At 32.5% G+C, this 44288-nt stretch carries 41 protein-coding genes and 1 pseudogene; 18 read left to right on the top strand and 24 right to left on the bottom strand.

What is annotated here, in order from left to right:
• On the bottom strand, window positions 1-2468 hold a 2468-nt coding region (locus P8H50_RS03075), incomplete at its 3' end, for a PKD domain-containing protein (protein ID WP_300205488.1).
• 26 nt (window positions 2469-2494) lie between these two features.
• On the bottom strand, window positions 2495-2965 hold the full coding sequence (locus P8H50_RS03070; protein ID WP_300205486.1) for a hypothetical protein: 471 nt from the start codon (window positions 2963-2965) through the stop codon (window positions 2495-2497).
• A 261-nt stretch (window positions 2966-3226) separates the two neighbouring features.
• Between P8H50_RS03070 and folE the strand changes: the two genes are divergently transcribed.
• From folE to P8H50_RS03045, 5 genes are all read left to right on the top strand, one after another.
• A complete protein-coding gene (gene folE, locus P8H50_RS03065) occupies window positions 3227-3904 on the top strand; it encodes a GTP cyclohydrolase I FolE (RefSeq protein ID WP_300205485.1) in 678 nt (225 codons plus the stop codon).
• Window positions 3905-3950: 46 nt separating this feature from the next.
• Entirely contained in the window at window positions 3951-5432 is a 1482-nt protein-coding gene (gene cysS / locus P8H50_RS03060) for a cysteine--tRNA ligase (RefSeq protein ID WP_300205484.1), read from the top strand.
• Between the two features lie 42 nt (window positions 5433-5474).
• Window positions 5475-5696: a membrane protein insertion efficiency factor YidD gene (gene yidD / locus P8H50_RS03055; RefSeq protein WP_300205483.1), complete on the top strand. Its 222-nt coding sequence runs from the start codon at window positions 5475-5477 to the stop codon at window positions 5694-5696.
• A gap of 198 nt (window positions 5697-5894) precedes the next feature.
• A complete protein-coding gene (gene lgt / locus P8H50_RS03050; RefSeq protein ID WP_300205481.1) occupies window positions 5895-6836 on the top strand; it encodes a prolipoprotein diacylglyceryl transferase in 942 nt (313 codons plus the stop codon).
• Complete coding sequence (locus tag P8H50_RS03045; protein WP_300205478.1) at window positions 6833-7330, top strand: DUF192 domain-containing protein; 498 nt, start codon at window positions 6833-6835, stop codon at window positions 7328-7330. The genes lgt and P8H50_RS03045 overlap by 4 nt, the downstream gene beginning before the upstream one ends.
• A 314-nt stretch (window positions 7331-7644) precedes the next feature.
• Here P8H50_RS03045 and secDF read toward each other — a convergent pair whose 3' ends face one another.
• The 6 genes from secDF to gyrB all read right to left on the bottom strand — a co-directional run bounded on the left by secDF (window position 7645) and on the right by gyrB (window position 16520).
• Window positions 7645-10662, bottom strand: a complete 3018-nt coding sequence (gene secDF, locus P8H50_RS03040; RefSeq protein ID WP_300205475.1) for a protein translocase subunit SecDF — start codon at window positions 10660-10662, stop codon at window positions 7645-7647.
• 177 nt (window positions 10663-10839) lie between these two features.
• Entirely contained in the window at window positions 10840-11433 is a 594-nt protein-coding gene (locus P8H50_RS03035) for a hypothetical protein (protein WP_300205473.1), read from the bottom strand.
• 80 nt (window positions 11434-11513) lie between these two features.
• The gene (locus P8H50_RS03030) at window positions 11514-12440 is read right to left on the bottom strand and encodes a malate dehydrogenase (protein WP_300205471.1); all 927 of its coding nucleotides are present in this window, start codon (window positions 12438-12440) and stop codon (window positions 11514-11516) included.
• Window positions 12441-12522: 82 nt separating this feature from the next.
• A complete protein-coding gene (locus P8H50_RS03025; RefSeq protein WP_300205469.1) occupies window positions 12523-13551 on the bottom strand; it encodes a DUF6588 family protein in 1029 nt (342 codons plus the stop codon).
• A 73-nt stretch (window positions 13552-13624) separates the two neighbouring features.
• Complete coding sequence (locus P8H50_RS03020) at window positions 13625-14578, bottom strand: DUF6588 family protein (protein WP_300205467.1); 954 nt, start codon at window positions 14576-14578, stop codon at window positions 13625-13627.
• A complete protein-coding gene (gene gyrB / locus P8H50_RS03015; RefSeq protein WP_300205465.1) occupies window positions 14571-16520 on the bottom strand; it encodes a DNA topoisomerase (ATP-hydrolyzing) subunit B in 1950 nt (649 codons plus the stop codon). The genes P8H50_RS03020 and gyrB overlap by 8 nt, the downstream gene beginning before the upstream one ends.
• A 332-nt stretch (window positions 16521-16852) precedes the next feature.
• On the opposite strand from gyrB, the gene P8H50_RS03010 reads away from it, so the two are divergent.
• Window positions 16853-17023, top strand: coding sequence for a hypothetical protein (locus P8H50_RS03010; protein WP_300205463.1), 171 nt, complete (start codon window positions 16853-16855; stop codon window positions 17021-17023).
• A gap of 128 nt (window positions 17024-17151) precedes the next feature.
• Window positions 17152-17868, top strand: a complete 717-nt coding sequence (locus tag P8H50_RS03005; protein ID WP_300205461.1) for a T9SS type A sorting domain-containing protein — start codon at window positions 17152-17154, stop codon at window positions 17866-17868.
• Window positions 17869-17947: 79 nt separating this feature from the next.
• Here the strand turns inward: P8H50_RS03005 and asnB are convergent, their stop codons facing one another.
• On the bottom strand, window positions 17948-19612 hold the full coding sequence (gene asnB / locus P8H50_RS03000; protein WP_300205459.1) for an asparagine synthase B: 1665 nt from the start codon (window positions 19610-19612) through the stop codon (window positions 17948-17950).
• A 441-nt stretch (window positions 19613-20053) separates the two neighbouring features.
• Between asnB and P8H50_RS11030 the strand changes: the two are divergent.
• Window positions 20054-20197: pseudogene (locus P8H50_RS11030) on the top strand (DUF2911 domain-containing protein); the annotation flags it as partial.
• On the opposite strand, the gene P8H50_RS02995 reads toward P8H50_RS11030, so the two are convergent.
• Entirely contained in the window at window positions 20148-20777 is a 630-nt protein-coding gene (locus P8H50_RS02995; RefSeq protein ID WP_300205457.1) for a 7-carboxy-7-deazaguanine synthase QueE, read from the bottom strand. The pseudogene P8H50_RS11030 and the gene P8H50_RS02995 overlap by 50 nt on opposite strands.
• A 129-nt stretch (window positions 20778-20906) precedes the next feature.
• Between P8H50_RS02995 and P8H50_RS02990 the strand changes: the two genes are divergently transcribed.
• The 7 genes from P8H50_RS02990 to P8H50_RS02960 all read left to right on the top strand — a co-directional run bounded on the left by P8H50_RS02990 (window position 20907) and on the right by P8H50_RS02960 (window position 26571).
• Entirely contained in the window at window positions 20907-22436 is a 1530-nt protein-coding gene (locus P8H50_RS02990; protein ID WP_300205455.1) for a helicase HerA-like domain-containing protein, read from the top strand.
• A gap of 94 nt (window positions 22437-22530) precedes the next feature.
• The gene (locus P8H50_RS02985) at window positions 22531-23082 is read left to right on the top strand and encodes a hypothetical protein (RefSeq protein WP_300205453.1); all 552 of its coding nucleotides are present in this window, start codon (window positions 22531-22533) and stop codon (window positions 23080-23082) included.
• Between the two features lie 32 nt (window positions 23083-23114).
• Entirely contained in the window at window positions 23115-24089 is a 975-nt protein-coding gene (locus P8H50_RS02980) for a YitT family protein (protein WP_300205451.1), read from the top strand.
• 31 nt (window positions 24090-24120) lie between these two features.
• Window positions 24121-24489 carry a cupin domain-containing protein gene (locus tag P8H50_RS02975; protein WP_300205449.1) on the top strand — a complete coding sequence of 123 codons (369 nt, stop codon included), beginning with the start codon at window positions 24121-24123 and terminating at the stop codon, window positions 24487-24489.
• A gap of 1 nt (window position 24490) precedes the next feature.
• A complete protein-coding gene (locus P8H50_RS02970; protein WP_300205447.1) occupies window positions 24491-25318 on the top strand; it encodes an alpha/beta hydrolase in 828 nt (275 codons plus the stop codon).
• A gap of 17 nt (window positions 25319-25335) precedes the next feature.
• Window positions 25336-26127 carry a 23S rRNA pseudouridine(2604) synthase RluF gene (gene rluF / locus P8H50_RS02965; RefSeq protein ID WP_300205445.1) on the top strand — a complete coding sequence of 264 codons (792 nt, stop codon included), beginning with the start codon at window positions 25336-25338 and terminating at the stop codon, window positions 26125-26127.
• A 21-nt stretch (window positions 26128-26148) separates the two neighbouring features.
• Window positions 26149-26571: a VOC family protein gene (locus P8H50_RS02960; protein ID WP_300205443.1), complete on the top strand. Its 423-nt coding sequence runs from the start codon at window positions 26149-26151 to the stop codon at window positions 26569-26571.
• Window positions 26572-26577: 6 nt separating this feature from the next.
• Here P8H50_RS02960 and P8H50_RS02955 read toward each other — a convergent pair whose 3' ends face one another.
• The 4 genes from P8H50_RS02955 to P8H50_RS02940 form a co-directional block, all read right to left on the bottom strand.
• A complete protein-coding gene (locus tag P8H50_RS02955) occupies window positions 26578-27285 on the bottom strand; it encodes a TIGR02206 family membrane protein (RefSeq protein WP_300205441.1) in 708 nt (235 codons plus the stop codon).
• 24 nt (window positions 27286-27309) lie between these two features.
• The gene (locus tag P8H50_RS02950) at window positions 27310-28191 is read right to left on the bottom strand and encodes a bifunctional 5,10-methylenetetrahydrofolate dehydrogenase/5,10-methenyltetrahydrofolate cyclohydrolase (protein WP_300205439.1); all 882 of its coding nucleotides are present in this window, start codon (window positions 28189-28191) and stop codon (window positions 27310-27312) included.
• Window positions 28192-28245: 54 nt separating this feature from the next.
• A complete protein-coding gene (gene ffh / locus P8H50_RS02945) occupies window positions 28246-29574 on the bottom strand; it encodes a signal recognition particle protein (protein ID WP_300205437.1) in 1329 nt (442 codons plus the stop codon).
• Window positions 29575-29774: 200 nt separating this feature from the next.
• The gene (locus tag P8H50_RS02940; RefSeq protein WP_300205435.1) at window positions 29775-31793 is read right to left on the bottom strand and encodes a hypothetical protein; all 2019 of its coding nucleotides are present in this window, start codon (window positions 31791-31793) and stop codon (window positions 29775-29777) included.
• Window positions 31794-31912: 119 nt separating this feature from the next.
• On the opposite strand from P8H50_RS02940, the gene P8H50_RS02935 reads away from it, so the two are divergent.
• The 3 genes from P8H50_RS02935 to P8H50_RS02925 all read left to right on the top strand — a co-directional run bounded on the left by P8H50_RS02935 (window position 31913) and on the right by P8H50_RS02925 (window position 35683).
• Window positions 31913-32428: a sigma-70 family RNA polymerase sigma factor gene (locus P8H50_RS02935; protein WP_300205434.1), complete on the top strand. Its 516-nt coding sequence runs from the start codon at window positions 31913-31915 to the stop codon at window positions 32426-32428.
• Window positions 32429-32496: 68 nt separating this feature from the next.
• Entirely contained in the window at window positions 32497-33393 is an 897-nt protein-coding gene (locus P8H50_RS02930) for a FecR family protein (protein ID WP_300205432.1), read from the top strand.
• 52 nt (window positions 33394-33445) lie between these two features.
• Window positions 33446-35683 carry a TonB-dependent receptor plug domain-containing protein gene (locus P8H50_RS02925; RefSeq protein WP_300205430.1) on the top strand — a complete coding sequence of 746 codons (2238 nt, stop codon included), beginning with the start codon at window positions 33446-33448 and terminating at the stop codon, window positions 35681-35683.
• 32 nt (window positions 35684-35715) lie between these two features.
• Here the strand turns inward: P8H50_RS02925 and P8H50_RS02920 are convergent, their stop codons facing one another.
• The 10 genes from P8H50_RS02920 to ykgO form a co-directional block, all read right to left on the bottom strand.
• Window positions 35716-36630: an arginine deiminase family protein gene (locus P8H50_RS02920; RefSeq protein WP_300205428.1), complete on the bottom strand. Its 915-nt coding sequence runs from the start codon at window positions 36628-36630 to the stop codon at window positions 35716-35718.
• A 62-nt stretch (window positions 36631-36692) separates the two neighbouring features.
• On the bottom strand, window positions 36693-37979 hold the full coding sequence (locus P8H50_RS02915; RefSeq protein ID WP_300205426.1) for a citrate synthase: 1287 nt from the start codon (window positions 37977-37979) through the stop codon (window positions 36693-36695).
• Window positions 37980-38151: 172 nt separating this feature from the next.
• Entirely contained in the window at window positions 38152-39444 is a 1293-nt protein-coding gene (gene eno / locus P8H50_RS02910) for a phosphopyruvate hydratase (protein ID WP_300205424.1), read from the bottom strand.
• A 152-nt stretch (window positions 39445-39596) separates the two neighbouring features.
• On the bottom strand, window positions 39597-40700 hold the full coding sequence (gene carA, locus P8H50_RS02905; RefSeq protein WP_300205422.1) for a glutamine-hydrolyzing carbamoyl-phosphate synthase small subunit: 1104 nt from the start codon (window positions 40698-40700) through the stop codon (window positions 39597-39599).
• Between the two features lie 96 nt (window positions 40701-40796).
• Window positions 40797-41267 carry a 50S ribosomal protein L17 gene (rplQ, locus tag P8H50_RS02900; RefSeq protein ID WP_300205420.1) on the bottom strand — a complete coding sequence of 157 codons (471 nt, stop codon included), beginning with the start codon at window positions 41265-41267 and terminating at the stop codon, window positions 40797-40799.
• Between the two features lie 117 nt (window positions 41268-41384).
• Window positions 41385-42377, bottom strand: a complete 993-nt coding sequence (locus P8H50_RS02895; RefSeq protein WP_300205418.1) for a DNA-directed RNA polymerase subunit alpha — start codon at window positions 42375-42377, stop codon at window positions 41385-41387.
• A 95-nt stretch (window positions 42378-42472) separates the two neighbouring features.
• Window positions 42473-43078, bottom strand: a complete 606-nt coding sequence (rpsD, locus tag P8H50_RS02890; protein ID WP_300205416.1) for a 30S ribosomal protein S4 — start codon at window positions 43076-43078, stop codon at window positions 42473-42475.
• A 191-nt stretch (window positions 43079-43269) separates the two neighbouring features.
• Entirely contained in the window at window positions 43270-43662 is a 393-nt protein-coding gene (gene rpsK / locus P8H50_RS02885; RefSeq protein WP_300205414.1) for a 30S ribosomal protein S11, read from the bottom strand.
• Between the two features lie 109 nt (window positions 43663-43771).
• Entirely contained in the window at window positions 43772-44146 is a 375-nt protein-coding gene (rpsM, locus tag P8H50_RS02880; protein ID WP_076732134.1) for a 30S ribosomal protein S13, read from the bottom strand.
• A gap of 2 nt (window positions 44147-44148) precedes the next feature.
• A complete protein-coding gene (gene ykgO, locus P8H50_RS02875; protein WP_076732133.1) occupies window positions 44149-44265 on the bottom strand; it encodes a type B 50S ribosomal protein L36 in 117 nt (38 codons plus the stop codon).
• Window positions 44266-44288 lie beyond the last annotated feature (23 nt).

Here is a 44288-nt window from a genome sequence, read left to right as displayed (position 1 = left end):
CCGTTTGAAACTGTTCCTGTAGCAGCATCAATTAACGCGCCATCTGTTGGTACTGGATTAAAAGTAAATACACCTCCAGTGTCTCCTGTAATTGTAGCTGTTCCACCATCGCATGAGGCTGACATGGTGAATGTGGAGTCTTCTAATGGTAAAATTGTGACATTTTGTGTAGAAGTGTCTGGACAAGCGCCTACTGTAGTATATTCTATGGTGTAAGTTGCGCTTGGTGTACCATTTGTAATGGTTCCTGTTGCAGTATCGATTACTGCTGCATCTGTTGCTGCTGGATTGAATATAAAAGTTCCGCCTGCATCTCCTGTTATATTTGCTGTTGCTCCATCACAGGTTGGTGTTAATGTAAAACTTGGGTCATCTGTAATTATAACAGTTACTGTTTCTGATTGTGTGGCAGAACAACTTCCACCAGTGGTGTATTCAACAGTATAACTTGTTCCAGAGACACCATTAGTAATGGTTCCTGTACCAGCATCAATAACTGCGGTATCTGTTGGCGCAGGATTAAATGAAAATACACCTCCTAAATCTCCTGTTATATTTGCTGTTGCACCATCACAGGTTGGTGTTAAAGAAAATGCTGCATTACCATTTGAAAAAGTAATTATTACACTATCGGTAACTGTACAACCAGCATCGACAATTGAAACACTATAAGTTCCAGAGTTTGGTGATGAGACTGTAAGTGTTGGATTTGTTTCTCCTGTTATATCACTACCATCAAGTTGCCATTGATAAGTTGCAGATCCTGAAGCAACAGTAGCATCTAAAACTACATTTGGGTCTCCTATGCATAAATTTTGATCTGGACCTAAGTCAACACTGACAGGAACAGAAACAACAACGTCATCTGTTACAATTACAATATCACCATTACAATTTGTGTAAGTTACTCTAGCTGTATATGTTGTTGTTGAAGAAGGACATACGTTAAAGGTTGGTGAAGTTGAAATCACTGCGCCAGTATCATCTAACCAAGCAAATTCTACGACACTAGGTCCTGCAGGTGTAAAACGCCACGCTTCATCGTTTGCGGTCCATGGTGAATCTGACACATTTCTTCCTGGTGGAACAAACGCATTATTTCCTGCATCATTTTGAATACCAACTGCTGCTCTTCCTCCATTAAATGTAGTACAAGCAGGACTGTCTCTAATATAAATATCAATTACATTTGTAGTTTCATACATTACAGCCATGTGAGTTGCCTCTATGCTATTGCAAGAATAAAGAGGTACTTCAAAGAAAGACACTGCTAAGACTCTATTTGGTGCAGCACCAATAATTTCCCATCTAATTTCATTTGTGTTATTTACAGAAGGATCAATATCATGTACTGGTGTAAAAATATTAGCTTCTCCTAGAGTATCATTAGTGTTGTTTGGTAAATTATCTCCTGCTCCTAGAAAATAACCATTTGACAAATCTGAAGCGTCTACATCAAATCTAATAACTCCATTTGAACCTACTTGGAATTGCGTTTCTGTATTTGTGAAAAAGCAAAAATCAAAAGGCATATTTTCTACGCTTCCCCATCTATCATCTACATTTGTATTCACTGAATTTGTGAGTCCATTAAATGAAAATGGAGGTACAAAAACAATTGGTGTTACATTGTAAGTGTTGGTTAATCCTATATCAAGGTAACTCGCTGTTATATCCACACAACCTGTTGTACAATCTATAGAAACATCATTTCCTGCATCAACACTTGGATTTCCAGGACTAGAAGCACCAGCTATGACTTGAAGGTTTATATTGTTTGTACTTGAACATCCATTGGGATTTGTATCTGTAATAATTAAGGTTACATCAAAAATACCTGCTGTGGTGTAAGCATGAGTTACTGATTGACCTGTTACTGTTGGTGTTCCATCTCCAAAATCCCAAGTATATGTTGCTCCAGCACCTGTATTTGAAAAAACACCATTACCATTAAATGTTATAACCTCATTAAGATCTGCTTCAACCTGACCAGCGCCATTTACAGTAGGAGAGGTACTATCTATAACAGCGGTAATAGTTTGACAAGGTTCGAAACAAGAAATTGTTGCTGACCATCCAGTTGTTGTAACCGATCCATCAGACACAAAAGTTATTGTTAAACATCCTGTAGCGTTTGCACCACTAGCCTCTACAAGACCTGGGTTATTTGCTGCTCCACCTCCAGAGAAAGTTCCTAAAACAGGTGCTGTAATATCATCTCCATCATAAATGGTCATAACATCTGTAAGTTGGGTACTGAAAGAATTAAAATCTAATTGTAATATATCTCCAGTATTCTGTGGACATATAGTATATGTAAAATCTTCGTTACTTGAATAGTTAGCTGGACCACCTGAATCTGTAAAGGTCCCAGCACATTGGTTAGAATTTCCATTTTGCATCAAAATATCTTGTGAAAATGAAACACTTGAGATTAGTAAGGCTAATATTATAGATAATTTCTTCATTTGAAATACTTTTTTTTTGAAAAACTTTAGTTGTGCTGAGGCTTAATGTTTATTAGAAAATTGGTGTTATCTATTCTGTAAGTCATAACATTTTCATTTCTAGAATAAAAATCGAAACTATATTTGAGAACGTTAAAATTATTAGCGTCGAAAAAAGAATCCCTTGTAAGTCCTTTATTATAATTGTTAAAAAGTGGAACCGAAGAAAGTGGCTTATAAGGAGACAAATCTTTTCCTGGATGCTCCTGAATTACAACCCTATTTCTTAGTATATGCTTAATATCCTTTACACGTTGTGGTCTATTTAGCACTAAAATTTCTGCTTGATCTCCATAAACTTCGTTTATAAAAGATAATTCTTTGGCAGTAAGTGGTGCTTTAATATTTTCTCCATAATTAATTACCTTGAGAGGTTGCTGCTTTGAAGACTGTGCAGTTACACTTAAAATATTAACTGTAAATAATAACACTAATGTGTAAAGTAGTTTGAGTTTCATATATAAATACTTTTGTTTAAGGATGCTAAAAATAGCAAAAAAAATATTAACTTTTAGTTAACTATAGAATGATATATAGATATAACAACATAAATTAAAAAACTCCTACCTAGTGACACTCATGTTTTATTACTTATCTTTGCAAACTGAATATTAAAAGAAACATTAGCACCTTTTTTTCAATAGAGTAATGCTGAAAGTATGGTTTACTTTTAACGACTATTGTAAGCATAATAATTATTTTAGATAGAATTTGAACAGATGAAAATTGAGAATACTACAAATTTAAACGATGAATTGGGAGAAAGCCACGTTGGCACATCTTCTGACACACCTATGAAATCTGATGCTTTTAAGCTTTCAGACAAAGAAAAAATAGAATTAATTCAAGACGACGTTCGCCATATTATGGAAACTTTAGGTTTAGACCTAAATGACGACAGCTTAAATGGCACTCCAAAACGTGTTGCAAAAATGTTTGTAAATGAAATTTTTGGAGGCTTAAATCCAAAGCTGAAACCTTCAGCCTCTGTTTTCGATAATAAATATAAGTATGGCGAGATGCTTGTTGAAAAAAACATAACCGTTTATTCTACCTGCGAGCATCACTTACTACCTATTGTAGGAAAAGCACATATTGCTTATGTTTCTAATGGCACTGTGGTTGGTTTATCTAAAATGAATCGTATTGTAGACTATTTCGCGAAGCGTCCGCAAGTACAAGAACGCTTAACTATACAGGTGGTTAAAGAACTTCAAAACGTATTAAATACTGAAGATGTAGCCTGTGTAATTGATGCTAAACACTTATGTGTAAATTCTAGAGGTATTCGCGACATAGAAAGCAGCACTGTAACCTCAGAATTTGGCGGAAAATTTAAAAATAAGGAAATAAAACGTGAGTTTTTAGATTACATTAAATTAGATACTAAATTCTAATTTTAACGTTTATTATTTCAAAAAAAACTTTAATAAGATTACTCTAATGCAACCTTACAATAATCAACAGATTAAAATCTATAATTCCTTAACAGGGAAAAAAGAAATTTTCGAGCCTATTAATAATGGTTATGTTGGTATGTATGTATGTGGACCAACAGTTTACAGCAATGTACACCTAGGTAACGTGAGAACGTTTATGTCTTTTGATATGGTATTTCGTTATCTTAAACACTTAGGATACAAAGTACGTTACGTTAGAAATATTACAGATGCAGGACATCTTGAAAACGATGCAGATGTTGGTGAAGACAAGATTACTAAAAAAGCACGCTTAGAGGAAATAGAACCTATGGAAATAGTACAGCGTTATACTGTAGACTTCCATAATGTAGTTGCTACTTTTAATTTATTACCACCAAGTATTGAACCAACTGCAACAGGACATATTATTGAACAAATAGAACTAATTAGCTCTATTATAGATAATGGTTTTGCTTACGAAGTAAATGGATCTGTGTATTTTGATGTACATAAATACAATGAAACTAACGATTATGGTATATTAAGTAAGCGTAAACTTGAAGACCTAATTCACAATACACGTGCTCTTGATGGACAAAGTGACAAGAAAAATCCTCAAGATTTTGCGCTTTGGAAAAAAGCTGAACCTACACATATTATGCGTTGGCCTTCGCCTTGGAGCGATGGTTTCCCAGGTTGGCATTTAGAATGTACTGCAATGAGCACGAAATATTTAGGCGAACAATTTGATATTCATGGTGGTGGTATGGATTTAAAATTCCCTCATCACGAATGTGAAATTGCACAAAACAAAGCAGCAAAAGGTCAAGATCCTGTAAAATACTGGATGCATGCTAATATGTTAGAACTTAATGGCTCTAGAATGAGTAAGTCTTCTGGAAACTATATAAATCCTGCTGAGTTACTTTCTGGCAAAAACGACATCATGTCTAAGGCTTACAGTCCAAGTGTTATAAGGTTTTTTATGATGCAAGCAGCCTACAGAAGTGTTTTGGACTTAACAGATACTGGACTTTTAGCCAGCGAAAAAGGCTTTAACAGATTAATGAATGCTGTAGATGATTTGCAAAACTTAAAAACATCAAACACATCATCTTTTGATGTTAAAGAATGGAAACAAGCATGTTATAACGCCATGAATGACGATTTTAATACTCCTATTTTAATCGCTAATCTATTCGAAGCTGTCACTCAAATTAATGCTATAAAGGAAGGAAGCGTTACTATAACAAAAGAAGATTTAGATACTTTTAAAACAGCAATTCATGTTTTTGTATTCGAACTATTAGGTTTAAAAAATGTTCAAGAGTCTGAAGAAGGTACAAACAAACTTTCTGGCGCTGTTGAATTACTTATAAAATTAAGACAAGAAGCTAGAGCTAATAAAGACTTTGCTTTATCTGATAAGATTCGTGATGAATTAGCAGAAGTAGGCATAACACTAAATGATAGTAGAGAAGGCACTACTTTCTCTACTAATTAATAATTTGTTATTACTGCTTTTAAAGTAGTGACAAAGAATAACATGAAAAAAGCACTTATCGCTCCTTTTTTATTTATTATAAAAGTATATCAAACTTTTATATCTCCTTTTACACCAGCTACGTGTAGATACCAACCTACTTGTTCTCACTATGCTAAAGAAGCATTAGAAAAACATGGCTTTTTAAAAGGCATGAAATTGAGTATAAAACGTGTTTTAAGTTGTCATCCTTTTGGCGGAAAAGGATATGATCCTGTTCCTTAAAAGAATGACAACTTGCCTTTGCACCTACTCGCACATTCGCTAAAAATGTACACTGTACATTTTCTTTGCGCTCTGTCGCCTTTTGGCGGAAAAGGATATGATCCTGTTGCATAAAATAAATAAATTCTGTTAATGATTTGTGATATACTTAAATAAATTCAGCATAAATACTATATTTACAGTCATAAAAAACAGACTATGTACTTATTAGAGTTCAACTGGAATCCTATTACTGGAATTGATATTGTTGGAAATTTCAAAATTCATTTTTACAGCTTAATGTGGGTAATCGCCTTTATTTTAGGGTGGAATATAACAAAGCATATTTTTAACAGAGAAAACGTAAAAATAGACTATTTAGATCCTTTATTTATTTATACTGTTTTAGCAACTATGTTTGGTGCTCGAATTGGACATGTTGTTTTTTATCAGCCAGAATTATTTTCTCAAGACTTTTTTAGTGTTTTCTTACCTTTTAAATTTGCAGGAGGTTTTGAGTTTCAAGGTTTTTCTGGTCTAGCGAGTCATGGTGCTGCTATTGGTATTATTGTAGCTATGTTCTTTTACCGAAGAAAATACAAATACAATTCGCTCATGTGGATTTTAGATCGCATAGTAATACCTGTAGCTTCTGGCGCAGTATTTATAAGAATAGGAAACTTTATTAACTCTGAAATTATAGGTAAAGTAGTCTCAAAAGATTTCCCATTAGGTGTGCGTTTTATTCAAGAAGAGTATGCTAAAAAAGAAATTGTAAAATTAACAGGCATTGAAAATTATAAAGAAGCTTATCAAGCAGTATCAAACAACCCTAAATTTTCAAGCTTGCTCGAAGCGGTTCCATTTAGACATCCTGCACAGTTATACGAATCGTTTTGCTATATTTTTGTGTTTTTAATTCTACTCTATTTTTATTTAAAATCAGACAAAGGCAATCAGCCTGGTTTCTTATTTGGGTTGTTTCTAGTATTATTATGGACTGTACGTTTCTTTGTAGAATTCTTTAAAATAGCACAAGTAGATGGACGTGACGATTATATTTGGTTTATGAATACTGGACAAGTATTAAGTATACCGTTTATAATAATTGGTCTTTACTTTATGTTTTCTTACAAACAAAAATCTACTTATAAATCATGAAAAATTTAAAGACAGCACTAGTTTTATTACTATTAAGCATAACTTTTACTAGTTGTAAAAGCGAGCCAAAATCTATTAAACAAGCTGAAGTTGTTTTTAAAAAGGAAGGAGAGCTTACTTTATACAAAAGTAATAGAGACAGTATAATTACTACATTAGATATAGAAATTGCTGAAACACCTTTCGAAATTCAAACAGGCTTAATGTATAGAGACTCTATGAAAAAAAACCAAGGCATGTTGTTTGTGTTTCCAAACCTTCAAGAGCTTAGTTTTTATATGAAAAACACACGTTTTCCTCTCGACCTTATTTTTCTAGACCATAACAAAACAGTAGTAAGTTTTCAAGAAAATGCTCAACCTTTAGACGAGTCTTCTTTACCATCTCATGCTATGGCGCAATTTGTATTAGAAGTTAATGCTGGCTTAGCCCAAGACTGGCTTCTGGAAGTTGGTGATAAAATGGATTATTTTATATTTAAGGCTGAAGAGTAAATCTGTACTTTTATTGATTTTGTTTTAAAGTCAAGTCCAAAATTAATTGTAACCATTAAAAATATACAAGCCTTATTTATAATACCATCTAACTAATCTAAACCTAATACTTAGCAAGTACATGCGTTAAGGATTGAGGCTTTGTTGGAGCTCCTCGCAGAGAGCGACTGCCGAAAGCCTAACTTTTTATGATCCTGCAAGGTTTTAAAAACCTGGCAGATATGAGTAAAAAGAAACGCCCAAAATAATATTAGAACTAAAAAAACCTTTCAGCATAACACTGAAAGGTTTTTTAATATTAAGAGTTTTAGAAATTATGCTTTCGCGTCTTCTTCTAATTCTTCTTCTTTTACTTTGTTTTTTAATGCTTCTGTAGCATCTCCTCTTTTTACAGAATCGTACATAATTGGTGTAGCAATAAATAGAGATGAGTAGGTACCTACAATTACACCTACTATTAAGGCAAACATGAAACCTCTAATAGATTCTCCACCAAAAATAAAGATGGCTAATAACACAACTAATGTTGTTAAAGAAGTATTTAATGTTCTACTTAAAGTAGAGCTTAATGAAGTATCAATAACCTTATTAAATGGCCAAGAGGTGTGCTCGTTAAAGAATTCACGAATTCTATCGAACACGACAACGGTATCATTTAACGAGTAACCAATTACTGTAAGTATTGCTGCAATAAAGGCTTGGTCTATTTCCATTGAGAATGGCATAAACTTGTATGTTACAGAGAATACTCCTAAAACGATTAATACATCGTGAAATACTGCTGCTACTGCACCAAGTGAGAATTGCCATCTTTTAAAACGAATTAATATATAAAGGAAAACAACGATTAACGATCCTAAAACTGCCCAAAAAGAGGCTTGCTTAATATCGTCTGCAATGGTAGGACTAACTTTATACTTCTTCATTAAACCTGCTGTTTTACCTTCTTTATTTAAAATGAATTCATCGTAACTCATTCCATTTAAATGTGGTTGTAAAGCATTAAATAATGTTTGTCTCATTTCTTCGTCTGCTTCTTCTGATGCTTCGTCGATTCTAAACTTAGTCGTTATTTTTAACTGATTGTCGTCACCAAATGTCTTAGCATCTGCACTACCAAAAACTGCTGGATCTGATAATGTTGCACTAATTTCTGCTGAATTTACTGGTTGATCGAAACGTACTTGATAGGTTCTACCTCCTACGAAATCTACACCTTGATCTAAACCATTTATTGTTAATGATGCTAAACTTCCTAAAATTAAAATACCAGAAATAATGTAAGCCATTTTACGCTTTTTTAAGAACGCGATATCAATGTTTCTAAATAAGTTTTTAGTTAAACCTGTTGAGAAATCTAATTTACCACCTCTATTTACATACCAATCTACTAGTAATCTAGTAATAAATATTGCTGTAAATAATGATGTTGCAATACCTACTAATAATGTAGTTGCGAAACCTTTAATTGGTCCTGTACCAAATAAGAATAAAATTAAAGCGGTTAAACCTGTTGTAATATTGGCATCTAAAATAGATGATAAGGCATTACTAAACCCATCTTTAACAGCAGATTTCTGGTCTTTACCTTTGGCTATTTCTTCTCGAATACGCTCGAAAATAAGTACGTTTGCATCTACAGACATACCTATAGTTAACACAATACCTGCAATTCCAGGTAATGTTAATACAGCACCTAAACCAGATAAGATTCCAAAAATTAATAAGATGTTTAATAACATGGCAACATCTGCAAAAGCACCTGCTTTACCATAATAGAAAATCATCCATAATAATACTAAAGCTAATGCTAATAAAAATGACATTGTACCACTATCTATAGCTTCTTGACCTAAAGTTGGTCCAACTTCATCACTTTGTATTATACTTGCTCTTGCTGGTAATTTACCTGCACGCAATACGTTAGATAAATCTATCGCTTCGTTAATTGTAAAGTCTCCTGATATTTCTGAACGACCTCCAGCAATTTTACCTCTACTAATTCCAGGTGCTGAATACACAATGTTATCTAAAACAATAGCAATATTGCTTCCTTCTTTATAAGCACGCTCTGTCATTTCCTCCCATTTTTTAGAACCAGCAGCATCCATTTGCATGTTTACTACTACTCTATTGGCTTGGTCGTAACCTTCTCTTGCATCGTCAATACTACCACTTAGTGGTGGCTCATTATCTCTGTTGCCTTCTAAAACGTGTAAGGTTGTTACTTCGCTATCTTTTTTAGGCTTTTCGAAAACAAATCTTACATTTTTTGCAGCTGCTGGACGCAATGCAATAGCTTCTTTAGAGTTTAAAATCTCTAATACTTTCTCTTGATCTGTAAGTTTAACCAAACCAACACCAGAATAATATCCTGCTGCTCCAACTGCTACTAGGTCGTAAAAAGGATTAACAGCTACTGCTGTTTCGTCTTCTTCACCTGTTAAATCACCAATAATATCTTCGGTAGTTTCTTCAGTTTGCGTAGCATCTGTATCTGCTTCAACAACAGCATCTTCTTCAACTTTTAAAGATTCGTTTAAAGTCTGAAAATACTGACCTAAATCTTGTGCTTTGTAACCAAACCAGAACTCTAATTCTGCTGTTCCAGTAATTAATGCTTTTGCACGTTCTACATCTTTAACGCCTGGTAATTCAACTAAAATACGTCCTGAAGACCCTAAACGTTGAATGTTTGGTGAGGCTACACCAAACTGGTCAATACGTGTACGTAATACTTGTAAAGCAGAGTTTATAGATTCGTCTATTTTTTTAGTTAATGCACTTTTTACCTCATCATCACTCATTCCAATTTTTACAGTTCCTGCTTCTACTAAAGAACGCGTTGCAAAAATATCTGGAGAGGCTAATTTCTTATCACCTTTAATAGCATCGAAAGCGACATAAAAAGATTCTATATAATCATCCTGAGAACTTTTTTGTAATTCGTCTGCATCATCTAAAGCTTTGTTAAATACTGGGTCTTTAGAGTTATCTGCTAAACCTTTTAAGATATCTTTTACAGATACTTGTAAAATAGCTTCTAAACCACCTTTAAGGTCAAGACCTAACTTCATAGAGTTGTCCTTAACTTTAGCATAATCTTCGCCTAAGAACACTTTTTCTTTAGATGTAGAAAGCGAGTCTAGGTAGTTTACTTCAAACGCTTTGCGCTTGTCTTTAAAATCTTCAACATCTTCACTAAATTTTGATGCTGCTATTTCTTGTACGTTTTTCTCGATGGCATTGTTTTTAAATGAGAAAGACAGTTGGTAAATACTTACCAGTCCAAATAAAACCGCGAATAGTTTTACTAATCCTTTGTTTTGCATTGTTTTGTTATTTAAGTCAGAACTATTTCTGACTATTGTTAATACTATTTTTAATATGAAGTGTTAGCTTTTCAATATGAAAAATGAAAGCCTATTTTAAAATGAATAGCTAATACCAAAGCATTATATAATCATTTAAAAAAATCTAATTTTTAGGAAATTTTAATATTATTCCTGTTACGAAAGTGGTCCAGCACGACCTTCAGGAATTTTGTGAGGTATTGTATTTATTGCAATAGCAATAGTTGAATTTAGCTTGTAAGCAACTGCTATTTCAACATTTTTTTCAGATGAATTAATTGTTGATAATGAAACATAAACGTTAGGATTGGAGAACCTATCGTAATCTTGTTTAAGTTCAAATATTAATTTTCCTGTAGTTCCAAAACCTGTATCTGAGCTTTTTATGATTTCGAAGACATCAAGATTAAAATTCTGCTCTATTGGAAGATTTGAAGACGTATCCTCTGAGGAAGCATAATCTATAGCTAGTGTTGTTGTAGACAATATGTCTTTTACATTAGCAACTGTGGTATCACTGTAGTAAGAAATAACTAAACGTCCATTAGCTTCTTCACGAATATCTACCTTGGAAACACCAATAGTTTCTAATTGTTTCTTAACACTAGAAATTGCAAGTTGAGCTTGGCTTGAAGACACCTCTGCACCAGAAAACTGCAGTACAATCTCTTGGTTTGGTACTATCAGGTTTTCCTGACTCACACCAAACAAAGTGAGTATTACAATTAAAGCACCAAAATACCATTTCATATTCATGCGCCAAATATAAAAAAATAAAGACTGTATTGCTACAGTCTTTAATATAAATATGTTTATTAATTTATTGACAATTATAGTTCTAAGAGTCCATTTGTTGCTTTAACGCCTTCTGCAGATTCTGCTAATTTTTCTTTTTCGGCATCTGTTAAGCTAATTTCAACAATTTTCTCAATACCATTTGCGCCTAAAACACAAGGTACTCCAATTGATAAATCGCTTAATCCAAATTCACCATCTAATAATGCTGAACATGGAAATATTTTTTTAGTGTCGCAAGCAATCGCTTGAACCATTGCAGATACTGCTGCACCAGGTGCATACCATGCTGAAGTTCCTAATAAACCTGTAAGAGTTGCACCACCTACTTTAGTATCTTGAACAACTTGATCCATTCTATCTTCAGATAAAAACTCTGAAACCGATACACTATTTCTAACTGCTTTACCTATTAATGGCACCATACCTTTATCGCTATGACCACCAATTACCATTCCGTCTACATCGCTAATAGGAGCTTCTAAAGCTTCAGCTAAACGATATTTGAAACGTGCAGAATCTAAAGCGCCACCCATTCCAATAATTCTGTTTTTTGGTAAACTTGTAGTCTTGTGTACTAAATAGGTCATGGTATCCATAGGATTAGACACCACAATTATTATTGTATTTGGAGAATGCTCGATTAAACTTGCAGATACACTTTTTACAATTCCTGCATTAATACCAATAAGCTCTTCACGAGTCATCCCTGGTTTTCTTGGAATTCCAGAAGTAATTACACAAACATCAGAGTTTGCTGTTTTTTTATAATCGTTAGTGCTTCCAGTAATTTTTGTATCGAAACTATTTAATGAAGCCGTTTGCATTAAATCCATTGCTTTACCTTCAGCAAAACCTTCTTTGATGTCTAAGATTACAACTTCGCTTGCAAAATCTTTAATAGCAATATATTCAGCACAACTTGCACCCACTGCTCCAGCTCCAACTACTGTTACTTTCATTTTAATATGTTTTTAGTTTGTGTATAGTTTTAAATTACAAATTTACAAATTTTGCAGTAGAAAATAGCTAAAATTGAGAGTTTTAAAACGTGAAATTAATACCTAATGAGGTACTATTAAAATCTGCAATTGTATAATTAGCGTTGAGTCCAAAAAAACCTAGTGTTACATTAGCTCCAACTGTAGTAATTATCCCTTTTGTTTCAGACTCTATAGAGAATGGATTTACAATTTCATCTGAGTAAATAGTTACGCCTCCCAATCCTTCGCCAGAAACACGATAAGTTCCTAATAAATCGGTTGTATTTTTACCATTTAAATAACCTACAGAACCATAAAAATTAATAACTTTTAATTTTGTACCAACAATAACTTGATAAAGCATTGTATTTGTTTCTGTTTTAATTTGCTGATTATCGCCATCTACAACACCTTGCGCTGTAAAATCGTAACTCCCATCTAAATGTGTGAAAGCTATTAATCCAGATATTGAAATAGGTAAAACACTCTCTGCTGGTAAAAAAAAGGTGAAATCTTGTTGCAATCCAAAACCATATAATCCAACTTTTGCGTCTTCTCTATCTATTTTAGGAAAATAACGAACTTTAACTTGTGTCCCTTTTAAAGGAGAAAAACTTCCTTGTAAAAAGACTGTGGGAATTAAGTTAATATTTGCAGCTCCTATTCCAGTTGGTAGTTCTAGCTCTGTAGTTTGTTCTCCAAATATAGGATCATCATAAGTTATTTCAACAAAAACCGCAGGATCATTGTTTCCTAAAGCTGTAGCCACAGGTTTACTTGTGCTTCCATCCTGAAAGCGTACATTTTCATAGTCATTGGTATTTAGTACAAACTGCTTGTCTTCATCATTAATGAAGGTTACATTTCCAATAATTGACAACTCAAAGCCAAAACGCTTTGGTGTTTTTGCGTTATTAAACCAACCTGTGTTAATACCATAAGCTAACCCATCGTTAGCCGGTTTAATATAATCTGAAGAAAAACGTTTAGCATCTGCAACTCCAGCTGCCAACAAATCGTCTATATTTTCTTGAGCAGCAACCGAAAATGTTAAAATAGTAATGGAGAGAATTGAAAGTAGATTTTTCATGTGAAAAAATTTTTGTTATGATTATAATACGTTTAAAATTGAATGTTAGTTTAAAAGCTAACCAATTTTCTTATTAAATTGTATAATTAAAACCTAAAACTACATTAGTAAATCTTCCAAAAGTGATATTAGAATTAATTGAAAATTTACTAAAATTATAATTCACGCCCAAGTCTCCTTTTAAGTTAGTCTCATTATCCTCTAAAGTGGTTAATGCTGTATTTAATACCAAAAGCAAAAGCTCTCCATCACCTCCAATAGTATAACTAAAAGTACTACTTGTTACTCCTATTGCTGCGGTAAAATCGAATTTATTTACAGATTTAGAGCCTAAAATTGTAAATAAGTATGATTCGCCTTTTACATCTATTGCGTTTATAGTTCCTAGCACTAAATTCGCTGGTGAGAACTCATCACTAACCTTGTAATTAGAGTAAGAAACTAAGGCAGCCAAATTAAATTTTGTGGCATCTGCATTAGGAATCCATTGCGAAATATTATGCTGAAGACCAACACCAAATATTTGAAAATGGGTTTTATTAATTTTAACCTTAGGAGAATATCTTGTAATTAACGAAGTGCCTTTCCACAAACCTAAAGAGGCTTGTAATTGAAAATAATTGAATACCGATTGATTTAATCCTTCTGGAGCATCAAATTCGAGTGCATCTTCCTCTATAAAACCCTCAAAAACAACATCACTTTCACCACCTAAAGCGGTTGGAATATTCGCTGTAGTTTGGTCACCCTGAATACCTAAGTTTACAAGCTCTGATTCTGATACGCTAATATTTCTTTTATTCTTTGGAAGGAATAAAGCATTCGCTTGAAATGAAATATCTAAATCCCAAAGTTCTTGAGCTTTAGCTGTTTTAAACCATCCGCTTGACGATTGATATATTGTAGCCTGCGCTGCAGGTTCAACATATTTTCCTGTTAAATAAATTAAATCGCCTACTAAATTATCTAAATCTTGAGATAAACCAATAGCAGGCGAAATAAATATTATAAAAAGTAATCTACGCATCAATATTTGCATAGACAGCATTCTTTTCTATAAACTCTCTACGTGGTGGAACCTCGTCTCCCATTAACATTGAAAATACACGATCTGCTTCTACTCCATTATCAATCTGGATTTGACGTAAGGTTCTAAACTCTGGATTCATTGTTGTATCCCAAAGTTGTGAAGCGTTCATCTCTCCAAGACCTTTGTAACGCTGAATTTTTGCGCCATCACCATATTCTTCCATTAATGCTGCGCGCTCATCATCATTCCAAGCATACTGCTTTTTTGCACCTTTTTTTACTAAATATAAAGGTGGTGTTGCAATATAAATGTGTCCATTTTCTATTAATTCTTTCATGTAACGGAAAAAGAATGTTAAAATTAAAGTTTCAATGTGAGAACCATCAATATCGGCATCACACATGATTACAATTTTGTGATATCTTAATTTTGAAAGATTAAGCGCTTTACTATCTTCTTCTGTACCAATGGTTACACCAAGTGCTGTAAAGATATTTTTAATTTCTTCATTTTCAAAAACCTTATGCGTCATGGCTTTTTCTACATTAAGAATCTTACCACGTAATGGCAAAATAGCTTGAAATGCTCTGTCACGACCTTGTTTTGCTGTTCCACCTGCCGAATCTCCCTCTACAAGATATACTTCACATTTTGCAGGATCTTGTTCAGAGCAATCACTTAATTTCCCAGGTAAACCACCAATACTCATTACCGTTTTACGCTGTACCATTTCTCGAGCTTTCTGGGCTGCGTGTCTTGCTTGAGCTGCTAAAATTACTTTCTGGACAATGATTTTAGCATCATCTGGATGTTCTTCTAGATAATTGGTTAGCATTTCTGAAACCGATTGACTTACTGCTGCAGATACCTCTCTGTTACCTAACTTAGTTTTCGTTTGTCCTTCAAATTGTGGCTCTTGTACTTTTACAGAAATGATAGCTGTTAGACCTTCACGAAAATCATCTCCTGCAATATCAAATTTTAACTTTTCTAACATTCCAGATTCATCGGCATACTTTTTTAAAGTATGTGTTAAACCACGTCTAAAACCTGATAGATGTGTACCACCTTCGTGTGTGTTGATATTGTTTACATACGAATGCAAGTTTTCTGCATAACTCGTATTATAAATCATGGCAACCTCAACAGGAACTCCGTTTTTCTCTCCTTCAAAAGAAATAACATCTTTCATTAAAGGCTCACGATTTCCATCTAAAAACTTGATAAATTCTTTTAATCCTTCTTCAGAGTGAAAAGTTTCACCTTCAAAAGAACCATCTTCTTTTTTACTTCTTTTATCTACAAGATGAATGGTAATACCTTTATTTAAATAGGCTAATTCTCGCATTCTACTTGCAAGAGTATCATAATTATACTCTAAGGTTTGTGTAAATATTGTTGAGTCTGGCTTAAAAGTAACTGTTGTTCCTCTTTTATCTGTATCTCCAATGGCTTTAACTGGATACATAGACTTACCTCTTTCGTATTCTTGCTCCCAAATTTTACCATCTCTAAATACGGTCGCTCTTAAGTGCTCTGAAAGTGCATTCACACAACTTACACCAACTCCATGCAATCCTCCCGAAACTTTATAAGAATCTTTATCAAACTTTCCACCAGCTCCAATTTTAGTCATTACAACCTCTAAAGCCGAAATACCTTCTTTTTTGTGTAAATCTACAGGAATACCTCGACCATCATCTTCTGTAGTAATCGAGTTATCTTCGTTAATAGTTACTGTAATATTATTACAATGCCCTGCTAAAGCTTCATCTATAGAGTTATCTACAACCTCATATACTAAATGGTGTAAACCACGTGTCCCAACGTCTCCAATATACATTGAAGGACGCATACGCACATGCTCCATACCTTCTAACGCTTGAATACTATCGGCTGAATAATTATGCTTATTGAACTCTTCTTTCTTTTCGCTCATAAATATATTTTTAGTTGGTTTTATTAAAATTTTAATTACTGAAAAACTGAATTTTCAGCAACAAACAAATATACGAAAACAAAAACCTTTTATTACTCATTTTAGTTGATTTAGAGCGTTTTTATTAACAATTGTTAATTACTTAAAAAACGCCTTAAAACGCTTAAAAAGCAGCTTAAATTTGATTTTGAATAATTTTTAGCTGACAAAATTTAATAAATACATAATACTCTCGTAAACAGAAGATATAAGACTAACCACCTCATGTTTACCAAACAATATTTTGCTATTTTTGTAGCAATCAATATTAATAATTCTTTAAAATCTCTATTATGAAAACAAAACTACTCTTATTAACTTTAACATTTAGCTTTACCTGCTTTTCTCAAACCATTTCATCGTTTACAAGTGATCCAGGAACAAATTTTACTATTATGAATACAGGTTCTACGATTGACCAGACACCTACTGGTGCAAATGCTGCCTGGACCTCAGTAACTTAATACCTTCTGGAACTAATGTAGACACTTATGCCACTCCAAATGCTGGACAATTAACAACCTATCCTGGCACAACCGAAGTACTCTCTATTACTTCGCAAGGCGGCACACCAACTGTAAGCGATTTTTTCTTGAAAGAAAATGGAAGTGGAACTTCTATAACAGGAGTTTCTCAAGGCGATATCATATTGAATTATTCTGGCACCAACAGTTTTGTTGGTTTATTCCCTATGTCATTTGGAACCAACAATTCTGGAGCAGTTTCTGGAACGTTTACTTATCAAGGTACCAATGGAACTTTTACAGGAACAGCAACATCTACAGTAGATGCTTATGGCACATTAAGTATTAATGACACCATGGGTGGAAGCTACTCTGGGACTGTTACCCGTTTGCGTATAGACCAAACTTTATCATTTAGCATTCCGCCAATATTTAATAACATAGGTACATTAACTCAAACTTCTTATTACTACTATGATAATTCAATAAACAACATTGCATTTAGGTATAATAACGCCCTACTTGTTTCTGGTTTTTTAGGAGTTAATGAAAATATTGAAACATTAGAAAGCACAATTCTGACTACATTATCTACAAATACTATAGAAAACGAGACATTTGTAATATTGTATCCTAATCCTGCACAAGACTTTTTACATATTAAATTTAACAAAAACGATAGGATTAACACAATTGAAATACATGATTATTTAGGAAGAAAAGTATACAATTCTAACAAAAAAAATCATGTTATAACTATTGAAAATTTAAAAAGTGGACTCTATATTTTATCTATTAAAACTGATTCTGGAAATTTAATTACTGAGAAATTTATTAAAAAATAATAAACACTCTAATTCTCATAATACAACAAAGACCGATTTAAAATTGGTCTTTGTTGTTTGTAATTAAATTATTTAAATACTAATAAGCATCGCCATGCACATTTGCTATGGCTCTTCCAGATGGTTCATTCATGTTTTTAAAGGCCTCATCCCACTCTAAAGCTATAGCAGTGCTACAAGCTACACTAGCTTCTTGAGGCACACTGTAGGCTGCGGTATCGCTTGGAAAGTGACTTTCAAAAATAGAACGATAATAAAACTCTTCTTTGTTTTGTGGTGTTTGGATTGGAAATCTGAATTTTGCGTTTTCCATTTGCTCATCTGTAATTTCAGTATCAACCAATTCTTTTAGTGTATCAATCCAACTGTATCCAACACCATCGCTAAATTGTTCTTTTTGTCTCCAAGCTACACTTTCTGGCAGCATATCTTCAAAGGCTTTACGGATTACCCATTTTTCCATGCGTTCTCCATTTATCATTTTGTCTTGTGGATTAATACTCATGGCAACATCCATAAATTCTTTGTCTAAAAATGGTACGCGACCTTCAATTCCCCAAGCTGCAAGACTTTTATTAGCTCTTAAGCAATCGTACATGTGTAATTTATCTAGTTTACGCACAGTTTCGTCATGAAATTCTTTGGCATTTGGTGCCTTATGAAAATATAAGTAGCCTCCAAAAATTTCGTCTGCTCCTTCACCAGATAATACCATTTTAATTCCCATAGATTTAATAACTCTTGCCATTAAATACATTGGTGTTGAGGAACGAATAGTTGTAATATCATATGTTTCGATGTTATAAATAACATCTTTAATCGCATCTAAACCTTCTTGAATCGTGAATTTTATTTCATGATGAACTGTTCCAATATGATCTGCCACTTTTTTAGCAGCTGCTATGTCTGGAGAGCCTTCTAATCCTACAGCAAATGAATGTGTTTGTGGATACCAAGCCTCTGAGGTATCATCACTCTCTATTCGTTTTTGTGCATATTTTTTTGCAATAGCAGAAACCACTGAAGAGTCTAAACCACCAGACAGCAATACTCCATAAGGCACATCACTCATTAATTGCCTATGTACTGCAGCTTCTAAAGCTTCTTTAACTTTTGCAATGCTTGTTTCGTTGTCTTTTACCACATCATATGCTCTCCAATCTCTTTTGTACCACTGCACAAATTTTCCGTCTTTACTTGACATATAATGTCCAGGAGGAAATAATTCTATTTTAGAACACGTTCCTTCTAAAGCTTTTAACTCTGAAGCGACATAGAATGTTCCGTTTTGATCCCAACCAATATATAAGGGAATAATTCCCATATGGTCTCTTGCAATAAAGTACTCGTTTTTTTCAACATCGTAAATGGCGAAACCAAAGATACCATTCATTTCGTCTACAAAATCAACTCCTTTTTCTTGGTATAATGCTAAAATAACTTCGCAATCACTTTCTGTTTGAAACTCATATTTACCTTCAAATTGCTTACGCAACACTCTGTGATTGTAAATTTCTCCGTTGGCAGCTAAAACTAATTTTTTATCTGCACTAAACAATGGTTGTTTGCCTGAAGCTGGATCTACAATTGCTAAACGCTCATGCGCTAAAATAGCTTTATCATCACTATAAATACCTGACCAATCTGGTCCACGATGGCGAATGGTTTTAGACATTTCTAACACTTGAGGTCTTAAATCTTCAGATTTTTGTTTAAGGTCGAAAGCACATACAATTCCACACATAACTTATATATTTTAATTTTTTTTATTATTAATTATACAGCAAATATGTAATTATTGTTTCATTTTAAAAACATAAATTAATATAATGATTACAAATTTTAACTTTTAGTGTTGTTTTGTACTAAAAATATAATCTTATTTTAAAAATTTAAAAGAAATCATTATAAATGTAAAGCTCACCAACTTAATGCGTCTTTGAAAAGACACCATAGCTATTTTAATAACTAAATTATTTAATCATTAAAAAATCAACATTATTAGCATCCATCATGTTCGCGTTTATAATGCTTTTATCTTTTAATGGTAATGCACAAAATTTGCTAGTTTAGACAAAAGTCTTTTTAACCTTGAAGCTTTTCCTAGCAGAGGAAACAAACTTATAAAAGTATTTTATTGCAGACCTCAGCTTAAAGGAAGAACTGTGGGCAAAGAGCTAGCCCTTATGCTAAATTATGGAGAACAGCTGCTAATGAAGCGACTCAAATTCAATTTTTAACAGATATGAAATTTGGAGAAAAAATAATTAAAACTAAATCTATGGTATATTTAAGTACTTATGGGTTTGTAAAGACACTTTCCATTTAGGATTTGCCATCACATAATCTACTATCAAAGGCACTACTATATCTCGTTTACTCCATTCTGGCTGTAAATATAAAATACACTCACCATTAACTTTTTTTGCCTGTTCTTCTGCAAAGCGAAAATCGTCTTTATTGTATATAATACATTTAAGCTCGTTGGCTTTTTCGTAAACACCATGTGTTGGGAGTTTCATTTTTTTTGGAGATAGACAAATCCAATCCCACTCACCAGACAACTCATAAGCACCAGAAGTTTCGATATGAATAGTCATCCCTTCGGCTTTTAACTGTTTTGTGAGCTCTGTCATATCCCAAGTTAGTGGCTCTCCTCCTGTTACAACAATGGTGTTGCTATATTTTTTAGCATTGGAAACAATTTTTTCGGTTTCGGTAGGTGGATGCAATTGTGCATTCCAACTTTCTTTTACATCACACCAATGGCAACCAACATCACAACCTCCAATTCTTATAAAATAAGCAGCTGTGCCTTTATAGAAACCTTCACCTTGAATGGTATAAAACTCCTCCATTAAAGGCAACATTTTTCCTTGGTTTACTAATTCTTGAACTTCTTGCGTCATAGCTTGCAAAGATAGAAATTAAGTTTGAAGTGGGAAGTGGCAAGTGGCAAGTTTTTAAGTATTAAAAATTGATAGATTCCTCATTCATTTCAGTTAAGATTAGTATTTTTACGCAAATCAATTTTTATTATGAGTAGACAAGACGAATTCTTTAAACACATAACAGAGGGAAATACAACTAAAGGAGAGTTTATAACCTTAGGCTCTGCAATGTTAGATGGTGAAACTATTAAAGATGCTTTTGTAAAAATTCCTTTAAAAACCATGAATCGTCATGGCTTAATTACTGGTGCTACTGGAACTGGGAAAACTAAAACGCTTCAAGTATTAGCAGAAAACTTAAGCGACCAAGGTATTCCTGTCTTGCTCATGGATATTAAAGGTGATTTAAGTGGTTTGGCTCAACCTAGTCCTGGACATCCAAAAATAGATGAACGTCATGCGAAAATTGGACTAGATTTCAAAGCCAAAGGATTTCCAGTAGAAGTCATGTCTTTATCCGAACAAGATGGTGTACGGTTACGAGCAACTGTTATAGAATTTGGTCCAGTATTACTTTCTCGTATTCTAGATTTAACAGAAACACAATCTGGAGTTGTAGCAGTAGTTTTTAAATATTGTGATGACAATAAACTACCGCTTTTAGACTTAAAAGATTTCAAAAAAATATTACAATACGCAACAAAAGAAGGGAAAGAAGAATTTGAAGCAGAATATGGCAGAATTTCAAGTGCCTCTACAGGTGCTATTTTACGTAAAGTTGTAGAGATTGAACAACAAGGAGGTGATTTGTTTTTTGGTGAAAAGAGTTTTGAAGTTGAAGACTTACTTAGAACCACTAGAGACGGAAAAGGCTATATTAATATTATTCGTTTAACAGACATTCAAGATAGACCAAAATTATTTTCAACATTTATGCTAAGCTTATTAGCAGAAATCTATGAAACTATGCCAGAGCAAGGCGATTCTGGAAGACCAGAATTAATTATGTTTATAGACGAAGCACATTTAATTTTTAATGAAGCTTCTAAAGCACTTTTAAACCAAATTGAAAGTATAGTAAAGTTAATTCGCAGTAAAGGAGTTGGACTATATTTTGTAACTCAAAACCCTACAGATGTACCAGAAGGTGTTTTGAGCCAATTAGGTTTAAAAATACAACATGCATTGCGTGCCTTTACAGCAAAAGATAGAAAAGCCATTAAACTTGCAGCTCAAAATTATCCTGATACAGATTATTATGATACTGCCGAAATATTAACATCTTTAGGCACAGGAGAAGCGCTAGTTTCTGCCTTAGACGAAAAAGGACGTCCTACTCCATTAGCAGCAACCATGATGCGTGCTCCAATGAGTAGAATGGATGTTTTATCACCAACTGAATTACAAAACTTACTCGACGATTCTAAATTAGTATTAAAATACAACGAAGAAATAGATAGAGAAAGTGCTTACGAAATGCTAAACAAAAAAATAGCTAAAGCAGAGGAAGCAAAAATAAAAACCGAAGAAAAAGAAGCAAAAGAAGAAGCTGAAGAAAAAGCCTCAAGAAGAACCACTACAAGAAGACGTAGCACAGCACAAAATCCAATAATTAAAGTATTAACCAGTGCTACCTTTATTAGAAGTGTATTTGGCATATTAAAAAAAGTAATGTAGTGGTTTATTGCAATGTATTTAGAATTAACAATACATGCTATGTATTATTCCCAATAGTATTAAACACCATTGGATGACTGAAATAAAAAAATAAATGAAAAAAATAATATTTACTCTAATAGTACTTTCTGTAATTGTAATGTCTTGTGAAACAGAAATTAATCCGTTTTTAATATCAAAACAAAATATTGGTTTATTAACAGACTCTATACAAGTTAAAGACCTTGAAATAATTTATGCCAAAGACTCCATAGTCAAAAAAATAGCTGGTGACGAGTTTTTGGGTAGTGTAAATAAAATAATGATTTTTGAAAAAGGTGGAAAAAAACTACTAGAACTCTCACCAAAAGAAGCATTAGATTCTACGGCAACTATAAGAACTATTAAAGTTTTAGATTCAAGATATAAAACCACTACAGGTATTACAACGCTTAGCACTTTTGGAGACATTAAAGCTAAACATAAAATATCTAGCATAGAAAACACTTTACGTAATATTGTAGTTATTGTGAATGAAAATAATACTTATTTTACAATAAGCAAAGAAGAATTACCAAGTGAACTACGTTTTGATATGTCAAAAAAAATTGAAGCGATTAACATTCCAGATACAGCCAAAATTAAATACTTTATGGTTGGTTGGTAGATTACATTAATCAATATTTAATTTAAAACAATATGAATCCTCTTTTTTCCAAAGTATTAGTAGATATTGCGCGCAAAAGAATTGAAGCTAAACAGGAAAAAAACCGTCCTGCAACACCCTCTCAAGTTGCTAAATTAGTAAACAACATTAAAGTTGAAATAAAACATGCAGTAAAAGAATATTTTTTTATTGCAGTAGGTGTTTTTTCTGCAGGATTTGGATTAAAAGGATTTTTATTACCAAATAATTTTATAGATGGTGGTGCAACAGGTATTTCATTATTATTAGAAAACACTACAACGATATCAATCAGTTATCTGTTGATTTTAGTAAACATTCCCTTCATAATTTTAGCTACAAAAACTATAGGTCGAAAATTTGCAATTAGAAGCATTATTGCCATTACTTTACTTGCGTTGGTTGTACATTTCATAGATTATCCTATAATAACTCAAGATAAACTCCTTATTTCTATATTTGGAGGCTTCTTTATAGGGTCTGGAATTGGGCTTGCTATGAGAGGAGGCAGTGTTATTGATGGCACAGAAGTTCTTGCCATTTTTTTAAGTAGAAAATTTTCAATTACTATTGGAGATGTGTTGTTTTTAATAAACTTAGTTATTTTCTCTTTTGGAGCTTATATTCTTTCAATAGAAACTGCTTTATACGCTATTCTAACCTATTTATCTGCTGTAAAAACTGTAGATTTTGTTGTAGATGGTGTAGAAGAATATGTAGGAGTTACCATAATTTCTAAACACCATGAAGCTATGCAACACATGCTTATTAATAAGCTAGGTCGTGCTTGCACAATTTATGCTGGAAAAGGTGGTTTTGGATCTACTGGCATAAGTTATGATAAAGACATTATATATAAAGTAGTGACAAGGCTAGAACTCGCAAAGTTAAATACCGAAATTGATAAAATAGATCTTAAAGCATTTATTATTATGGGTATTGTTAAAGACTTAAGAGGTGGTATGATTAAGAAAAAACCCATGAAATAAAATAATATTACCGCTTACACGGAAACTAAAGATGAAAAACAAAAAATATAAAATCCAAAACACTCCTTTTGTTGTTCCAACAACTGATGGTAAACTAATAGAAGAACATTTTGGGCAAGCTACAGATGGTAATAAAAACATTAGTATTGCTCACATGATCGCTCCTGCTGGCTGGAGTGAACCATTTCAAACTCCAGAGTTCGATGAATATACCTATATAATAAAAGGTAAAAAACAATTTATTATTGAAGGAGAGGAAATAGTTTTAGAGGCTGGACAATCTATAAAAATTAAAAAAAATACAAGAGTACAATATTCTAATCCGTTTACAATAGCATGCGAATATATTGCTATTTGTACACCTGCTTTTTCTATGGATTTAGTAAATAGAGAAGCTTAACATGTCTAATTCTCTGATAAAAATAATAGGCAAATCGTTAAATACTATTAGTTATATTTCACCAAAATATGCTTCAAAAAAAGCTTTATATTTATTTGCTAAACCTAGACAAAGACGTGTTATAAACGACCAAAAATCTTTTTTAGATTCTGCAGAATCTCTTTATTTAAAGCATAAACACCTCAACATTGCGACTTATTTATGGAAAGGCAATGGTAAAACTGTTTTGTTAGCCCATGGTTGGGAGAGCAACTCAGGACGTTGGCAAAATTTAATTTCTAAACTTCAAAAATTAGAGTATAATATAGTCTCGCTTGATGCACCTGCTCATGGTAATACTAGCGGAAAACAATTTAATGCCATTTTATATTCAGAATGTATTAATGTAGTGGCGAAGCATTATAATCCTCATATTATTATTGGACATTCAGTTGGTGGAATGGCTTCCGGATTTTATCAAAAAAACTATGAAAATAAAGAATTAGAAAAACTAGTTTTCCTAGGCGCTCCTTCAGAGTTTACAGGCGTTTTTAAAAACTATGTTGATATGATGGGTTATAATAATAAAATTGAAAATGGTATAAATAGTTTAGTGTTAGAACGTTTTAACAAACCTCCATCTTATTTCTCATTAGCAGATTTCTCGAAGGCAATAGATACTAAAACACTCATTGTTCATGATGTGTTTGACAAAGTTATTCCGTTTAGTGATGCCCAAAAAATTGCTAAAAACCATAAAAATGCAACTTTTATTTCTACAAAAGGTTTTGGTCACGGTTTAAGAAATGAAACTGTTTACAAACATGTTATAGATTTCATTCAAAGTTAAATTGTATTTTTGCTACTATGGAGGAAAAACTAACAAGACTTAACAAATACCTTAGCGAAGCAGGTTATTGTTCACGTCGAGAAGCAGACCGTTTAATAGACGCTGGTCGTGTTACTATTAATGGAATTATTACTGAATTAGGAACAAAAGTTACCGAAAACGATGTGGTTGAAGTTGATGGGAAATCGATTACAGAGCGTAAAGCAGATTTTGTTTATCTTGCTTTTAACAAACCTGTTGGTATTGTTTGTACTACAGACACTCGAGTAGAAAAAGACAATATTATAGACTATATTAAATACCAAAAACGTATTTTTCCTATTGGTAGATTAGATAAACTTAGTGAAGGTTTAATTTTCATGACAGATGATGGAGATATAGTGAACAAAATTTTACGTGCCAGTAATAATCACGATAAAGAGTATTTGGTAACAGTAGATAAGCCTATATCTCAAACTTTTATTAAACGTATGGCTGGTGGAATTTATCTTGAAGATTTAGATAAAACCACAAAAAAATGTACTGTTAGAAAAATAGATTCACATACCTTTACTATTATTTTAACTCAAGGTTTAAATAGACAAATTAGACGTATGTGCGAATATTTAACCTACGAAGTAACCTCTTTAAAACGTACTCGCATAATGAATATAAAACTTGATGTTCCCACTGGTGAATATAGAGCGTTTACTGAACAAGAATTAAAAACGTTACATATGCTTTTGGCAGATTCTGATAAGCATTATAAGCAAACTACTGAGCTAAAAGAAACTAAAAAAGTACATTCTATTAATCGAAGAAAAGAATAAATCTTAATCTAAAAAAAAAGCATGTCTCAATTAACACCTTTTCATGTTGCCATTCCTGTTCATAATTTAGAAGCATGTCGTATTTTTTATCGCGATGTTTTAAACTGTGAAGAAGGAAGAAGTAGTGACCATTGGGTCGACTTTAATTTTTTTGGCCATCAATTAGTTATACATTATAAAGCACAATCTCAAGAAGCTGAAACCGCAAATGCAGTAGATGGCAAACAAGTACCTGTTCCGCATTATGGAGTGGTTTTACCTTGGGATACTTTTCAAGCTTTCGCCCAAGATTTAAAACAAAAAAATATAAAGTTTATTATAGAACCTTACATTCGTTTTGAAGGTTTAGTAGGCGAACAAGCAACTATGTTTTTTAAAGATCCTGCTGGAAACGCACTAGAGTTTAAAGCTTTTAAAGACATGAGCCAGTTATTTGCTAAATAGCACTTTTTATTTCCTTTTTTTAGTTAAAAAAAAGGGTAAGTAGATAATAAAAAAATAAGGAATTAAAATCGCTTCAATAGTCAATAGATATATTGGCCATTCTCCTAAGTAATCTAATGCAGATGCAGAGTTTGGTTTTTTATTTAAGTAAAAATAATTTCCGTTTAGTATATAATTTATTCCAAAAATTATAATTGCATACAACTGTAAAGCTAAAAAAGATTTAAACATACTTTTCCATGTAGGACGCATTTTTAAAACAAAAATGGCATAAAATATAATAACCAGTAATCCTAGATGTGCTATCCAATATCTAAAATAATCGAAGCTTGGAAACCCAAAAGGAATATCAGGAGTTACAACTGCTTGAGAGGTTCCAGCAATAATCCAAAACAATAAAATTTCGAACAACCAGTATTTTCTACTATTTGTAAAAATGAAAATAAAAAGTGCCATAAAACTGCATAGAAACAACGGTAAGTCTGTTGCTATATTATAATTCCCTTTAAAAATAAGATGTAAGTGAAATACTAAAACAGTATAAGACACAAAAAAACCTAAAGCTTTAAACACCTGCTCTTGCTGTTTTTGGTTTAGTTTTCGATTAGAAAAACGAATCAAAATAATAGACAAAATTACAGTGATAATAATTGGGATTATATGCTGAAGACTCCCAATTTCTACTAAACTAAATAAACTTATAAAAGAAAACATTAGGTTACAATATACAAATTGTAATTACATAGATCTGTGTCTCTCTCTAGCTAATAACGTGTTCTTTAATAACATTGCAATAGTCATTGGTCCTACTCCTCCAGGAACTGGTGTAATGAAACTTGCTTTTTTACTTACGTTCTCGAAATCTACATCTCCAGTAATAATATATCCTTTTGGATGTGTTTCATCTGGAACACGCGTAATACCAACATCTATAATAACAACGTCATCTTTTACCATTTCTGCTTTTAGGAAATTAGGCACACCTAATGCCGAAATAATAATATCTGCTTGAGAGGTTATTTGTGTAATATTCTTTGTGTGACTATGTGTTAATGTTACGGTAGAGTTTCCTGGAAAACCTTTTCTTCCCATTAATATACTCATAGGTCTACCAACAATATGAGAACGTCCTATTACTACAGTATGCTTTCCTTTAGAGTCCACATTATAACGATCTAAAAGTTCTAAAATACCAAATGGTGTTGCAGGAATAAAAGTTGACATATCTAATGCCATTTTCCCAAAATTCATTGGATGAAAACCATCAACATCTTTATCTGGATTTACTGCCATTAGTACTTTTTGAGTATCGATTTGGTCTGGTAGTGGTAATTGAATAATAAATCCGTCGATATCGTTATTATTATTTAACTCTTCGATTTTATCTAGTAATTCTACTTCGCTTGTTGTGTTTGAGAGGCGAACCATTGTAGATTCGAAACCAACACGTTCGCAAGCACGCACTTTACTTCCAACGTAAGTTAAACTTGCTCCATCATTTCCAACAATAACTGCTGCTAAATGCGGCACTTTTTCGTTGTTAGCTTTCATTTTATCAACTTCAGCTTTGATTTCGTTTTTAATGTCGTTGCTTACTTTTTTACCGTCAAGTATAGTCATGTTGCCGTCTTTTTATTAGGTATATTAATTTTTGTATTAAATAAAAAACATGAGTTACCTCATGTTTTTCATTGCATTCATCATTGCTTTTCCTTTTCCACCTTGCATCATTTTCATCATCTTAGACATTTGGTCGAACTGTTTTAGTAGTTGATTGACTTGTGTTACAGATGTTCCAGAACCTTTTCCTATTCGTTTTTTTCGACTTGCATTTATTACAGACGGATTGGTTCTTTCCTGAACTGTCATGGAGTGTATAATAGCTTCTATGTGCTTAAAAGCGTCATCGTCTATATCTACATCTTTCATCATTTTTCCTGCTCCAGGAATCATGCCTACAAGATCTTTCATATTACCCATTTTCTTGATTTGCTGAATCTGTTTTAAAAAATCATCAAACCCAAATTGGTTTTTGGCTATTTTCTTCTGTAATTTTCTTGCTTCTTCTTCGTCAAATTGCTCTTGGGCTCTTTCAACTAAAGACACAACATCTCCCATTCCAAGAATACGGTCTGCCATACGAGAAGGATAGAAAATGTCTATCGCTTCCATTTTTTCACCTGTACCAATAAATTTAATAGGCTTATTGACTACAGATTTAATAGAAATGGCAGCACCACCACGCGTATCACCATCTAATTTTGTTAGAATTACACCATCAAAATTCAAGATATCGTTAAAGGCTTTTGCTGTGTTTACAGCATCTTGACCTGTCATAGCATCTACAACAAATAACGTCTCTTGTGGCTGTATAGCTGAATGAATATTAGATATTTCTATCATCATGGCTTCATCTACCGCCAAACGACCAGCTGTATCTATAATCACTACATTATGTCCATTTTCCTTGGCATGAGCAATACCTGCTTGCGCAATAGTTACTGGATTTGTGTTCCCTTTGTCACTATAAACATCTACATTAATTTGGCCTCCAACTACGTGTAGTTGATCAACTGCAGCAGGACGATACACATCACAAGCTACTAATAAAGGTTTTTTAGATTTTTTAGATTTTAAAAAGTTTGCTAATTTACCAGAGAACGTTGTCTTACCAGAACCTTGTAAACCAGACATTAATATCACTGTTGGTGCTCCAGATAAATTAATACCTGCAGCATCTCCTCCCATTAATTCGGTTAATTCGTCCTTAACAATTTTAACCATTAATTGCCCTGGCTGTAATGTTGTTAAAACGTTAGATCCTAAAGCCTTATCCTTTACTCTGTTGGTGAATTCTTTAGCAATTTTAAAGTTAACATCGGCATCTAAAAGTGCACGACGTACTTCTTTTAAAGTCTCCGCAACATTTACTTCTGTAATGCTGCCATACCCTTTTAGTACGTGTAGAGCTTTATCTAACTTTTCACTTAAATTATTAAACATATTATTTAGTATTCGGTAATCGGATTGCTGTTGGCAATCTGACTAGTTTATAAGAATAGCAAATTTATGAATTTGAAGTGTATAAATGAAGTATCTTAATTAGAATTTAAGACAAAAAAAAAGAGCTATCAATTAAGACAACTCTTTTTAATAAATAACCAACTAAAAAAGTAATTATGGCATTACTTTATCTTTTAAAATTAATTACAATATCTATCTAATACTATCTCGTTGTCACTATTGTTTACATCGTGCAAAATAATTTGTTCTGCGGAGCACTCTACTACAACATAGTCTCCATCTAATACCTGAACATTACCACCAGAAATATTAGAAATTGTTAACATTACTGCATCTCCATTTTGTGAAGTTGTCCAATTACCAGAGTATGATTCACTAGGAGAAGCTATTACTAAATTCTGTGCATCCATGAAATCTATATAAAAAATATTAAAACCTGCACTACCGTTGTAAAGTGCGATTTGCCATTCGCATTCCATTAAAATTCCATCTACATCACCTTCTGTACACATACCACTATTTATACATTCCTGTTCTATAACCATAGTTATATCACCTTGATCCATTTGCAAACGGTCTGGATCGCACTCAACCACTAACCAGTTACCTGAAATAGCTTGAATATTTGGTCCGTTTACACCATCAAACTCTACCCAAACACCATCGTTTGTTTCGCTTGTTGACCATGTTGATGTAATGGTTTGTCCGTTACCTGTGATGATTAATACACCATTATCTTGAAAATCTAAATCGTAAGTAATTAAATCGTCACTAGCATTGTAGTTAACAACATTCCAAGTACACTCTACTAAATAAGCATCTACATCGCTTTCACTACATCCAGAAGTATTACAGTTTTCTGTATTTAAATAAATTTCGAATACTTGATATTCGCTACTATTATTAAATAATTCTACTCTAATATAAATAGTTTGCGGATTAGAAATTGCCATATAGGCTTGAGGATTCGCAATAGGATTAAATTCTTGTTGCGCATCGGAAAGTGAGAAGTAATAGGTTACATTAAAATTGTTTGGATTTACACAATCTACCCAAGCTTCTGTTAAATTAAACGTGCCAAATCCATTAGCACCAGCACATTCTGTTAGCTCAAAATCTTCACCTTCAAAACACTCAAACGGATTATTAATTGAGCAATCCTGCTCCATGACAATAAAATTATTTCCATTTTCTAATTGTAAAATACCTTCACCACATTCTACAATTATCCAATCTCCATAGATATCATCCCAATTAGTATCAAAAGTAAGCACAAAACTGCCATTACTTTCTGTAAGTGTCCATGTGCCTTGATGCACAACATTACCATTTAGGGTTACTGTAAACTGGTTGTTTTCTAAAAACTCAAAATCTTTATCTATTATAGAACCACTGTTACCATTATAATTTACAATATTCCAAATACATGCTTGCAAAGCAATTTCTATAGAATCTTGTGTGCAATCATCGTCATTCCAATCGTTATCATCGTCTTCATCACAATCATCTTCAGCCTCACTAATAGTTATTTCTAATTCTTGGTTATTATTAACTTCTACTGTTGAGCCATCACTTAAAATTATAGTTACTGGAAAATTTAAACTGGCCAAAACACCACCTTCTAAATTTTCTATAAAGTTATAAAGTGCTTCATCATTATTTATTGTTACTGTTTCTGTTACTTGAAAATTAGCATCGTATATAGAAAATGTAATTGGATACTGAAAATCTATACATTCTATATCGTCATCCTCTTCATTTTCACCAGAGCATTCTTCAATAAAAGTTCCTAGTTCGGTATCATTTGTTATTGTAACTACTGTATAATCATTTAAAGTTATGGTTATCGGAAATAAAAATTCAATGTCATCAATATCAGAATCAAACTCATCGAAAATAGCTTCTACTACTTCGTAATCTTCTTCGCTATCAATAATCAAATCAACTCCATTTACCGTTATAGTTACTGGCAAATTTATTAAAATGCAGTTGGCGCTATCTAAAATATTATCTAAAGAGCCATCCAAAGCAGCAGTGTTTTGCATTATTATAGCCAAGTTGGAATTCTCGATAATAGTCTCTTGATCGTTAGGTGGTGTTATTTCTGTAATTTCATCTTGACAGGCGAATACAGTCATTAATATTATAAGTAAACCTATTGTGTTTTTACTAAATAATTTAAGTGATTTTAAAATCATGATTTTAAGTTTTAAGGCGTTTGTTGTTTTGCATTATTTAATATTAAAACAATTTACTTTTAAAAATTCCTAGCTCTGTATTTGTTTTTTTTTACTTTTAGAAAGTTTTTAAAACAACTATGGCAAAAAAATTACATGAGAATATTTGTGACGAAATTCGCTTTAATGCACTCTTTAAAAAGCATGCGAAAGATCTAAGCAACTTCTTATATTATAAATTTGGAGACCATTTAAATCCTAAAGATAAAACTCAAGATGCGTTTATAAAACTATGGGAAAACTGCAAAAAAGTAGCTCCAGATAAAGCGAAGAGTTATCTCTTTACTGTAGCAAATAACCTTATGCTTAATGAAGCTAAACACCATAAAGTTGTTTTAAAACACCAACAAACAAAACCAAAACACCATACTAACGAATCTCCAGAATTTGTAATGGAGGAACAAGAGTATATGCAAAAATTACAAGCTGCACTTTCTAATTTAACAGATGCGCAACGTATTGCATTTATGATGAATCGCGTGGAAGGAAAAAGACACAAAGAAATAGCGGAACTTTTAGGAATTAGCACTAAAGCTGTAGAAAAACGAATTTATGGTGCTTTAAAAAAACTAAGAGAAGATATAAAAGAATTATAATGCTTGTTAACATTTAATCTCTGGTAGGAATTTTTAATATATAGTTGTTATATACTTGAATGATAATTATGGAACAAGAAGATTTAATAAAAAAATGGTTAAACAACAGCCTGAATTCTCAGGAGTTTGAAGCTTTCAAAAAGCTTGAAGACTTCAGCGAATTAAGTAGGTTGGATAATGCTTTACAGCAATTTAAACCACAAGATTTTGAATCTAACACTGAATTAGAAAAATTACAATTTGCCCTAAAGAAAAGAACCAAACAACAAAACAAATGGCTAAAACCGTTTATACAAATTGCCGCAATTTTAGCCATTTGTGTTGGGTTCTATTATTTTACATCCAACTTAGAAACTAATTTCAACACAGAATTAGCCCAAAAAGAAAATATTTTATTACCAGATAACACAACAGTAAAACTAAATGCTAAGTCTACTTTAGCATTTAATAATAAGAATTGGAAATCTAGCAGAGCTATTGATTTAACAGGAGAGGCTTACTTTAAAGTATCGAAAGGCTCAAAGTTTACCGTTCATACTTCGGCTGGAGATATATCTGTTTTAGGCACAGAATTCAATATTAAGGATAGAGACAATCTTTTTGAGGTTGTTTGCTACGAAGGCTCTGTTAAAGTTGATTATAATAAAATAAGTCGCATTTTAAAACCTGGAGAAAGTTTTTTAGTTCTGGACAACAAAGTAGTAGAAAAGCCTAAAACTAAAAATACAAGTCCGTTTTGGATTAATAACGAATCTAATTTCAAAAGCATGCCGTACTCACAAGTTTTAGCTGAGTTTGAAAGACAATACAATGTTACATTTAGCGTTGATGATATAGACGCTAATGAAGTGTTTTCAGGTGGTTTTCCACATAATAATTTGGACAATGCTTTGCAAGCTATAACTATTCCACTTAACTTAGCCTTTACAAAAAACAATAATAAGATATCGCTAAAGCGTGAGTAAAAATAGTACGTTCACTCTCTTAATAGTCCTATTCCTTTTTAGTTTTATTAGCGTGAATTCACAAACTTTTAAAACTGAAAAAATTCCACTTGGAATCGTTTTAAAAGCTTTAGAAAAACGTTTTGATATAAGGTTTACCTATGCAGACAAAACTATAGAAGGTGTTGAAATAACTGAACCATCAATGCTGCTTTCTTATAATGATGCCATAACTTATCTTAGAACGAATACCAATCTAAATTTTAAAATTATAAATAGTCGATTTGTTGCTATTTCTCCTAGCAGAAAAGTTACAAGACCTATTGAACCTCTTGAAGAAGTTTTACTAACCACCTATTTAACTAGTGGAATTACAAAAACTAAAACTGGTGAAATAGTAATAAACCCAGACGATTTTGGCATTCTTCCTGGATTAATTGAAGCCGATGCTTTGCAAACCGTTCAAGCTTTACCTGGTGTTATAAGTATGGAAGAAACCGTCTCTAACTTAAACATACGAGGTGGAACACACGACCAGAATTTAATACTTTGGGATGGTATAAAAATGTATCAATCTGGACATTTTTTTGGTTTAATATCTGCTTTTAATCCTAATTTAATTTCTAATGTTGTTGTTTCTAAAAATGGAACAAGTGCCTTATATGGAGATGGTATTTCTAGTACAATAGATATGCGTTTAGATAACGATATAAATGAGGAAAGCACAGCAGGCTTGGGTTTAAACTTAATTCAAGCAGACGCATACACAAAACTGAAGTTAAAAGGTAATATGGAATTACAGCTTTCTGCAAGACGCTCAATAACAGATGCTTTAAACACACCAACTTACCAACAATATTTCACTAGAATATTTCAAGACTCAAATATTGAGGATGCTTCAGAAAGCAATCAAAATTCTACTTCTAACGAAACTTTTTATTTTTATGATATTAGCGCAAAACTACTTCATGACCTATCAAATAAAGATAAATTAAGATTTAGTTTTACTACTATTTTTAATGCGTTAGATTATTTAGAAAACAACTTAACATCCACATTAAAGAGCGATATAACACAGTATAACCTTGCCGCTGGCATTAACTACACGAGACAATGGAGTAAGTTTCTAAGTAGTGATGTAAGATTTAATATCTCAGACTACAAGTTAAAGTCTAACAACTTTAATCCAGATACCAACCAAAGCTTACAACAAAATAACGAAGTACTAGACCAAGGTATAACTTTACAGCTTAAACTTGATTTTAACGAACGCTTACGTTGGATTAATGGTTACCAATATTCTAATGTTGCAACAACAAATTTAGAGAACATTAGCAACCTTAATTTTAGTAATAACAACGAAAATACAGTTGAAACTCATTCAACTTTTAGCGAGTTTTCTTTTTCATCTTATAATAATAAAACACATTTAAAAGTTGGTACTCGAAGCAACTATTATAAACCTTTTAATGTTTTGCTTCTTGAACCGCGTTTAAGTGTCAATCATAAATTGTTTAAACATTTAAAAGTTGAGTTATTAGGTGAATTTAAAAGTCAAGTAACTTCTCAAGTTATTGATAGGCAAAACGATTTTTTAGGTATAGAAAAGCGACGATGGGTTTTAGCAAATAATACTACAAGACCCATTACAGAAAGCAAACAAGCTTCTGCAGGTCTACATTACAATAAAAACAAACTTTTAGTAAGCGCAGTAGTTTTTACAAAAAAAGTTAATGGCATAACTACTAGAAGTCAAGGATTTCAAAACCAATATCAAGACATAAATGCCATTGGAAGTTATAAAACAAAAGGCCTTGACTTTTTAATAAATAAGCAATTTAATAATATAAGTACATGGCTAAGCTACTCTTTAAACAATACTAAATATAATTTTCCTACCTTAAATAACGCACAAGATTTTAATAGCAATACAGCTATTTCCCATGCCTTAACTTTTGCTGGAACCTATACTATTAATCACTTAAAATTAGCGCTTGGTTTTAATTGGAATTCTGGAAGACCAACTACTATTCCTAATACACAACAACCTATTTTTGATAATGCTATAAATTATAATATGGCTAATAATACAAATCTTGATGACTATTTTAGAACTGATTTTTCAGGAACCTATAATTTTAATTTTGTCAAAAACACAAAAGCAGAATTAGGTTTTTCTATTTGGAATCTTTTAAACCGAGAAAATACTATTAATAGCTACTATATTTTAAACAATGATAATTCTATATCCAGAATAGATAATAAATCGCTTGGGTTTACACCTAACTTAAGTTTTAGAGTCGTGTTTTAGCTACTGAAACTTTCCAAAAAAACAAACTACTTTTAATCCCTTATTAAAGGCATCGTGCTGCAACGCAGTAAACCTTCTTGTTTTGCAATTTCAGCATAAGGAACCTCTTCTACTATAAAACCATTTTCGCGAAGCCAAGTATTTAATCTTGTAAAGTTTTTTTCAGAGATAATAACATTTTCAGAAATTGAAAATACGTTACTATTCATGTTATACATTTCTTCTTTAGTGATAATAAAACAATTGTCTTCACCGAAATAATTTAAAAGCCATTTGTACTCTTCTTCTTCAAGAAAACCTTCTTTATGTAAAATTGCTTTATTTGTTCCTATAGGTTGAAAACAACAGTCTAAATGTAAAGCGTTGTCTCTTGGGTTAGTTTGAGATTTTCTTAAGTTAAAAGACTTCACTTTTTTATGAGGAAAGGTTTGTTCTAAAAAAGCAACACCTTGTATGTTAGTTCTCGCTACAATATAGTCTGCATAATCTGCTTCTCTGTAAGTACCTACAAAAATAAAATCGTTCCAAGGCATAACGTCTCCACCTTCAATATGCACTTCTGCTGGTGGACGAATAACTTTATCTGGATTAATTTTATCTATAACATATTGTATAGCATCTAACTCTTCTTCCCTTTCTGGTAAAACATTGGCTTTTACAAAAACGTCGTCTATAACAAAAGCAATATCTCTAGCAAAAATTTGATTGCAATTTTCTATTAATTTTGGCCTATAAACGGTAACATTATACTTTTTAAAAACGTTAGCAACAGCTTCCATTTCTTTAATCATATCTGCTTCTACGGGATAGGTTCCTGCTTTTATATGCTCTGCAGATTTTGGATCATAGGCTTGTTCCAACTTTGGTGTTGGGCCATTACTTATTGCTGTTCCTAAAACGACAGCTCTAAGTCGTGAAGTTTCGTTTTTTATATTGAGTTTTAACATGTTCACAATATAGAAAAAAGCTTCATAATTTCTTATGAAGCCTTATAAATAATCATTTTATTTTATCTTTTTTCAACACTTTTATATGGTCTGTAGTTTTCTCCAATATAAACTTGTCTTGGTCTTCCAATTGGTTCTTTACGCATTCGCATTTCTTTCCATTGTGCAATCCAACCTGGTAAACGACCCAACGCAAACATTACTGTAAACATTTCTACAGGAATACCCATAGCTCTGTATATAATACCAGAATAGAAATCTACATTTGGATATAATTTGCGTTCTACAAAATACTCGTCGCTTAAAGCTTCAGTAGCTAAACCTTTTGCAATATCAAGTACTGGATCTTCAATTCCTAAATCTGCTAATACTTCGTCTGCTGCAGTTTTTATAATTTTTGCTCTTGGGTCGAAGTTTTTATATACTCTATGTCCAAAGCCCATTAGACGGAAACTATCATTTTTGTCTTTTGCTTTTGCCATAAACTTTTTAGTATCGCCTCCATCTTCTTTAATAGCTTCTAACATTTCTAAAACTGCTTGATTTGCACCACCATGTAATGGTCCCCAAAGTGCAGAAATACCTGAAGATATTGAAGCAAATAATCCAGTATGAGCAGAGCCAACTATTCTAACAGTAGATGTAGAGCAGTTTTGCTCATGATCTGCATGTAATATTAATAATTTATCTAATGCATTTACTAATATTGGATTTTGAATGTAGTCTTCGTTTGGCTGCTTAAACATCATTTTTAGTATGTTTTCTACGTATCCTAAACTTTTGTCTCCATAGTCTAATGGTAAACCTTGTTTTTTTCTAAGTGTCCATGCAACTAAGACTGGGAACTTACCTAAAATTTTAACAATTGCTTTATACATGTCTTCTTCAGACTCAACATTAACCGAAGATGGATTAAAAGCAGTTAATACACTTGTTAGAGATGACAAAACACCCATTGGATGTGCCGACTTTGGAAAGGCATCTAATATTTTTTTAATGTCCTCGTCTACTACAGATTGTGATTTTATATCTGTATGAAATTTATCTAGTTGTGCTTGAGTTGGGAGTTCTCCAAAAATCAACAAAAATGCAACTTCTAGAAAATCTGCTTTCTCTGCTAATTCTTCTATTGAATAACCTCGATATCTTAAAACACCTTCTTCTCCATTTAGAAAAGTAATAGCACTTTCACATGCTCCTGTATTTTTATATCCTGGATCTATTGTTGTTACTCCACCTGTTGCAGATCTTAATGTTTTTATATCTATTGCAACTTCATTTTCTGTTCCTACAATTAAAGGAAATTCGTGCTTTTTTCCGTCTATTTCTAACGTAGCAGTTTTTGACATATTGTTATTGATTTTACTTGTTTTTTGCTAAATGCTAAATTACAAAACATGTCGCGATTTTTTACACTTCTTTACAAGGATTTAACAATTACAACATTGATAAAAGTTATAAATGTAAAAAAGCCTTTCAGTATAGAACTGAAAGGCTTAAATAATATATTAAAGATAAAATTTAAACTATTTTAAAAGCATTCATTTTTGGATAATAAGCTACTTCTCCTAATTCTTCTTCAATTCTTAAGAGTTGATTGTATTTTGCCATACGATCACTACGTGAAGCTGAACCTGTTTTAATTTGTCCGCAATTTAATGCAACAGCTAAATCTGCAATGGTATTATCTTCTGTTTCTCCTGATCTATGAGACATTACAGAGGTATATCCTGCATTGTGTGCCATATTTACGGCAGCAATAGTCTCTGTTAGAGTTCCTATTTGATTTACTTTTATTAAAATTGAATTCGCAATGTTTTGTTTAATTCCTTTAGACAGACGCTCAACGTTTGTTACATACAAATCGTCTCCAACTAATTGAACTTTGTCTCCAATTTGCTCTGTTAAGTATTTCCATCCTTCCCAATCGTTTTCATCCATTCCGTCTTCAATAGAAATAATTGGATAATTTCTAGATAATTCAGCCAAATAATCAGCTTGTTCCTTGCTTGATCTTACTTTACCAGACTCGCCTTCAAATTTAGTGTAATCATATTTTCCGTTTACATAAAATTCTGCAGCTGCACAGTCTAAAGCAATCATTACATCGTCTCCTAATTTGTATCCTGCATTGTCAACAGCTTTTTTAATAGTATCTAATGCATCTTCAGTACCTCCTGCTAGATTAGGTGCAAAACCACCTTCGTCTCCTACAGCAGTACTTAAACCTCTATCGTGTAAGACCTTTTTAAGGTTATGAAAAATTTCTGTTCCCATTTGTAAAGCGTGAGAAAAATTATCTGCTTTTACAGGCATTACCATAAACTCTTGAAATGCTATTGGTGCATCACTGTGCGAACCACCATTAATAATATTCATCATTGGTACAGGTAACGTATTTGCACTAACTCCACCTACATAACGATATAATGGCATTCCTAATTCTGCTGCTGCTGCTTTGGCTACTGCTAAAGAAACACCCAAAATTGCATTTGCTCCTAACTTAGACTTGTTTGGTGTACCATCTATTTCGCACATTAAAGTATCTATGTAGTTTTGCTCAAATACATTCACTCCTAACAGCTCTTCAGCTAATATAGAATTTACATTATCTACAGCTTTTGTTACACCTTTTCCCATGAATTTATCACCTCCATCTCGTAACTCTACAGCTTCGTGCTCACCTGTGGATGCTCCAGATGGTACTGCAGCTCTTCCTAAATAACCGTTTTCTGTTTCTACATCTACTTCTACTGTTGGATTTCCTCTTGAATCGAAAATTTGTCGTGCATGGACGTTGATAATAATACTCATAATTGGTGATTTAAATTTATTTAACTATCAAATTTACAGTTTAATTCTGTGTTCTTTATAGAATACATTTCAGAATTAAATAAAAAATTGTCTATATCGTTTTAGTAAAATTGAAAAAGCAATAGAAAATACATTCTATTGCTTAATTCGTATTAATTTTTCTTAATATTATTAATGAATTGATCAAATAAATAAGTAGAATCATTAGGTCCTGGACTAGCTTCTGGATGGTATTGAACAGAAAACACATTCTTAGATTTCATTTTAATACCAGCAACTGTATCATCGTTTAAATGTACGTGTGTAATTTCAACATCAGGATGCGCCTCTGTTTCTTCTCTGTTAATAGCAAAACCATGGTTTTGTGAAGTAATCTCTCCTTTTCCTGTTACTAAATTTTTAACAGGATGATTAATGCCTCTGTGACCATTGTGCATTTTATAAGTAGAAATGCCATTTGCTAAAGCTATTACCTGATGTCCTAAACAGATACCAAATAAAGGCAAATCTCTTTTAATAATCTCTTTAGCAAGTTCTTGAGCTTCAATTAAAGGCTCAGGATCACCTGGTCCATTTGACAAGAAATATCCATCTGGATTAAAAGCTTCAAGGTCTTCAAATTTAGAATTATAAGGAAAGACTTTTATGTAGGCATCTCTATTAACAAAATTTCTTAAAATGTTCTTTTTAATACCTATATCTAAAGCTGCAATTTTAACTGATGCGTTTTCATCTCCAACAAAATAAGCCTCTTTAGTAGAAACCTTTGATGCGAGTTCTAAACCATTCATGTTTGGAGTGTTTGCTAATTGTTTTTTTAATTCCTCGAGATTATCAACATCAGTAGAGATTACAGCATTCATTGCTCCATTATCTCTAATATAAGCTACAAGCGCTCTAGTATCAATATCTGAAATTGCTAATAGATTGTTTTTGTTTAAAAAGTCTTCCAACGAACCATCAGCTGCATCACGAGAAAACTCATAACTAAAATTTTTACATATTAGTCCTGCGATTTTAACAGATTTAGATTCATTTTCTTCGTTTTTAACTCCATAATTACCTATGTGCGCGTTGGTGGTAACCATTAATTGACCGTAATAGGAAGGGTCTGTAAAAATCTCTTGATAACCTGTCATTCCTGTATTAAAACACACCTCTCCAAAGGCGCTGCCTTCCCTTCCTACTGCTTTTCCATGAAATATAGTTCCATCTGCTAATAGGATTAATGCTTTTTTAAGTTTTTGATATTTCATAGTTCTAATAGTTGTGTCAAAAGTTTTGCAAAAGTTCAAAAAAAAAAGGATAAACTAAAATAGTTTATCCTTTTTATATTAAATGCTTATTAACATTTATTCTTCTTCTTCGTTAGTTGCTTTAGTTTCTACTGGAGCTGCTGTTGCTTTTCCTCCACGACGGCTTCTACGAGTTGTTTTCTTAGCTTTATTATCTGCATTGTAGATTTCATTATAATCTACTAGCTCAATCATTGCCATATCTGCGTTATCACCTAAACGATTTCCTAACTTGATAATTCTTGTATAACCACCTGGACGATCACCAACCTTAGCCGCTACGTCTCTAAATAATTCTGTAACTGCTTCTTTTTGACGCAATTTAGAAAAAACTAAACGACGGTTGTGAGTTGTATCGTTTTTAGATTTAGTAATAATTGGTTCAACAAAACCTTTTAAAGCTTTTGCTTTAGCAACAGTTGTATTAATACGTTTGTGCTCTATTAAAGAACAAGCCATATTAGCTAACATAGCTTTTCTGTGAGCGGTCTGGCGACCTAAATGGTTTACTTTTTTTCCGTGTCTCATGACATTTGTTTTATCATCTTGCTACCAAACTCTTCTATCGAGGAGCAAAATATGATTATTAATTAAATTTTTGATTTGAGATTTACGATTTATAGAAATCTAAAAATCATAAATACTTTAGTCTTTGTCTAGTTTGTATTTAGATAAGTCCATACCAAAGTTTAAACCTTTAACATTTACAAGCTCTTCTAGCTCAGTTAAAGACTTTTTACCAAAGTTACGGAACTTCATTAAATCGTTTTTATTGAAAGACACAAGGTCTCCTAAAGTATCTACTTCTGCAGCTTTTAAACAGTTAAGTGCACGTACAGATAAATCCATATCTACTAACTTAGTTTTTAATAACTGACGCATGTGAAGAGACTCTTCATCATAAGTTTCAGTTTGTGCAATTTCATCGGCTTCTAATGTAATACGCTCATCAGAGAATAACATGAAGTGGTGAATTAAAGTTTTTGCTGCCTCAGTTAACGCATCTTGAGGTGTAATAGAACCATCAGATTGGATTTCGAAGATTAATTTTTCGTAATCTGTCTTTTGCTCTACACGGAAATTCTCGATACTATACTTTACATTTTTTATTGGTGTATATATTGAATCTGTAAAGATTGTTCCTATAGGCGCTGAAGCTTTTTTGTTTTCTTCTGCTGGAACATAACCTCTTCCTTTTTCAATTGTAATTTCCATGTTAATATTCACTTTAGGATCTAAGTTACAGATAACTAAATCTGAATTTAATACTTGAAATCCTGAGATGAATTTTTGAAAATCTCCTGCGGTTATTTTATCTTGACCTGAGATAGAAATAGATACAGACTCGTTATCTACATCCTCAATTTGACGCTTAAAACGCATTTGTTTTAAGTTCAAAATTATTTCTGTTACATCTTCTACTACTCCAGCAATTGCTGAAAATTCGTGATCAACACCTTCTATTCTAATAGAGGTAATTGCAAATCCTTCTAAAGAGGATAATAAAACTCTTCTTAAAGCATTTCCTACTGTTAGACCATAACCTGGTTCTAGAGGTCTGAATTCGAATTTACCTTCGAAATCAGTAGAATCAATCATGATTACTTTGTCAGGCTTCTGAAAATTAAATACTGCCATTTTTTGTCTTCGTTTTGATTGTTATTTAGTTGCGCGATTTAAAAGTTTGAAGAGCACTAATAAATCCTTTGGCCAAATACCAATATGATTAATTATTATTTAGAGTATAATTCTACTATAAATTGTTCGTTAATGTTCTCTGGAATTTGAATTCTTGCAGGAATAGAAACATAAGTTCCTTGTTTAGTTGCACTATTCCAAGTAATCCATTCGTAAACACTACTTGAATTAGATAGTGATCTTTCAATAGTCTCAAGAGACTTAGATTTTTCTCTAACTGCAACTACATCTCCAGCATTTAATTGGTAAGAAGGTACATTTACCAACTCTCCATTAACTGTAATGTGTCTGTGAGAAACTAATTGTCTTGCCGCACTTCTTGTTGGAGCAACTCCCATTCTAAATACAACATTGTCTAATCTAGACTCACATAATTGTAATAAAACTTCACCAGTAATACCAGGTGCAGCCGTTGCTTTTTTAAACATATTTCTAAATTGACGCTCTAATACACCATAAGTATATTTAGCTTTCTGCTTTTCCATTAACTGGATTGCATATTCAGATTTTTTTCCACGACGTCTAGCGTTTCCGTGTTGTCCTGGAGGATAATTTCTTTTTTCAAAAGCTTTATCATCTCCAAATATAGCTTCGCCAAATTTACGCGCTATTTTAGTTTTAGGACCAGTATATCTTGCCATTTTAAATTGTTTTGTGAGAGTGCTTGTGAATTAAGGTCTTAATCTTATCCTTCGACGAGCGTTGATCTCTCTAATTGATACTTGTTAATTTTTTTAAAGTCTGCAAATTTACACAAAAAAATTAACATCAGCTATTTAATATAGCTGATATTAATTTATGCAGTGTTTTGTATTAACGTTGTAAAACGCTGTTATACTCTTCTACGTTTTGGAGGACGACATCCATTATGTGGTAATGGAGTAACATCAATAATTTCAGTTACTTCAATTCCTGCATTATGAATAGAACGTATAGCAGATTCTCTACCATTACCTGGTCCTTTAACGTATACTTTTACTTTTTTTAATCCAGCTTCTTTAGCTACTCCTGATGCATCTTCTGCACACAATTGAGCTGCGTAAGGTGTGTTCTTTTTAGAACCTCTAAATCCCATTTTACCTGCAGATGACCATGAAATTACGTCACCTTTTTTGTTTGTTAATGAGATTATAATGTTGTTAAAAGACGCAGTAATGTGCGCTTCTCCAACAGATTCAACTATAACTTTACGTTTTTTAGTCGATTTTGTATTTGTCTTTGCCATATTTCTATAGTTCTAAGTAGTTAGTTGATAGTCGCTAGAATCCTAAACCTAAATAATTTCAAACAGATTCTTTCCAACGTCTAAACACTAAAGACCAAATTTCTAATTATTATTTAGTTGCTTTTTTCTTATTAGCAACAGTTTTTCTTCTACCTTTTCTGGTTCTAGAGTTGTTTTTAGTACGTTGACCTCTTAGAGGTAAACCAGCTCTGTGACGAATTCCTCTGTAACATCCAATATCCATTAATCGCTTAATGTTTAATTGTGTTTCAGAACGTAATTCTCCTTCGATAGTAAATGTTCCAACAGACTCACGAATAGCTGCTATTTGATCATCATCCCAATCTTGGACTTTAATACTTTCGTCAACTTTAGCTGTTGCTAAAATTTCTTGAGCTCTACTTCTACCTATACCGTAGATATAAGTTAGAGAGATAACTCCTCTTTTGTTTTTTGGTATGTCTACACCTGCAATTCTAGCCATAATTATCCTTGTCTTTGTTTGAATCTAGGATTCTTTTTGTTAATGACGTAAAGTCTTCCTTTTCTGCGTACGATTTTACAATCGACACTTCTCTTTTTAACTGATGCTCTTACTTTCATAAGTTTAGTATCTATAAGTTATT

It is taken from the genome of Lacinutrix sp. (genome assembly GCF_029238095.1).
Taxonomy (GTDB): Bacteria; Bacteroidota; Bacteroidia; order Flavobacteriales; family Flavobacteriaceae; genus Lacinutrix.
Note: the sequence above shows the minus strand (reverse complement) of the source record. Positions and strands in the feature narration are given on the sequence as shown.

Coding starts and splice junctions, on each gene's coding strand:
- P8H50_RS03070 (WP_300205486.1), bottom strand. CDS start 2,965: ATGAAACTCAAACTACTTTACACATTAGTGTTATTATTTACAGTTAAT.
- folE (WP_300205485.1), top strand. CDS start 3,227: ATGAAAATTGAGAATACTACAAATTTAAACGATGAATTGGGAGAAAGC.
- cysS (WP_300205484.1), top strand. CDS start 3,951: ATGCAACCTTACAATAATCAACAGATTAAAATCTATAATTCCTTAACA.
- yidD (WP_300205483.1), top strand. CDS start 5,475: ATGAAAAAAGCACTTATCGCTCCTTTTTTATTTATTATAAAAGTATAT.
- lgt (WP_300205481.1), top strand. CDS start 5,895: ATGTACTTATTAGAGTTCAACTGGAATCCTATTACTGGAATTGATATT.
- P8H50_RS03045 (WP_300205478.1), top strand. CDS start 6,833: ATGAAAAATTTAAAGACAGCACTAGTTTTATTACTATTAAGCATAACT.
- secDF (WP_300205475.1), bottom strand. CDS start 10,662: ATGCAAAACAAAGGATTAGTAAAACTATTCGCGGTTTTATTTGGACTG.
- P8H50_RS03035 (WP_300205473.1), bottom strand. CDS start 11,433: ATGAAATGGTATTTTGGTGCTTTAATTGTAATACTCACTTTGTTTGGT.
- P8H50_RS03030 (WP_300205471.1), bottom strand. CDS start 12,440: ATGAAAGTAACAGTAGTTGGAGCTGGAGCAGTGGGTGCAAGTTGTGCT.
- P8H50_RS03025 (WP_300205469.1), bottom strand. CDS start 13,551: ATGAAAAATCTACTTTCAATTCTCTCCATTACTATTTTAACATTTTCG.
- P8H50_RS03020 (WP_300205467.1), bottom strand. CDS start 14,578: ATGCGTAGATTACTTTTTATAATATTTATTTCGCCTGCTATTGGTTTA.
- gyrB (WP_300205465.1), bottom strand. CDS start 16,520: ATGAGCGAAAAGAAAGAAGAGTTCAATAAGCATAATTATTCAGCCGAT.
- P8H50_RS03010 (WP_300205463.1), top strand. CDS start 16,853: ATGAAAACAAAACTACTCTTATTAACTTTAACATTTAGCTTTACCTGC.
- asnB (WP_300205459.1), bottom strand. CDS start 19,612: ATGTGTGGAATTGTATGTGCTTTCGACCTTAAACAAAAATCTGAAGAT.
- P8H50_RS02995 (WP_300205457.1), bottom strand. CDS start 20,777: ATGACGCAAGAAGTTCAAGAATTAGTAAACCAAGGAAAAATGTTGCCT.
- P8H50_RS02990 (WP_300205455.1), top strand. CDS start 20,907: ATGAGTAGACAAGACGAATTCTTTAAACACATAACAGAGGGAAATACA.
- P8H50_RS02985 (WP_300205453.1), top strand. CDS start 22,531: ATGAAAAAAATAATATTTACTCTAATAGTACTTTCTGTAATTGTAATG.
- P8H50_RS02980 (WP_300205451.1), top strand. CDS start 23,115: ATGAATCCTCTTTTTTCCAAAGTATTAGTAGATATTGCGCGCAAAAGA.
- P8H50_RS02975 (WP_300205449.1), top strand. CDS start 24,121: ATGAAAAACAAAAAATATAAAATCCAAAACACTCCTTTTGTTGTTCCA.
- P8H50_RS02970 (WP_300205447.1), top strand. CDS start 24,491: ATGTCTAATTCTCTGATAAAAATAATAGGCAAATCGTTAAATACTATT.
- rluF (WP_300205445.1), top strand. CDS start 25,336: ATGGAGGAAAAACTAACAAGACTTAACAAATACCTTAGCGAAGCAGGT.
- P8H50_RS02960 (WP_300205443.1), top strand. CDS start 26,149: ATGTCTCAATTAACACCTTTTCATGTTGCCATTCCTGTTCATAATTTA.
- P8H50_RS02955 (WP_300205441.1), bottom strand. CDS start 27,285: ATGTTTTCTTTTATAAGTTTATTTAGTTTAGTAGAAATTGGGAGTCTT.
- P8H50_RS02950 (WP_300205439.1), bottom strand. CDS start 28,191: ATGACTATACTTGACGGTAAAAAAGTAAGCAACGACATTAAAAACGAA.
- ffh (WP_300205437.1), bottom strand. CDS start 29,574: ATGTTTAATAATTTAAGTGAAAAGTTAGATAAAGCTCTACACGTACTA.
- P8H50_RS02940 (WP_300205435.1), bottom strand. CDS start 31,793: ATGATTTTAAAATCACTTAAATTATTTAGTAAAAACACAATAGGTTTA.
- P8H50_RS02935 (WP_300205434.1), top strand. CDS start 31,913: ATGGCAAAAAAATTACATGAGAATATTTGTGACGAAATTCGCTTTAAT.
- P8H50_RS02930 (WP_300205432.1), top strand. CDS start 32,497: ATGGAACAAGAAGATTTAATAAAAAAATGGTTAAACAACAGCCTGAAT.
- P8H50_RS02920 (WP_300205428.1), bottom strand. CDS start 36,630: ATGTTAAAACTCAATATAAAAAACGAAACTTCACGACTTAGAGCTGTC.
- P8H50_RS02915 (WP_300205426.1), bottom strand. CDS start 37,979: ATGTCAAAAACTGCTACGTTAGAAATAGACGGAAAAAAGCACGAATTT.
- eno (WP_300205424.1), bottom strand. CDS start 39,444: ATGAGTATTATTATCAACGTCCATGCACGACAAATTTTCGATTCAAGA.
- carA (WP_300205422.1), bottom strand. CDS start 40,700: ATGAAATATCAAAAACTTAAAAAAGCATTAATCCTATTAGCAGATGGA.
- rplQ (WP_300205420.1), bottom strand. CDS start 41,267: ATGAGACACGGAAAAAAAGTAAACCATTTAGGTCGCCAGACCGCTCAC.
- P8H50_RS02895 (WP_300205418.1), bottom strand. CDS start 42,377: ATGGCAGTATTTAATTTTCAGAAGCCTGACAAAGTAATCATGATTGAT.
- rpsD (WP_300205416.1), bottom strand. CDS start 43,078: ATGGCAAGATATACTGGTCCTAAAACTAAAATAGCGCGTAAATTTGGC.
- rpsK (WP_300205414.1), bottom strand. CDS start 43,662: ATGGCAAAGACAAATACAAAATCGACTAAAAAACGTAAAGTTATAGTT.
- rpsM (WP_076732134.1), bottom strand. CDS start 44,146: ATGGCTAGAATTGCAGGTGTAGACATACCAAAAAACAAAAGAGGAGTT.
- ykgO (WP_076732133.1), bottom strand. CDS start 44,265: ATGAAAGTAAGAGCATCAGTTAAAAAGAGAAGTGTCGATTGTAAAATC.